49 protein-coding genes and 2 pseudogenes (1 of these 51 only partly in view) are annotated in these 55,983 nt (G+C 70.0%); 15 read left to right on the forward strand and 36 right to left on the reverse strand.

Annotated features, from left to right (window positions below; all coding sequences use genetic code 11):
• The 5 genes and pseudogenes from AC6LJ5_RS01695 to AC6LJ5_RS01715 all read left to right on the forward strand — a co-directional run.
• A pseudogene (locus AC6LJ5_RS01695) lies at nt 1–384 on the forward strand (CheR family methyltransferase); the annotation flags it as partial.
• A complete protein-coding gene (locus tag AC6LJ5_RS01700) occupies nt 377–1,060 on the forward strand; it encodes a chemotaxis protein CheW (protein ID WP_233772463.1) in 684 nt (227 codons plus the stop codon). The pseudogene AC6LJ5_RS01695 and the gene AC6LJ5_RS01700, both read left to right, overlap by 8 nt.
• Nucleotides 1,057–3,330 carry a hybrid sensor histidine kinase/response regulator gene (locus AC6LJ5_RS01705; protein ID WP_498139669.1) on the forward strand — a complete coding sequence of 758 codons (2,274 nt, stop codon included), beginning with the start codon at nt 1,057–1,059 and terminating at the stop codon, nt 3,328–3,330. Before AC6LJ5_RS01700 ends, AC6LJ5_RS01705 begins: the two co-directional genes overlap by 4 nt.
• A pseudogene (locus tag AC6LJ5_RS01710) lies at nt 3,327–4,336 on the forward strand (chemotaxis response regulator protein-glutamate methylesterase). Before AC6LJ5_RS01705 ends, AC6LJ5_RS01710 begins: the two are co-directional and overlap by 4 nt.
• A gap of 44 nt (nt 4,337–4,380) precedes the next feature.
• Nucleotides 4,381–5,394: a diguanylate cyclase gene (locus tag AC6LJ5_RS01715; RefSeq protein ID WP_498139670.1), complete on the forward strand. Its 1,014-nt coding sequence runs from the start codon at nt 4,381–4,383 to the stop codon at nt 5,392–5,394.
• Nucleotides 5,395–5,429: 35 nt separating this feature from the next.
• Here the strand turns inward: AC6LJ5_RS01715 and AC6LJ5_RS01720 are convergent, their stop codons facing one another.
• The 5 genes from AC6LJ5_RS01720 to AC6LJ5_RS01740 form a co-directional block, all read right to left on the reverse strand.
• Nucleotides 5,430–7,085 (reverse strand): ABC transporter permease, encoded by a 1,656-nt coding sequence (locus tag AC6LJ5_RS01720; protein WP_498139671.1) that lies wholly within the window; start codon nt 7,083–7,085, stop codon nt 5,430–5,432.
• A gap of 167 nt (nt 7,086–7,252) precedes the next feature.
• Entirely contained in the window at nt 7,253–8,185 is a 933-nt protein-coding gene (locus AC6LJ5_RS01725; protein ID WP_498139672.1) for an ABC transporter substrate-binding protein, read from the reverse strand.
• 92 nt (nt 8,186–8,277) lie between these two features.
• On the reverse strand, nt 8,278–9,042 hold the full coding sequence (locus AC6LJ5_RS01730) for an ABC transporter ATP-binding protein (protein ID WP_498139673.1): 765 nt from the start codon (nt 9,040–9,042) through the stop codon (nt 8,278–8,280).
• Nucleotides 9,039–10,154, reverse strand: coding sequence for a porin (locus AC6LJ5_RS01735; RefSeq protein ID WP_103274768.1), 1,116 nt, complete (start codon nt 10,152–10,154; stop codon nt 9,039–9,041). The genes AC6LJ5_RS01730 and AC6LJ5_RS01735 overlap by 4 nt, the downstream gene beginning before the upstream one ends.
• Before the next feature lie 76 nt (nt 10,155–10,230).
• Nucleotides 10,231–10,710, reverse strand: a complete 480-nt coding sequence (locus tag AC6LJ5_RS01740) for an Lrp/AsnC family transcriptional regulator (RefSeq protein ID WP_498139674.1) — start codon at nt 10,708–10,710, stop codon at nt 10,231–10,233.
• 179 nt (nt 10,711–10,889) lie between these two features.
• On the opposite strand from AC6LJ5_RS01740, the gene AC6LJ5_RS01745 reads away from it, so the two are divergent.
• The 4 genes from AC6LJ5_RS01745 to AC6LJ5_RS01760 all read left to right on the forward strand — a co-directional run bounded on the left by AC6LJ5_RS01745 (nt 10,890) and on the right by AC6LJ5_RS01760 (nt 15,728).
• Complete coding sequence (locus AC6LJ5_RS01745; protein ID WP_498139675.1) at nt 10,890–12,176, forward strand: cystathionine gamma-synthase family protein; 1,287 nt, start codon at nt 10,890–10,892, stop codon at nt 12,174–12,176.
• Between the two features lie 123 nt (nt 12,177–12,299).
• Nucleotides 12,300–13,193, forward strand: a complete 894-nt coding sequence (locus AC6LJ5_RS01750) for a MurR/RpiR family transcriptional regulator (protein ID WP_103274765.1) — start codon at nt 12,300–12,302, stop codon at nt 13,191–13,193.
• Nucleotides 13,194–13,257: 64 nt separating this feature from the next.
• Nucleotides 13,258–14,277: a Bug family tripartite tricarboxylate transporter substrate binding protein gene (locus AC6LJ5_RS01755; RefSeq protein WP_498139676.1), complete on the forward strand. Its 1,020-nt coding sequence runs from the start codon at nt 13,258–13,260 to the stop codon at nt 14,275–14,277.
• A 2-nt stretch (nt 14,278–14,279) separates the two neighbouring features.
• Nucleotides 14,280–15,728 (forward strand): M81 family metallopeptidase, encoded by a 1,449-nt coding sequence (locus tag AC6LJ5_RS01760; protein ID WP_498139677.1) that lies wholly within the window; start codon nt 14,280–14,282, stop codon nt 15,726–15,728.
• Nucleotides 15,729–15,778: 50 nt separating this feature from the next.
• On the opposite strand, the gene AC6LJ5_RS01765 is transcribed toward AC6LJ5_RS01760, so the two are convergent.
• Nucleotides 15,779–16,225, reverse strand: coding sequence for a DUF6196 family protein (locus tag AC6LJ5_RS01765; RefSeq protein ID WP_498139678.1), 447 nt, complete (start codon nt 16,223–16,225; stop codon nt 15,779–15,781).
• A gap of 127 nt (nt 16,226–16,352) precedes the next feature.
• Nucleotides 16,353–17,858, reverse strand: a complete 1,506-nt coding sequence (locus AC6LJ5_RS01770; protein WP_498139679.1) for an MFS transporter — start codon at nt 17,856–17,858, stop codon at nt 16,353–16,355.
• Between the two features lie 159 nt (nt 17,859–18,017).
• On the opposite strand from AC6LJ5_RS01770, the gene AC6LJ5_RS01775 reads away from it, so the two are divergent.
• From AC6LJ5_RS01775 to AC6LJ5_RS01785, 3 genes are all read left to right on the forward strand, one after another.
• Nucleotides 18,018–18,944 carry a LysR family transcriptional regulator gene (locus tag AC6LJ5_RS01775; protein WP_498139680.1) on the forward strand — a complete coding sequence of 309 codons (927 nt, stop codon included), beginning with the start codon at nt 18,018–18,020 and terminating at the stop codon, nt 18,942–18,944.
• Nucleotides 18,945–19,039: 95 nt separating this feature from the next.
• Complete coding sequence (locus tag AC6LJ5_RS01780; protein ID WP_392413122.1) at nt 19,040–20,203, forward strand: cystathionine beta-lyase; 1,164 nt, start codon at nt 19,040–19,042, stop codon at nt 20,201–20,203.
• Nucleotides 20,204–22,099 carry an MOSC domain-containing protein gene (locus AC6LJ5_RS01785; protein WP_498139681.1) on the forward strand — a complete coding sequence of 632 codons (1,896 nt, stop codon included), beginning with the start codon at nt 20,204–20,206 and terminating at the stop codon, nt 22,097–22,099. It begins immediately after the preceding gene.
• On the opposite strand, the gene AC6LJ5_RS01790 is transcribed toward AC6LJ5_RS01785, so the two are convergent.
• The 10 genes from AC6LJ5_RS01790 to AC6LJ5_RS01835 form a co-directional block, all read right to left on the reverse strand.
• Nucleotides 22,096–22,542: a universal stress protein gene (locus AC6LJ5_RS01790; RefSeq protein ID WP_103274758.1), complete on the reverse strand. Its 447-nt coding sequence runs from the start codon at nt 22,540–22,542 to the stop codon at nt 22,096–22,098. The two genes, AC6LJ5_RS01785 and AC6LJ5_RS01790, sit on opposite strands and share 4 nt — an antisense overlap.
• Before the next feature lie 163 nt (nt 22,543–22,705).
• Complete coding sequence (locus AC6LJ5_RS01795) at nt 22,706–23,392, reverse strand: GntR family transcriptional regulator (protein ID WP_103274757.1); 687 nt, start codon at nt 23,390–23,392, stop codon at nt 22,706–22,708.
• Nucleotides 23,393–23,497: 105 nt separating this feature from the next.
• On the reverse strand, nt 23,498–24,865 hold the full coding sequence (locus tag AC6LJ5_RS01800) for an LLM class flavin-dependent oxidoreductase (RefSeq protein WP_103274756.1): 1,368 nt from the start codon (nt 24,863–24,865) through the stop codon (nt 23,498–23,500).
• A gap of 3 nt (nt 24,866–24,868) precedes the next feature.
• A complete protein-coding gene (locus AC6LJ5_RS01805; protein ID WP_498139682.1) occupies nt 24,869–25,678 on the reverse strand; it encodes a MetQ/NlpA family ABC transporter substrate-binding protein in 810 nt (269 codons plus the stop codon).
• A 166-nt stretch (nt 25,679–25,844) separates the two neighbouring features.
• Nucleotides 25,845–26,822, reverse strand: coding sequence for a tripartite tricarboxylate transporter substrate binding protein (locus tag AC6LJ5_RS01810; RefSeq protein ID WP_498139683.1), 978 nt, complete (start codon nt 26,820–26,822; stop codon nt 25,845–25,847).
• Between the two features lie 92 nt (nt 26,823–26,914).
• Nucleotides 26,915–28,867, reverse strand: coding sequence for an acyl-CoA synthetase (locus AC6LJ5_RS01815; RefSeq protein ID WP_498139684.1), 1,953 nt, complete (start codon nt 28,865–28,867; stop codon nt 26,915–26,917).
• Nucleotides 28,864–30,015 carry an acyl-CoA dehydrogenase family protein gene (locus tag AC6LJ5_RS01820; protein ID WP_498139685.1) on the reverse strand — a complete coding sequence of 384 codons (1,152 nt, stop codon included), beginning with the start codon at nt 30,013–30,015 and terminating at the stop codon, nt 28,864–28,866. Before AC6LJ5_RS01820 ends, AC6LJ5_RS01815 begins: the two co-directional genes overlap by 4 nt.
• A 9-nt stretch (nt 30,016–30,024) precedes the next feature.
• Entirely contained in the window at nt 30,025–31,215 is a 1,191-nt protein-coding gene (locus tag AC6LJ5_RS01825; RefSeq protein ID WP_498139686.1) for an acyl-CoA dehydrogenase family protein, read from the reverse strand.
• Between the two features lie 194 nt (nt 31,216–31,409).
• Nucleotides 31,410–32,588: an acetyl-CoA C-acyltransferase gene (locus AC6LJ5_RS01830; RefSeq protein ID WP_392413135.1), complete on the reverse strand. Its 1,179-nt coding sequence runs from the start codon at nt 32,586–32,588 to the stop codon at nt 31,410–31,412.
• Nucleotides 32,589–32,631: 43 nt separating this feature from the next.
• The gene (locus tag AC6LJ5_RS01835; protein ID WP_498139687.1) at nt 32,632–34,170 is read right to left on the reverse strand and encodes a 3-hydroxyacyl-CoA dehydrogenase; all 1,539 of its coding nucleotides are present in this window, start codon (nt 34,168–34,170) and stop codon (nt 32,632–32,634) included.
• 138 nt (nt 34,171–34,308) lie between these two features.
• Here AC6LJ5_RS01835 and AC6LJ5_RS01840 point away from each other — a divergent pair, with 138 nt between their 5' ends.
• The gene (locus AC6LJ5_RS01840) at nt 34,309–35,238 is read left to right on the forward strand and encodes a LysR family transcriptional regulator (protein WP_103274749.1); all 930 of its coding nucleotides are present in this window, start codon (nt 34,309–34,311) and stop codon (nt 35,236–35,238) included.
• A gap of 95 nt (nt 35,239–35,333) precedes the next feature.
• On the forward strand, nt 35,334–36,125 hold the full coding sequence (locus AC6LJ5_RS01845; protein WP_498139688.1) for a hypothetical protein: 792 nt from the start codon (nt 35,334–35,336) through the stop codon (nt 36,123–36,125).
• Nucleotides 36,126–36,339: 214 nt separating this feature from the next.
• Here the strand turns inward: AC6LJ5_RS01845 and AC6LJ5_RS01850 are convergent, their stop codons facing one another.
• The 9 genes from AC6LJ5_RS01850 to AC6LJ5_RS01890 all read right to left on the reverse strand — a co-directional run bounded on the left by AC6LJ5_RS01850 (nt 36,340) and on the right by AC6LJ5_RS01890 (nt 43,417).
• Nucleotides 36,340–36,813 carry a DUF2000 family protein gene (locus AC6LJ5_RS01850; protein ID WP_498139689.1) on the reverse strand — a complete coding sequence of 158 codons (474 nt, stop codon included), beginning with the start codon at nt 36,811–36,813 and terminating at the stop codon, nt 36,340–36,342.
• A 77-nt stretch (nt 36,814–36,890) separates the two neighbouring features.
• Nucleotides 36,891–37,268 carry a VOC family protein gene (locus AC6LJ5_RS01855; protein WP_498139690.1) on the reverse strand — a complete coding sequence of 126 codons (378 nt, stop codon included), beginning with the start codon at nt 37,266–37,268 and terminating at the stop codon, nt 36,891–36,893.
• A 198-nt stretch (nt 37,269–37,466) separates the two neighbouring features.
• A complete protein-coding gene (locus tag AC6LJ5_RS01860; protein ID WP_103274745.1) occupies nt 37,467–38,735 on the reverse strand; it encodes an FKBP-type peptidyl-prolyl cis-trans isomerase N-terminal domain-containing protein in 1,269 nt (422 codons plus the stop codon).
• Complete coding sequence (locus tag AC6LJ5_RS01865) at nt 38,732–39,256, reverse strand: YuaE family lipoprotein (protein ID WP_158658436.1); 525 nt, start codon at nt 39,254–39,256, stop codon at nt 38,732–38,734. The genes AC6LJ5_RS01860 and AC6LJ5_RS01865 overlap by 4 nt, the downstream gene beginning before the upstream one ends.
• 267 nt (nt 39,257–39,523) lie before the next feature.
• Nucleotides 39,524–40,327, reverse strand: a complete 804-nt coding sequence (locus AC6LJ5_RS01870; RefSeq protein WP_498139691.1) for an IclR family transcriptional regulator — start codon at nt 40,325–40,327, stop codon at nt 39,524–39,526.
• Nucleotides 40,328–40,414: 87 nt separating this feature from the next.
• On the reverse strand, nt 40,415–41,185 hold the full coding sequence (locus tag AC6LJ5_RS01875; RefSeq protein WP_498139692.1) for an amino acid ABC transporter ATP-binding protein: 771 nt from the start codon (nt 41,183–41,185) through the stop codon (nt 40,415–40,417).
• A 13-nt stretch (nt 41,186–41,198) separates the two neighbouring features.
• On the reverse strand, nt 41,199–41,858 hold the full coding sequence (locus AC6LJ5_RS01880) for an amino acid ABC transporter permease (protein ID WP_103276514.1): 660 nt from the start codon (nt 41,856–41,858) through the stop codon (nt 41,199–41,201).
• 5 nt (nt 41,859–41,863) lie between these two features.
• Complete coding sequence (locus tag AC6LJ5_RS01885; protein ID WP_498139693.1) at nt 41,864–42,526, reverse strand: amino acid ABC transporter permease; 663 nt, start codon at nt 42,524–42,526, stop codon at nt 41,864–41,866.
• A 54-nt stretch (nt 42,527–42,580) separates the two neighbouring features.
• Nucleotides 42,581–43,417 (reverse strand): transporter substrate-binding protein, encoded by an 837-nt coding sequence (locus AC6LJ5_RS01890; protein ID WP_103274741.1) that lies wholly within the window; start codon nt 43,415–43,417, stop codon nt 42,581–42,583.
• 240 nt (nt 43,418–43,657) lie between these two features.
• Here AC6LJ5_RS01890 and AC6LJ5_RS01895 point away from each other — a divergent pair, with 240 nt between their 5' ends.
• The gene (locus tag AC6LJ5_RS01895; RefSeq protein ID WP_392410745.1) at nt 43,658–44,986 is read left to right on the forward strand and encodes a DUF445 domain-containing protein; all 1,329 of its coding nucleotides are present in this window, start codon (nt 43,658–43,660) and stop codon (nt 44,984–44,986) included.
• Nucleotides 44,987–45,023: 37 nt separating this feature from the next.
• Here AC6LJ5_RS01895 and AC6LJ5_RS01900 read toward each other — a convergent pair whose 3' ends face one another.
• The 10 genes from AC6LJ5_RS01900 to AC6LJ5_RS01945 form a co-directional block, all read right to left on the reverse strand.
• Nucleotides 45,024–45,647 (reverse strand): glutathione S-transferase family protein, encoded by a 624-nt coding sequence (locus tag AC6LJ5_RS01900; protein ID WP_498139694.1) that lies wholly within the window; start codon nt 45,645–45,647, stop codon nt 45,024–45,026.
• Nucleotides 45,648–45,818: 171 nt separating this feature from the next.
• Entirely contained in the window at nt 45,819–47,042 is a 1,224-nt protein-coding gene (locus tag AC6LJ5_RS01905) for an MFS transporter (protein ID WP_498139695.1), read from the reverse strand.
• Between the two features lie 134 nt (nt 47,043–47,176).
• Nucleotides 47,177–47,968, reverse strand: a complete 792-nt coding sequence (gene map, locus AC6LJ5_RS01910; RefSeq protein ID WP_498139696.1) for a type I methionyl aminopeptidase — start codon at nt 47,966–47,968, stop codon at nt 47,177–47,179.
• Nucleotides 47,968–48,213, reverse strand: a complete 246-nt coding sequence (locus AC6LJ5_RS01915; RefSeq protein ID WP_103274736.1) for a ParD-like family protein — start codon at nt 48,211–48,213, stop codon at nt 47,968–47,970. The genes map and AC6LJ5_RS01915 overlap by 1 nt, the downstream gene beginning before the upstream one ends.
• A 78-nt stretch (nt 48,214–48,291) precedes the next feature.
• The gene (locus AC6LJ5_RS01920; protein ID WP_498139697.1) at nt 48,292–49,143 is read right to left on the reverse strand and encodes a DUF2894 domain-containing protein; all 852 of its coding nucleotides are present in this window, start codon (nt 49,141–49,143) and stop codon (nt 48,292–48,294) included.
• Complete coding sequence (locus tag AC6LJ5_RS01925) at nt 49,136–49,786, reverse strand: OmpA family protein (RefSeq protein WP_392410749.1); 651 nt, start codon at nt 49,784–49,786, stop codon at nt 49,136–49,138. The genes AC6LJ5_RS01920 and AC6LJ5_RS01925 overlap by 8 nt, the downstream gene beginning before the upstream one ends.
• On the reverse strand, nt 49,783–53,184 hold the full coding sequence (locus AC6LJ5_RS01930) for a DUF802 domain-containing protein (protein ID WP_498139698.1): 3,402 nt from the start codon (nt 53,182–53,184) through the stop codon (nt 49,783–49,785). Before AC6LJ5_RS01930 ends, AC6LJ5_RS01925 begins: the two co-directional genes overlap by 4 nt.
• A 10-nt stretch (nt 53,185–53,194) precedes the next feature.
• Nucleotides 53,195–53,944 (reverse strand): DUF3348 domain-containing protein, encoded by a 750-nt coding sequence (locus AC6LJ5_RS01935; RefSeq protein ID WP_103274732.1) that lies wholly within the window; start codon nt 53,942–53,944, stop codon nt 53,195–53,197.
• 200 nt (nt 53,945–54,144) lie between these two features.
• Nucleotides 54,145–54,789, reverse strand: a complete 645-nt coding sequence (locus AC6LJ5_RS01940) for a Vgb family protein (RefSeq protein ID WP_103274731.1) — start codon at nt 54,787–54,789, stop codon at nt 54,145–54,147.
• Between the two features lie 33 nt (nt 54,790–54,822).
• A protein-coding gene (locus tag AC6LJ5_RS01945) for a helix-turn-helix domain-containing protein (protein WP_498139699.1) crosses the window boundary here: on the reverse strand, nt 54,823–55,983 show its 3' portion. The gene runs 60 nt beyond the window's last position; 1,161 of the gene's 1,221 nt are visible here — the last part of the coding sequence; the start codon falls outside the window, past its right edge; it ends in the stop codon at nt 54,823–54,825.

Raw genomic sequence — 55,983 nt, forward strand, 5'->3', positions numbered from 1 at the left:
CCCCAGCCGGCCCGCCCTGCGGCGCCGCCGGCCGCGCCGGTCGTAGCCGTCGCGGCCAAATCGGAATCCGAGGCCGAAATCTCGCTGCGCCAGATCGAGGCGCTGGCGGACCAGGGGCGCGTGAAGGACGCGATCGCGCGCTGCGGCGCGCACCTGGAACGCTATGGCGCGAGCGCCGACGGCTTCTATCTGCAAGGCCTGCTGCAGGATGCGGCGGGCGATGCCCGCCAGGCGCAGGCCGCTTACCGCAAGGTCCTGTACCTGCAGCCCAATCATCGCGAAGCCCTGCTGCATCTGGCCGCGCTGGTCGCCTCGGAAGGCGACCACGAGAGCGCGCGCAGGCTGCAGGCGCGCGCGGCGCGCCAGGAGGCCCGACGTGACTGAACTGCATGCCGCGCTGGCGGACGTGGACGACTGCTGGAACCGCATCGGCATCCGCGGCGACCAAAGCTGTCCAAAACTGCCCGAGTACGTGCACTGCCGCAATTGCCCGGTGTACGCCAGCGCCGCCAGGCGCATCCTCGACCGCCTGCCGCCGCAGGTCGAGCTGGAGGGCGCCGATGCCGCCGGCGACGCCGCCGCGACGGCGGGCGAACCCGCGTTGCGGCGCGCCTCGTTGCTGGTATTCCGTCTGCACCGCGAATGGCTGGGCTTGCCGACCCGGGCGCTGGACGAGGTGGCCGCCGCGCGTCCCGTCCTGCCGCTGCCGCACCGGCGCGACCCGGCGGTGCTGGGCGTGACCAATGTGCGCGGCACGCTGACAGTCTGCCTGTCGCTGGCGCGGCTGCTCGGGTTGGAGGCGGCGGGTCCCGAACCGCGCGAGCGCGCCGGCGCCGCGCGCATGCTGATCTTCGGCGGCGCGGGCCGCGCCGTGGTGCTGCCGGTGGACGAGGTCGAGGGCATTCATTCCGTCGATCTGGAGCGGCTGGAACCCTTGCCAGCCACGGTGGCGGGCGCCAGCCTGAAATACTCGCGCGGGGTGGCGCGCTGCGGCGGCCACAGCGTGGGCGTCCTGGATGAAACCCTGCTGATGCAGGCTTTGGAACGGAGTCTGGCGTGAACCCGGACCAGATGCGAGACGCGTCCCTGCTGGAACTGTTCCAGCTGGAAACCCGCACCCAGGTGCAGGTGCTGAACAACGGCCTGCTGGCGCTGGAGCACGACCCGACCTCGGCCGCGCAGCTGGAAGCCTGCATGCGCGCGGCGCATTCGCTCAAGGGGGCGGCGCGCATCGTCGACCTGCATCCGGCGGTGCGCATCGCGCACGCGATGGAAGACTGCCTGGTGGCGGCGCAGGAAGGCCGGCTGCGCCTGCAGGCCAGCGATATCGACGCGCTGCTGCTGGGCACGGATCTGCTGCAGCGCGTGGCCACGCCCGGCGTCGAGCTGGGCGCGGAGATCGACCAGCTGGTCGAGCGCCTGAGCAACGCGCCCAACCTGCCGCCCGATGCATCGCCTGCGCCGCCGCGCGAGCCCCGGCCGTCAGACTTCCTGCCGCCGCTGCAGCGGCCGGGCGATCCACCGCCAGCGCCGCCCGAGCCGGCGCCGCTGCGGCGGTCGAGCGACCAGGCGCTGGCCGAAGGCGAGCGCGTGCTGCGCGTCACGGCCGATACCTTGAACAAGCTGCTGGGACTGTCCAGCGAGACGCTGGTCGAATCGCACTGGATCGCGCCGTTCAGCGCGTCCATGCTGCGGCTGCGGCGCATGCAGGCGGGCGCCGGGCAGGCGCTGGACGGCGTGCGCGCGGCGCTGGCCGGCCAGACGGTCGACGCGCGGGTGCAGGCGGCGCTGGACGACGCCCAGCGCATCGTCGAGCAGTCCGAGCGCGAGCTGGCCGAACGCACGGCCGAGGTCGACGAGTTCGGCTGGCGCATGGGGCATCTGGCGCAGCGCTTGTACGACACGGCGCTGGCCTGCCGCATGCGGCCCTTCGGCGATGGCCTGGGCGGCATGGCGCGCATGGTGCGCGACCTGGGACGCTCGCTGGGCAAGCAGGTGCGACTGGAGGTCGAGGGCGAATCCACCCAGGTCGACCGCGACATCCTGGACAAGCTGGACGCGCCGTTGATGCACCTGCTGCGCAATGCGGTGGACCATGGCATCGAGATGCCGATGGACCGCATCGAGGCCGGCAAGCCGCCGGAAGGCCTGATCCGCCTGTCCGCGCGGCATGCCGCCGGCATGTTGTTGATCGAGCTGTCGGATGACGGCGGCGGCATCTCGCTGGACCGGCTGCGGGTCGAGGTGGTGCAGCGCAAGCTGACCAACGCCGAGACGGCCGCGCGCCTGAGCGAGGCCGAACTGCTGGAGTTCTTGTTCCTGTCCGGCTTCAGCACGCGCGGCGAAGTCACCGAGATTTCCGGACGCGGCGTGGGGCTGGACGTAGTCCAGAACATGGTGCGGCAGCTGCGTGGCGCGGTTCGGGTGCACCAACACACCGGGCAGGGCACGCGTTTCGTGCTGGAGATGCCGCTGTCGCTGTCGGTCGTGCGCAGCCTGCTGGTCGAGGTGCAGAACGAGATCTACGCGTTCCCGCTGGCTTACGTCAGCCACGCGCTGCAGGTGTCGGCGGCCGATATCGAGCAGCTCGAGGGGCACCAGCATTTCCGCTTCATGGACCGGCAGGTCGGGCTGGTTTCGGCGCGCCAGATATTGCGCTCTGGCGAGCCCGCGCCGGCCGCCGAATCGGTCTGCGTGGTGCTGGTGGGCGACCACGAACGGCTGTACGGCATCGCCGTGGACAGCTACGTGGGCGAGCGCACCGTGGTCGTGCAGCCGCTGGATCCGCGCCTGGGCAAGGTGCAGGATGTGATGGCCGGGGCGCTGATGGACGACGGCCGGCCGCTCTTGATCCTGGATGTCGAGGACATGCTGCTGTCGGTGCAGAAGCTCATCGAGGGCGGCCGGCTGACCCGGGTGGACGGCGGCGGCCAGGTGGCCCAGGCGCGCAAGCGCAAGCGCGTGCTGGTGGTCGACGATTCGCTGACCGTGCGCGAGCTGGAGCGCAAGCTGCTGGTCAACCGGGGCTATGAGGTGGCGGTGGCGGTGGACGGCATGGATGGCTGGAACATGCTGCGCTCCGATGCCTTCGACCTGGTGGTCACGGACGTGGACATGCCGCGCATGGACGGCATCGAACTGGTTTCCCGTATCAAGGCTGACCCGCGTTTGCAAAGCCTGCCGGTAATGGTAGTGTCCTACAAGGACCGCGAAGAGGATCGCAGGCGGGGGCTGGACGCGGGCGCGGATTATTACCTGGCCAAGGGCAGTTTCCACGACGACGCGCTGCTGGATGCCGTCGAGGACCTCATCGGAAGGGCGCAGACGTGAGAATCGGGATCGTCAACGATTTGCAGATCGCGGTCGAAACCCTGCGCCGGGCGATCGCGCTGGAGCCTGGCCTGGAAGTGGCCTGGGTGGCGTCCAACGGCCAGGAAGCCGTCGAGCAATGCGCCCGCGACCGTCCCGACGTCGTGCTGATGGACCTGATCATGCCGGTCATGGATGGCGTCGAGGCCACCCGCCGCATCATGGCCGAGACGCCCTGCGCCATCGTGGTGGTCACGGTCGACGTGGCGCGCCACACGGCGCGGGTGTTCGACGCCATGGGCTACGGCGCGCTGGACGCGGCCGACACGCCGGTGGTCGGCAGCGCCGACCTGCGCGGCGCGGCGGCGCCGCTGCTGCGCAAGATCCGCAATATCGGCTGGCTGATCGGCCGCTACGGGAGCCGGCCGACGCTGACGCCGGTGGCCCGGCCCAGCGAACAGCCGGATTCCCGGCGCCTGCTGGTGATCGGCGCCTCGGCGGGCGGGCCCGCCACCCTGGCACAGTTGTTACGCGATATTCCGTTGGATTTTCCGGCTGGCATCGTGCTGGTCCAGCATGTGGATGCCTCGTTTGCCGCCGGCATGGCGGATTGGCTCAACGATCAGGTGCCGCTGCCCGTCAGGCTGGTGCGCGAGGGCGAAAAACCGGCCGCCGGACAGGTGTTGCTGGCCGGCACCGACGACCATCTGCATATGCTGGCCGATGGTACCCTGCGTTACACCGAGAAGCCCAAGGAAAGCTTGTACCGGCCATCCATTGATGTATTTTTCCATAGCGTGGCGGAGCCTGGCGCGGTATGGCGGTGGGGGTGTTGTTGACGGGCATGGGGCAAGACGGGGCCCGGGGGCTGAAGGCGTTGCGCGAGCGCGGCTGCCTGACCATCGCCCAGGACCAGGCCACCAGCGCCGTCTATGGCATGCCGAAGGCGGCCGCGGCCATGCAGGCCGCCGTGGAGATCCGGCCGTTGGACCAAATCGCGCCGCGCCTGATCAAGGTTTTTGCCTGAGCGGCATGCAAGCCAGACAAAGTACGTAATTCAAGGAAAGCACCATGCACCCTCCCATAGACAGCCCGATCACGGCCGACCTGAATTCGCATGCCGCCATGGTCCTGCTGGTGGACGACCAGGTCATGGTCGCCGAAGCCATCAGGCGGGCCTTGTCCACGGAAGGCAACATCGACTTCCACTATTGCTCGGACCCCTACAAGGCGCTGACCGTGGCCATCCAGACCCGGCCCACGGTGATCCTGCAGGATCTGGTGCTGCCGGGCGTGGACGGGCTGAGCCTGGTCAAGGAATATCGCAACCATCCTGTGACGCGCGACATTCCCATCATCGTGCTTTCCACCAAGGAAGATCCGGCCATCAAGAGCGCGGCCTTCTCCTCCGGCGCCAATGACTACCTGGTCAAGCTGCCCGATTCCATCGAGCTGGTGGCGCGCATCCGCTACCACTCGCGCTCCTACCTGGCGCTGGTGCAGCGCGACGAGGCCTACCAGGCGCTGCGCCAGAGCCAGCAGCAGCTGCTGGAAAGCAATATGGAACTGCGCCGCCTGACCAATTCCGACGGCCTGACCGGGCTGGGCAACCGCCGCTATTTCGACGAATACCTGAACGCCGAATGGCAGCGGGCGCGCCGCGACGGCCGCGAGATCAGCATGTTGATGATCGACGTGGACCACTTCAAGTCCTACAACGACACCTATGGCCACATCGCCGGCGACGAAGCGCTCAAGCGTGTGGCCAACACCATCTTCGCCAGCTGCGACCGCTCGACCGACCTGGCGGCGCGCTTCGGCGGCGAGGAATTCGCCCTGGTGCTGCCCGGCACGCCGGCCGGCAGCGCGCGGCTGGTGGCCGAGAAGCTGCGCCGCGCGGTGGAAGCCATGCAGATCCCGCAGAAGGACTCGGGCGGCGGCCCCTGGCTCACGATCAGCGTGGGCACGGCCACCGCGCTGCCCGGCGAAGACCAGCCTTGCACCGACCTGATCCAGGTGGCCGACCGCGGCCTCTATCAGGCCAAGCGCCAGGGCCGCAACCGCGTGGTGCAGGGCGCGCTGTAGCCGGTCTCCAGGCATGGGTCGGCGGCGCGCGCAGCCTAATCCTCGCCGCGCCGCCTGATGGCGCTGGCGCCCAGCATCAGCGTCAGGCTGGCCGCCACGGCCACCGTCGCCATGGCCATGCCTTCGCCCACCGAACCCTGTTCGAACTGGCGCCACACATAGATCGACACCGTCTGCACGCCGGCCGGCGCCAGCAGCAGCGACGTGACCAGCTCGCGCGAGGCCACCGCGAACACCATCAGCATGGACGCCGCCAGCGCCGGCAGCACCAGCGGCAGCACGATGCGCCGCAAGGCGCGCGCGGCGCTGGCGCCGTGCACGCGCGCCGCCGCTTCCAGGTTGGGGCCGATCTGCGCCAGCGCCGCGCCGACGTAGCGCACGGGATAGGGCAGCAGCAGGCAGGTATAGGACAGCAGCAGGATGCCCCAGGTGCCGTAGGGCGTGGCCGGCCAGAAGGGCTGGTTCCAGGCCAGGATCAGGCCCACTCCCACCACCACGCCGGGCAGCGCCGCCGGCAGCAGCGCCAGTCCGTCAATGGCGGGGGCGCCGGGCACGTGGCGGCCGGCCACGCACCAGGCCGCCAGCAGGCCGACCGCGCCGGCCAGCAGCGCGGCGCCGGCCGCCAGCGACAGGCTGGTGGACAGCGCGTCCCAGGCCTCGCCGCGCGCCTGGAACAGCGCGCCGAAATTGGCCAGCGTCAGGTTGGCGAGCGACAGTCCGCCGGACAGGTTGCGCGTCAGCGCCGCCGCCAGCATGGACGCCAGCGGCGCGGCCACCGCCGCCAGCGCGACCAGCGCGAACAGCAGCAGCGCGGGCAGGCGCCAGGGGCCCAGCTCGGCCTGCGCCAGCGGCGCCGGCTTGCCGGTGGTGGTCTCGAAACCGCGCCCGGCAAGCAGCGCGCGCTGCACCGCGAAAGCGGTCAGCGCCAAGGCCACCAGCACCAGCGACAGCAGCGCCGCGCCGGGCAGGTCGATGGGCCAGTCGGCCAGACGGCGCTCGATGGCGGTGGTCAGCACGCTGACGCCGGACTGCGCGCCCAGCGCCGCCGGCACGCCGTATTCCTCGATGGCCAGCGTGAAGGCCAGCAGCACGCTGGCGCCGATGGCCGGCAGCGACAGCGGCAGCGTGACGCGGAAGAAGGCGCGCCACGGCCCCGCGCCAAACACGCGCGCCGCCTCGGCCAGCCGGGAGCCCGAGGCCGCCATGCTGCGCGACACGGCGAAGTACACCACGGGAAAGATCGCCAGCCCCATCACCAGCGCCACGCCGGCGGGCGAGAAGAGCAGCGGACCCAGGTGCCAGCCCGCCAGCTGTTGCAGGAAACCGCGCGGTTGCAGCGCCATGGTCCAGGACAGCGCCGCGATATACGGCGGCAGCAGGAAGGGGATGAGGAACAGCAGGTCCCACAGCCGCGCCAGCGGCAGGCGGAACAGGCCGCGCAGCGCGCCCAGCGGGATGCCGATGGCGGCGCTGACCGCCGCCACGGACAGGCCCAGCTTGAGCGTGCCGCCGACCAGCGCCAGCGTGCCCGGCTGCGACAGCACCGCGCCCCACGCGCCGAAGGGATCGCCCAGCGAGCCTTCGGCCAGTCGCGGAAACACGGCCTGCAGGACCACGAAGGCCACGGGCAGCGCGACGAGCACGCCCAGGGCGGCCACGGTGGCGGCCGCCAGGATGAATACGCTCTTCATGATTGCTCGGTTGTTATTGCACGGGTACCCCACCCGCATAGCATGCAAGGGAGTACAGAATTACGACATCCGACGATGCCCCCTCAAGCGGGGCGGCGCGGAGCCGGCTTTGCCGGGCCGCAGCCGCGCCCTTGGGGGAAGCGCGGAGCGCTTCGGGGGGGCAATCCCTATTGGCTAAAGATGCGGGCGAAGCGCGCGAGGACCTCGGCGCGCGACGCGCTGGACGCGCCCTGGGCCTCGGGCAGCAGCGCCAGGTCCTTGAACAGCGGGCGCTTGGCCGCCACGTCCTGGCGCGCCGGCATCAGCCAGGCGTCCGCCACGGCGCGCTGGCCTTCCTCGGACAAGACGTAGTCGACGAACTTGCGCGCCTCGTCGGGCTGGCGCGCGGTCTTGAGGATCATCATGGGGCGCGGCGCGATGGCGGTGCCGCCGGCCGGGAAGATCACCTTCACCGACTCGCCCTTTTCGACGCTGGCGTAGGACACATAGTCCACCGCGCCGAACACGGCGGCCTTGGCGCCCTGCAGCACCGGCGTCAGCGCCTGCGCATTGGGGCCGGAAATGGTCATGCCGTTGTCGCGCAGCGTCTCGAACAGCTTCCACGCCGCCTCGCCCTGGGCGTTCTGCAGGCCCAGCAGCAGGTCCAGCGAGGCGCCGGACAGCGCCGGGTCGGGCATGGTCACCGCCTGCTTGAAGCCGGGGCCGGTCAGGTCGGCCCAGTCGCGCGGCTCGGGCGTGCCGCTCTTGGTGTTCCAGACAATGCCCAGCGCCGAGATGCCCTGGGCCACATAGGACGGCGCCTTGAAGCGCGCCGGCACCTGGGTCGCGTTGGGGCTTTCGTAGGGCAGCAGCCAGCCGCGCTGGTCCAGGTCCTGGGCGGTGTCCCACGAGGCCGAGATCAGTACGTCGGCGCGGGGGTTGGCGGCCTCGGCTTCGAGTCGCGCCATGACCTTGCCGGTGGTGGCCTGGAACACGTCGACCTTGATGCCGGTCTTTTCCTGGAAGCCGGCGGCCAGCTGCTTGATCAGGCCGCCGGGGCCGGCGGTGTATACGGTGAGCGCCTTGGCCGGTCCTGCGGCCAATCCGAGCGTGAAGGTCATGAAGAGCGATGCGAGAAGTTTGGGGGAATTCAAGAGATTCATTCTAATCGTCCGTAGTAGTGGGGCGCGATTGGCAGCGCTTGCAACGGGCGCTACGCTGCGGGGCCACGCGGATCCGGCTCCGCCGGTCCGCAGTGGCGCCCCCTGGAGGGGGAAGCGCGCAGCGCTTCGGGGGTAGGCACTATTTGGCCGTGCTGCATGCATGCGATCACGTGCGCCAGCGCATGGGCTTCCTGGTGGTCGTGGGTCACATAGACGGCGGTGGCGCCCAGGCGGCGCAGCAGCGCGCCGATCTCGGCGCAGAGCGTCTCGCGCAGGTCGCGGTCCAGGTTGGACAGCGGCTCATCGAACAGCAGCAGGCGCGGGCGGGCGACGATGGCGCGGGCCAGCGCGACGCGCTGTTGCTGGCCGCCGGACAGCTCGGACGGGCGGCGCCCGGCCAGCGCTTCCAGCCCGACCAGCGCCAGCGCCTCGGCCACCCGCCCGGGCCGCTCGCGCCGTGGCACGCCGCGCATTTCCAGCGGAAAGCCGACGTTCTGCGCCACGCTCATGTGCGGCCATAGTGCGTAGTCCTGGAACACCATGCCCAGGCCGCGCGCTTCGGGTGGATCGTGGCGGCGGCCGTCGAACGCGGTCTGGCCGCCGATGCGGATGCTGCCGGACTGCGGGCGCAGCAGCCCGGCCAGGGCCTTGAGCAGCGTGCTCTTGCCGCAGCCCGACGGGCCCAGCAGGGCCAGCACCGTGCCGGCCGGCACGTCCAGGTCCACGCCGTCGAGCACGGTGTGGCCGTTATAGGCGTGGCGCAGGCCGCGCACGGCGATGGCCGCGCCGCCCGATTCAGGGGCGGGCGCGTTCAAAACCGGTGCCGCAGGCCGAGGTTCAGGCCGAACTGGTTCTTGCCTGGTTCGACGTTGGCGCCGTACTTGCCGCCCAGCAGGCTGAGGGCGGCCTTGTCGTCGTTGATCACGTAGGCGGCCACCGCGTACAGCGTGGTGCGCTTGGACAGGTCATGCTCGCTGCCCAGCACGAACATGGTGGACTTCTGGCCGGAGCCGGCCGCCTGCGCGGCCGGGCAGACGGCGTTGTTCATGTCGTCGCAGGCCGCGTCATCCAGGTGATAGGCGGCGAACGACAGGCGAGTATCCTGGCGCGGCAGGTAGGTCGCGCCCAGCCAGGTCATGTTGTTCTTGTAGTCGCGCCGCGCCAGCTTCTGTTCGAGCCAGCGATAGCCGGCGTAGAGCTGCAGGCCGTCGAAGTCATAGGACAGCGCGGCGATCACGCGGTCTTCGCGGTTGCCGCTGTCGGCGCCGGTCTTGGGCTTGTCGGCGTTCTTGCCGTGGTACAGCAGCCCGGCGTCCAGGCCGCCCGATTTGTAGCGCAGGCCGCCGCCGACCATGCGGCCCAGGCTGCGGTCGCTGAAGGACTGGTCGTTGTTCCAGCCGAAGCTGTAGTACGCGCCCACCGAGACCGGGCCGAACTTGCCCACGTACATCGCGGTGTTGTCGCTGCGGTCGGAGAAGGCGGGGTCGGGGCGCTTGATCGAGAAGTTGGCGTTGTCGAATGGGTTGTACTTGCTCATCCATTCGATCATCAGCGTGTTGTGGCGGCCCAGCGTGAAGCGGCCCCAGTCCTTGCTGGACAGGCCCACATAGGCCTGGCGACCGAACAGGCGGTCGCCCTGCATGGTCTGGCCGTTGCTGGAGTCGAAGCCGTTTTCCAGCGTGAAGATGGCGGACAGGCCGCCGCCCAGGTCCTCGGAGCCGCGCAGGCCCCAGCGCGAACCGCTCAGGTTGCCCGTGCTGATGCCCGTCTTGCTGTGGCCGCCCGGGCCGTTGCTGACGTATTGCAGGCCGGTGTCGATCAGGCCATACAGGGTGACGGTGGGGGAGGCTGCCCGGACGGGCGTGGCGGCGAGCGCCAGAGCGGACAGGCAGGCGCCAGCCGCCGCGATGCGGAGAGTCGATTTCATGAAAGGAGTCCTCTTTGGGATTCAATCGGAACCGACACTCTAGGCGGCGCTGGCTACATCCAGATGACATTGCCCCTCAGAGATGCAGTCGGGTCGAGGACTTGACCTCGTGCATGGACAGCGTGCTCAGCAGTTCTTTCACGCCCGGCAGCGTGCGCAGCCGGTTGCGCACGAATTCCGAATAGGAGTCGAAGTCGCGCGCCATGATGTGCAGCAGGTAGTCATGCTGGCCCGTGGTGTTGTGGCAGGCCATGACCTCGGGCATGGCGAGGACGCTGGCCTCGAAGGCCTGGCAGGTTTTCTCGGTGTGGTTTTCCAGCGAGATGCTGACGAAGGCCACCACGCCCATGCCCAGCGCGCGTCGGTCCAGCACGGCCTGGTAGCCGCGGATCACGCCGGACGACTCCAGGCGTTTTAGCCGCTTCCAGCAGGGCGAGGCCGACAGCGACACGCGCTCGGCCAGTTCGGCGTTGGACAGGCGCCCATCTTCTTGAAGGATTTTCATGATTTTCCAATCGATCGCGTCAAGTTGATGTAACAAGGCAGTGTCTTTCATTGAAATCGCCGTAAAGGAAAGAGTCTTTCTCATTATCCATTCATGGCAATTCAAATGGAAAGAATATTACGGGCGCGCGCGCCCATACTTCTGTGCACCCCGAGCCCGCCGGCGCTATCGTTTTCCGAGCAATACGCGCCCGCCCGGCAGGCCGGTCCCATCCGATACTGAGGCACAGCATGAGCTATTCGAACTACCACAAGAAAGACATCTTCGGCCGTCCCCTGCACGCGGAGACGCAGATGATGTCCTACGGTTTCGACCCCTTCCTGTCCGAAGGCGCGGTCAAGCCGCCGGTGTTCCTGACGTCCACCTTCGCGTTCCGCTCGGCCGAGGACGGCGCCGAGTTCTTTGATCTGGTGTCGGGCCGCAAGCCCCTGCCGCAAGGCGAGTCGGCCGGCCTGGTGTACAGCCGCTTCAACCATCCCAACCTGGAAATCGTCGAGGACCGCCTGTCGCTGCTGGACGGCTCCGAGGCGGCCGCCGTGACCTCCAGCGGCATGTCGGCGATCAGCGCCGTGTTCCTGGCCTTCCTGCGGCCCGGCGACCAGATGGTGCAGTCGGTGCCGCTGTATGGCGGCACCGAGACGCTGATTTCCAAGATCTTCCCCGAGTGGGGCATCGCCTCGCATCCGGTGCGCGACTGCCTGTCGGCGGCCAGCATGCGCGAGGCGCTGGAAGCGGCCGCGGCCCAGGGGCCGGTGAAGCTGTTCTTCGTCGAGACGCCGGCCAATCCCACCAATTCGCTGGTCGACTTCGCCGCCATGAAGGCCGAGCTGGACGCCTTCGAATCGCGCCACGGTTATCGCCCGATCTCGGTGTGCGACAACACGCTGCTCGGTCCCATCTTCCAGAAGCCGGCCGAGCACGGCGTGGACCTGTGCGTGTATTCGCTGACCAAGTACGTCGGCGGCCACAGCGACCTGGTGGCCGGCGGCGTCACCGGCGGCAAGGAGCTGATCAAGAAGGTGCGCGCGATCCGCAGCGCGTTCGGCTCGCAGCTGGATCCGCATTCCTGCTGGATGATCACGCGCTCGATGGAAACGGTGGTGCTGCGCATGAAACAGGCCGCGCGCACCGCCGGCAAGGTGGCGCAGTGGCTGGCCGGCAATCCGCACGAGCCGGTCCGCATCTACCACCCGGAACTGATCGCCGACGCCGCCTACCAGGATGTGTACAGGCGCCAGTGCAGCGGCGCGGGCTCGACCTTCGCCTTCGTGCTGGACGGCGGCCGCGCCAAGGCCTTCCGCTTCATCAACGCGCTGCGCCTGTTCAAGTCGGCGGTGAGCCTGGGCGGCACCGAATCGCTGGTCTGCCATCCGGCCTCGACCACGCACTCGGGCGTGCCGGCGGCCGAGCGCGACGCCGCCGGCGTGTCCGAAGGGCTGATCCGCGTCTCCATCGGCCTGGAGCATGAGGAAGACCTGATCGCCGACATGGACCAGGCGTTCCGCAGCCTGGCCTGAGGCGGCGGGCGAGGGCGCGGCGCGCGGGGGCGCGCGCCGCGCCCTAGGCGTTTTCCCCAGCGCCGCTAGGCCGCGCACGCTGGTACATTTGTACCGTTAAGGTACAAATGTGTAGAAATAAGGATGCAGATCCAGGAACTGATGGCCTTGATCGAGGCCCACGTCCCCGCGCTGGGCGCCGAGTTGCAGCGCGCCGCCGCCTGGGTAGCGCGCAATCCGCGCGACGCGGGCCTGCTGTCGATGCGCCAGCAGGCCGCGCAGGCGGGCGTGTCGCCCAACAGCATGGCGCGCCTGGCGCAGGCGCTGGGCTATGAAGGCTACGGTCCGTTCCGGCAGGTGTTCCAGGACGCGCTGGGCCATGGCGCGCCAGCCTACAAGGAACGCGTGCGCCGCCTGCAAGGCGAAGCCGCCAGCCAGTTCGATGACGCGCTGCTGCGCACGCACCTGGACAATGCGCGCTCGCCCACGGTGGCCAATGCGCCCAAGGACATTGCGCGGGCCGTGCAGCGCATGCGCGCGGCGCGGCGCCTCTATTTCCTGGGCACGCGGTCCTGCTTCGCCATCAGCTATCACTTCGCCTACGCGTACAGCATGATCGCCGGCAATGGCGTGCTGGTGCATGGACTGGGCGGCACCTATCCCGACCAGCTCGACGCCGCCGGGCCGGAGGACCTGCTGGTCTGCGTCACCCAGAATCCCTACGGACGCCAGACGCTGGAAGCGGCGCGGGATTGCCGCCAGGCCGGCGTGCCGGTGCTGGCGCTGACCGACAGCCCGCTGGCGCCGATCCAGGCCCACGCCACGCAGGCGCTGCTGTTCGATGCCGGCACGCCGTCCTATTTCCATTCGATGGTGGGATCGCTGGCGCTGGTCGAGCGGCTGCTGGCCAAGCTGGCCGCCGCCGGCGGCGAGGCCGCGCAACAGCGCATCGACGCCTTCGAGCGGCGGCTGGACGCGTCCAGCGCCTATTTCGGCGGCCCGTCGCCGGGCCCGCGCCGGGGCGCCAGGAAAACATGACCGGATTCCGCGCCGCCGGCCGCGCCTGAGGCCGGCGCATCCTCACCACGTTCCGAGGCTTATCGTGTCCCGACAGCAGATTCCCACCCTGGCGCCCGCGCCGTCGCTTTCCCGTCGCCGCTTCAGTCTTTGCATGGCGCTGGCGGCCGCCGGCCTGGCCGGACCCGCCGCGTCGCGGGCGCAGGACGCGGCCAAGCGGCCGCCGATCCGTCTGGTCGTTCCCTTCGCGGCGGGGGGCACGACCGATGTGCTGGCCCGCCTGCTGGCCGAGGAACTGCGCGCGGTCCTGGGCCAGCCCGTGCTGGTCGAGAACAAGGGCGGGGCGGGCGGCAACATCGGCGCCGCCGAAGTGGCGCGCGCGGCCGGCGACGGCGCGACGCTCATGATGGCCACGCCCGGTCCGCTGGCGGTGAACCAGTATCTCTATCCCAAGCCGGGCTACAACGCCGAAAAGGATTTCTCCGCGATCAACAACGTGGCCTTCGTGGCCAACGTGCTGATGGCCAGCGCCCAGAGCGGCATCCGCGCCTTGCGTGAACTGATAGACCGCGCCCGGGCCGAGCCGGGCCGCATCACCTACGGCAGCGCGGGCGTGGGCAGCACCAGCCATCTGGCGGGCGAACTGCTCAAGGCCGCCGCCGGCATCGACCTGACCCATGTGCCGTACAAGGGCGTGGCTCCCGCCATGAACGACCTGCTGGGCGGGCAGATCGACCTGATGTTCGACAACCTGCCGACCGCGCTGGCGCATATCCAGTCCGGCAAGGTGACGGCGCTGGGCGTCAGTTCGCCGACGCCAGCCACGGCGCTGCCGGACGTGCCGGCCATCGCCTCGCGGCTGCCGGGCTATGAGATCGAATCCTGGTTCGGCATCGTCGGCCCGGCGTCCCTGCCGCCGAAGGAGGTCGCGCGATTGGAAGGCGCCATCGGCCAGGCCTTGCAACGCCCGGCGCTGCGCCAGCGCATCGAGGCGCTGGGGGCGCGCGTGGACGGCGCGGGCAGCCAGGCCTATGCGGCCTTCATCGCGGCCGAGCAGCGCAAGTTCAAGCAGCTCATCGCCAGCGCCAACATCCGGATGGAGTGAACATGACGCAACGCAAGCGGCTGGCGGTGGCGCGGTTCTGGTACGAAGGCAACGCCTTTTGCCTGCAGCCGGCCGGCCGCGAGGATTTCGAGCGCCGCGAATGGCTGCGCGGCCAGGCGGGCCTGGACGCCGCGCGCGGCAAGGCCACCGAGCTGGCGGCTGTCGCGGATTTCCAGGACAGCCGCTCGGACTGGGAGGTCCGCGCTTCGCGTTGCGCCTCGGCCCAGCCGGCCGGCCCCGTGCCGCAGCCGTTTTTCCAGGCATACGTGGACGAGGTGCTGGACGATTTACGCGGCCAGCATTGGGACGCCATCTACCTGAGCCTGCATGGCGCCTGCATCACCGACGCGGACGACAGTCCGGAATTGAGCTTGCTGCGCGCCATACGCGCCGAGCATCCGCGCGTTCCGATCGGCGCCAGCTTCGACCTGCACGCCAATATCCCGCCGGCCTTGCCGCCGCTGCTGTCGTGCAGCGCCAGCTACCGGACCTATCCCCACATCGACATGCGCGAGACGGCCGCGCGCTGCCTGGAGCAGCTGATCGCCATCGCCGAGGGCGGGATCCGTCCCGTCGCCGCGTTCCGCAATGGCGGCGCGTGGCTGCAAAGCGCCAACATGCGCACCGACGCCGGGCCCATGGCGGATCTGCAGGCGCTGGCGCGCGCCCGCACGGTCGGCCCGCTGCGTGACATCGCGCTGCATGGCGGCTTTCCCTATGCCAATTCAGCGCACAGCGGCGCGTCGGTATGGGTCTGGGCGGACACCGGCGAGGCGGCGGCGCGGGCGCTGGATGAGATCTACGCGGCCTATGAGGCGCGCTTCGCCGACTTCGAGCCCGAGCTCATCGCGCCGGCCGACGGCATCCGCCAGGCCCTGCGGACACCGGGCTTGGTGGCGGTGACGGACCCGGCGGACAACCCGCTGTCCGGCGGCATTGGCGACACGCCCGCGCTGCTGGCGGCCTTGCTGGCCGCCGGCCTGGAGGAACCCAGCGTCTATGCCAGTCTGGCCGATCCCGGTGTGGTCGAATGCGCCCGCGCGGCGGGCGAGGGCGCCATGCTGGACCTGCGCCTGGGCGGGCGGCGCACGCCGCTGTATGGCGAGCCGGTGGCGCTGCGCGCGCGCGTGCTGCGCTACACCGACGGCGTCTTCGTCAACAGCGGCCCGATGGAAACGGGGCTGGCCGTGCATTGCGGGCCGACCGTGGTGCTGGCCGTGGGCGCGGCGCAGCTCATCGTCACCACGCACGTCGCGCCGTGCAACGACCCGGCCTTTTTCGATCTGCATGGCATCGACCTGGCGCGCACCCGCCTGCTGTGCGTGAAGGCCAAGAACCATTTCCGCGCCGCGTTCGCCGGCCGCTGCCGGCGCATCGTGGATATCGATGCGCCGGGGCCGGCGATGCTGGATTTGCGGGCGTTGAGGCAAATGACGGCAATGGCACGCTAGCGACTGTTCATTTTGGGCAAGGCAGCGGCGGTCCCCGCGCGCGGCGACTCCTAATGCTCCGCGCCCAAGCCTTGGACCAGTTGCCTCAGCTCCGCGAACACCGGCTCCGCCAGCGTTTCGGGTACGCCCCAATAATCGAAGATGCCGCCATTCGCTTGATTCTGTCCGCACGTGACAAAGACGCCCGTGCCGAAGCGACGCTTGAGGTGCGAAGCCAGCCAGCCCACAAAGCCGCTGTTGTCCGCGCCGGCGGAGAAGTGGAACCGGAAGAGCCCGAATCGTTCCTGCCGTGGGTCCGTACTGGGGACAAGCTGGCTCCAGACTTCATCGTCTCGCACCAAGGCAAGCGCATCGGGGCGCAGCGCCGCGGGAAACTGATCCAGCGGAAACTCCGCGAAGGCATAGGCGTCGGGGTAAATGCGCAGTTGCGCCTCCCTGATCACGCGTCGCAGGCGTCGTTCAGTCTGTTCAACGGTTTCATGTGAAATGTCTACCATGGCTGTTCCAGGTGTGGGGGCGAATGGCATGGATTATCAGTCAAGATGATGATGGGCGCGAGCCTGGAAATTCCTGAGCGCCAGGCGCGAACCCGGCTGTCCGGAGTTCATCGGGTGGCTGGCTCTTTCAGGCCGCCTCGCGCCGGCGGTTCAGCAGCACGACGACCGCCGCGCCCAGCAGCATCGCCGTGCAGCTGGCCAGCACGGCGGCATAGCCCGCGTCGAACGCGGTGCGCGCCAGCTGCGCCAGGGCGCCGCCCAGTTCGGCTGACAGCTGATCGGCCACGATCAGCGCTTCGTCCAGGCTGTCGCGCGCCGGCGAGGCGGCGACGCCGACCGGCACGTCCAGCGACTGCGCGTACACGCCGGACAGGATGGAACCCATCAGCGTCACGCCCAGCGCGCCGCCCAGCTCGTACGACACCTCATCGACCGAGGCGGCCATGCCGGCGCGCTCCACGGGCGCGCTCTGCATGATGGTGCCGGACGCGGCGGTCATGGCGGCGCCGATGCCGGCGCCGAGCACGCACAGGCTGGCTATCTGCGGGATCAGCGCGGCGTCGTAGCTGAGCAGGTAGCCGCCCATGCCGGCGCCCGAGACCAGCAGCGACGAAATCAGCATCCGCCGGCTGCCCACGCGCGGCAGCATCCAGCCGGCCAGCGGGCCGGCCACGAAGGCGGCCAGCGACAGCGGCAGGATGTACAGCGCGGCCTGCATCGGCGACATGCCCTGCACCAGCTGCAGGCGCTGGCTGAAGACCAGTTCCATGCCCAGCAGCGCGGCGGCGGCGAACAGCGCCGTGGCCACGGCCGAGCTGAAGACGGGGTTGCGGAACAGCGTGAAGTCGATCAACGGATAGGGCCGCGCGCGCTGGCGCCGCGCGAACACCACCAGCATCGCCACGCCCGCCGCGCAGGCCAGGCCGGCATGCAGCCAGGACGGCGCGGCCATGCCCAGCTGCTTGAGGGCGTAGGCGCACAGGATCAGGCCGGCCATGATCTGCAACGATCCCACCAGGTCCCAGGGCCGGCTGCGGTCGGGCCGGCTGGCCGGCACCAGCCGCCAGGCCAGCGGCAGCGCCAGCAGCACGATGGGCAGGTTGATGAGGAACACCGAGCCCCACCAGAAATGCTCCAGCAGCACGCCGCCCAGGACGGGGCCGAACGCCGCGCCGCCGGACGCCACCGAGGCCCAGACGCCGATGGCGATGGCGCGCTCGCGCTCGTCGGTGAAGGTGAGTCGCAGGATGGACAGCGTGGCGGGCATCATCATCGCCGCGCCCACCGCCAACAGCGTGCGCGCCGCGATCAGCCAGCCGGCGGAGGGCGAGTAGGCGGCGGCCAGCGAGGCCAGGCCGAAGACCGCCAGGCCGGCCATGAACAGGCGCTTGTGGCCGAGCCGGTCGCCCAGCGTGCCCATGCCCGGCAACAGGCCGGACACGACCAGGGCATAGATGTTGACGATCCACAGCTTGGCCGAGGCCGACACGCCCAGGTCGTGAGTGAGCCGCGGCAATGCCGTGTACAGCACCGTCATGTCGATCACGATCAGCAGCAATGCGCTGGAGACGATGGCCAGCACCAGCCAGCGGCCGGGTGCGGCCACGGCGGCGTTGGTCGGGGTGCGCTGCATGGTCCTGCTCCTTGTATCTACCTGATGGAACCTGGGATCGCCAGCGGCGGACGCCGCCGGGCAGGCCGCGAGGGCCGGGTTCCGGGCTCGGATTATCGATCTTCCATTTGATTGAAAAAAGTTAGAATCCATCTACTTAATGGATGGATAGGGCGAATCATGAACTGGACGTTGGAACAGCTCAGGCATTTCGCCGCCGCGGCCGCCCAAGGTTCGTTCTCGGCGGCCGCGCGCCAGCTGGGCAAGGCGCAATCCGCCGTCAGCACGGCGGTGGGCCTGCTGGAGGCCGACCTGGGCGTGGAACTGTTCGATCGTTCGCGCCGCAATGCCACGCTGACGCCGGCCGGCGAAGTGCTGCTGCAGGAAGCGCTGGAACTGTTGCGGCAGGCCGATGGTTTGCAGCAACGTGCGCTGTCCTTCGCCTCGGGCCAGGAGGCGCGCCTGTCGGTGGCGCTGGACGAGGCGCTGCCTTCGCTGGTGCTGGCCGATCTGGCCAAGGAAATCGCCGAACGCTTTCCGGCGCTGGAACTGACCCAGCTCAACGGCACGGCGACCGAGGTCGCCGACTACGTGGCGGCCGGCCGCGCCAGCCTGGGCTGCCATCTCGACCGGGGCGATCCGGGTCCCGCTTTCGCCGAGCGGTATCTGGGCCGCGTGGCCCAGGGCGTGTTCGTGTCGCGCTCGCATCCGCTGGCCGCCGGCCTGGCGCGAGCCACGCGCGCCGACCTGGCCCGGCATCGGCAGCTGGTGATGAAGATGGAGGGCGTGGACGAGCGGGTGCTGAGCCCGATGGTCTGGCGCGCCGACAGCTTCTACAGCATCGCGAGCATGGCCGTGGATGGCCTGGGCTGGGCCATCCTGCCGCTGAACATCGCCGAATACGAGGTCTACCGCGACCAGCTCGCGAGCGTGCCCTGCGCGGGCCTTGCCTTGCCGCCGCTGTCGGTGCGGGCGCTATGGCTGCAGGGCGCCGAGCCCGGCGCCGCCGCCAGCTGGATCCTGGGGCGCATGGAACAGCTGCTGCACGCGGGCGACCCTGGCGTGGCGCGGCGTCGCGCCGATTCAGCGCAATCCCTGGAGGATTGACGGAATCCATCGCTTGGAGGGTGAATTTAGAGGGAAATCGTCGGGCCGCGCGAATTAAATTATCACGCTCCGAACTCTACGCTGCGAGACTTCCCATGCATTGGCGCACCCGGCTCGTCCAACCCCAGACCCTGGCCCGTGGCGGTTTCGCCTCGCTGGCCGTGCCCACCCATCGCGGTTCCACCGTGCTGTTCGAGCGGCAGGCCGACGTGGCCGACGATTGGCGCCATCGCGACAAGGGCTACACCTATGGCCTGTACGGCACGCCCACCGCGCTGGAGCTGGGGGCGCGCGTGGGCCAGCTGGAAGGCGCGCTGCACACCTTCGTGGTGCCCGGCGGGCAGGCCGCCATCGCGCTGGTCTACCTGGCCTTGTGCGGCGCGGGCTCGCACGCGCTGGTGCCGCACAGCGCCTACGGCCCCAACAAGGAAATGGCCGCCGGCATGCTCAAGCGCCTGGGCATCGAGGTCGAGGCCTACGATCCGCTCATCGGCGCCGGCATCGCCGCGCTCATTCGTCCGAACACCGCGCTGGTCTGGACCGAAAGCCCCGGCTCGGTGACGATGGAAGTGCAGGACGTGCCGGCCATCTGCGAGGCGGCGCACGCTCGCGGCGTACCGGTGGCGCTGGACAACACCTATGCCGCCGGCGTGCTGTTCGACGCCTTCGCGCATGGCGTGGACATCAGCATCCAGGCCCTGACCAAGTACGTGGGCGGCCATAGCGACCTGCTGCTGGGCTCGGTGTCGGTGCGCGATGCGGCGTACAAGGATCGCGTCGGCGACACCTTCAAGCAACTGGGGCTGGCGGTCTCGCCGGACGATTGCAGCCTGGCGTTGCGCGGCCTGCAGACGCTGGGCCTGAGGCTGGAGCGGCTGGAGGCCTCGGCGCTGGAGATCGCCCGCTGGCTCGCCGGCCAGCCCGGCATCGCCACGGTGCTGCATCCGGCGCTGCCTTCCTGCCCCGGGCACGAGACCTGGAAGCGCGATTTCAGCGGCTCGGCCAGCGTGTTCTCGGTGCTGTTCGACGATCGCCACAGCGCGCGCCAGATCGAGGCCTTCGTGGACGCGCTGCGGCTGTTCAAGATCGGCATGAGCTGGGGCGGGGTGACCAGCCTGGCGTTGGTCTATCCCGCGCTGGAACGGCCCGGTCGCGACTACGCGGGCCGGCTGGTGCGCCTGAACGTGGGATTGGAAGAGTGCGCGGACCTGAAGGCCGATCTGGCACAGGCGCTGACGGCGATGGAGCAGGCGCGCTGAATGATGAGCCATGATCCGATGGACGGCGGCCCGTTGCCGCCACAAGCTGCCGCGCCCGTGCTGGCCGCGCTGTACCGCTATCCGGTCAAGGGTTTCAGCGGGCAGTCGCTGGCCGAGGCGGCCTTGCAGCCCGGCCGGGGCATCGCGCTGGATCGTTGCCTGGGCATCGCCAACGGCCATGCCGTGATCCCGGGCGAGGGCTGGGCGCCATGCCAGGGCTTCGTGCGCATGACCCGCAACGAAGGATTGCCGGCCTATCGCCTGAGCCTGGAAGAGCAGGGCGACGGCGCGCGCCTGACGTTGGCGTCGCCGGGAGGCGAGCACGCTGTCATCGACGTGGCCGCGCCCGCGACCTGGGACGCCGCCAACCGGACCATCGCCTCCTGGTTCCCGCGCGGCGCGCTCGACGTCCCGCGCTTCGCGCGTCGCCAGGGCGGCCTGGGCTGGTGGGACTTCGACGACGCGCCGCTGTCACTCATCAACCAGGAGACCGTGCGCGCGCTGTCGCGCAAGGCCGGCATGGAACTGGACCCGCTGCGCTTTCGCGGCAACCTGTACCTGGACGGCCTGCCGGCCTGGCGCGAATTCGCCTGGGTCGGACGGCGCGTGCGCATCGGCGCCGAGGTCGAGCTTGAGATCCTGCGGCCCATCGAGCGCTGCAAGGCGACCTCGATCGATCCGGCCACCGCGCGCGCCGACCTGAACCTGCCCGCGCTGCTGGCGGGCGGCGAGGGCCATATCTATTGCGGCGTCTATGCGCGCGTATTGCGCGCGGGCCGGGTGCATGCCGGCGACGCCATCACGCTGGCGGAGGCGGCCGGCCCGGCGCTGGCCGCGCCGCCGCCCGATGCCGCGCATCCGCTGGCGCCGCCGCCGGCGCAGTGGCCGCGCTATGCGCAGGTGGTCGGGCGCGTGCGCGAAAGCGCCGAGGTGGACAGCTTCTGGCTGCGCGACCCGCTGGCGCGCCTGCGCCCGGAGCCCTTGCCGGGCCAGCATCTGCGCGTCGGCCTGCCGGCGCCGGACGCGCGGCCGTACTGGCGTTCCTACACCATCTCGGCGGTCGAGGACGGGCTGCTGCGCCTGAGCATCAAGAACGAGAGCGAGCGCGACGCCGTGTCGCGCCAGCTCCATGCCGGACTGCGGGAAGGCGCGGACCTGCTGATTTCCGGACCCCACGGCGGCTTCCATCTGGGACCGCCCGACATGCGTCCGTTGGTGCTGGCGACCGCCGGCATCGGCATCACGCCGGCCGTGGCCATGCTGCGGGCGCTGGCGGCGAGGGAGGATCGGGGCCGGCCGGTGCGGGTCCTGCACGTGGCGCGCGACGCGCAATCGCTGGCGCTGTGGAACGAGGTTCGAGAGCTGGTCGACGCGCTGCCCGACGCGCGCGCGAGACTGTTTCTGAGTCGTGGGGATGGCGCTCGGCCCGCGCTGCGGGCCGAGGCAGGCAGGCCGGGCGCCGACGCATTCGCGGGCCTGTCCGCCGATGCGCAGGTCTATGTCTGCGGGCCGATCGGCTTCATGGCCGATGTGCGCCGCTGGGCGCTGGACGCGGGCGTATCGCCGGACGCCGTCCATGGCGAGGTGTTCGCCTCGCCTTCGGCGACGCAGCAGGCGCGCCGGCCCGCGCCGGTGGAAGGCCCCTTGTCGGTCTGTTTCGACGGCATGGACGTGCGGGCCACGTGGCGCAGGCAGGATGGCACGTTGCTGGAGCTGGCCGAGGCGCAGGGCCTGAACCCGTCGGCGAACTGCCGCGCCGGCGTGTGCGGCGCCTGCCGCCAGACCCTGCGCGCCGGGCAGGTGGCCCATCTGCTGGACCCGCCGTTTCCGCTGGGCCCGCGCGAGGTGCTGACCTGTTGCGCGGTGCCGGTCTCGGATGTGGCGATCGGCCCCTAGGACGGCTTGCGATACACCAGCACCGGCGTGGTCGAGTGCGTCAGCACCTTCTGGGTCTGGCTGCCCAGTACCACGGCGGCCATGCCACGGCGGCCGTGCGAGGCCATGGCGATCAGGTCGCAGCCGCGCTTGGCGGCGGCGTCGATGATGGCCTGATACGGGTCTTCGTGCGAAACCCGCAAGGTCTCGCAGGACAGGCCCAGCTCGCGCGCCTGGGCGGCGGCATCGTTCAGCAGCCGTTCGGCCTGGGCGCGGATCTGGTCCTGGTAGTCGTTCAGGCTGGCGGCCAGCTGGGCCGAGCCCATCGAGAACACATGGAACGGTTCTTCCACCGTCAGGATCGTGACGGCGGCGCCGAAGGTCTTGGCCAGTTGCAGGCTGCGGACCAGCGCCTCATTGGACAGGGCGGACCCGTCGGTGGGGATCAGGATGTGTTTGTACATATGGCGTCTCCCGGCATGCGTGTGGTTGTTGCGGGCGCGCGGCGCTGGCCGCCCGCGCGGGGCGCCTGACGCGGCATCCGGCGGACGCCGGCTGCATGTAACACTGTATCGGCTTGCCGGCGCCGCGCCTTGCGCTGGATCAAGCGGACGAGGGGACGGCGCGTCAGCGCAACAGCGCGGTGACCAGGTCGGCGTCGCCTTGCGCGCCGGCCTGGAAATCCAGGGCGTCCAGCACATGGCGCAGGTGTTCGTCCATCAGGGCGCTGGCGGCGTCGGCGTCGCCCTTGCGCGCGGCCTGGATGAAGGCACGGTGCTCGCGCGAGGAACAGCCGGCGTCGTGCGTGCTCTGGTACAGCGCGGTGATGACGGCGCTGCGCGCCAGCAGCTCGCGCAGCATGTCGGTGAGCACCTGGTTGCCGACGATCTCGGCGAGCAGCAGGTGGAAGTCGCCCAGCAGGCGGTTGCGCGCCTGCGCGTCGCCACTCTCCAGCGCCTGGCGTTCCCGGGCCAGGTGGGCCTCGATGCGGCGGAAGTCGGCCGGGCGGGCGCGGGCCGTGAACTCGCGCGCCAGCGCGGTTTCCAGGATGCGGCGCACGGCATAGACCTCGCGCGCCTCGTCGGCGCTGGGCTTGCTGACGAAGGCGCCCTTGTCCGGCACGATATTGATCAGCTTGTCCTTGGACAGCATCAGCAGCGCGGCGCGGATCTTGGTGCGGCTGACCTGGTAGGCCCGGCCCAGCGCCTCCTCGCGCAGGCGGGTGCCTGGCGGCAGACGGTGCGCGACGATGGCGGCCGCGACATCCTTGGCGATGTCGTCGGCGCTGGGGTCTGGGGTGGCGTGCTGGGTCATGGGCGGCGGCCTGCGGGCCGGCGGGTGCGGGCGTGGGGCCGCCAGTCTATCAAACTCCGTTTTTCGGCTCTCATGTCCGCGTCCGCGCGACCGGCGCGCCCGGCTTCAACCGGCGCGACCGGGCCGGTGGCTGGCGGCCGGATGCGAGGCCGGCAGCCGCGCGGCGCCCGCGCTGAACAGCTTTTCGCGCAGCGTGCCGGGCGCGTAGTCTTCCTTGTAGATGCCGCGCGATTGCAGCTCGGGCACCACCAGGTCAACGAAGTCGCGCAGGCTTTCATGCGCGACCAGGCGGGTGAGGTTGAAGCCGTCGATGTCGGTCTCGCGCATCCAGCCCGCCAGCGCGTCGGCCACGGTCTGCGGGCTGCCTACGATGGGCGGCAGCCGGTAGCCGTTCTGCATCTGCGCCAGCAGCTTGCGCACGGTCCAGGTCTGCGCGCTGCGCGTGGTGATCGAGTCCAGCAGGGTCTGGATGCCCTGCGTGGCCTGTGCCTGGATCGGCTCGTCCAGGCCGTAGCGCGAGAAATCGATGTGGACCTGGCTGCCGTAATGCGCCAGCGCCGCCATGGGATTGGCGTAGCGCGCGTATTCGGCGTGCTTTTCCCAGGCCTGGGCGTCGGTTTCGCCGACGATGACGGTGGCCATGGCGTAGACCTGGATGTCCTCGCGCCGGCGGCCGGCGTCCTGGACCTGTTTGCGCAGCGCGGCGACGATGTCACGCACCGCCGGCTGCGCGCCGGTCAGGAACACGCATTCGGCGTGCGCGGCGGCGAAGCGCTGGCCCCGGCTGGAGGCTCCGGCCTGATACAGCACCGGCGTGCGCTGCGGCGAGGGTTCGGACAGGTGCGCGCCCTCATAGCGGTAGTACGGCCCCGCGTGCCGCTGCACGCGGATCCCGGCGGGGTCGGCGAAGATGCGCCGCTCACGGTCCACGCGCACCGCATCGTCGTCCCAGCTGCCTTCCCACAGCTTGTAGACGGCTTCCATGAAATCGTCGGCGATGGCGTAGCGGTCGTCGTGCGCGGCCAGCTCCTGGCCCAGGGCGCGCGCGGCGCTGGCCTGGTGGCCGGTGACGATGTTCCAGCCGATGCGTCCGCGCGTCAGGTGGTCCAGCGTGGACATGCTGCGCGCGAATACATAAGGATAGGCGTGGCTGAGATTGGCGGTGACGCCGAAGCCCAGGTGGCGCGTGGCGTGGGCCATCGCCGACACCAGCAGCAGCGGATCGTTCATCGGCGCCTGCACCGCCTCGCGCAGCGTGATGCCGGGATCGCTTTCCAGCCCGTCCACCATGCCCAGCGTGTCGGCCAGGAACAGGCCGTCGAACTTGCCGCGCTCCAGGATGCCGGCCAGCTCGACCCAGTAGTCCAGGTCGCGGTAGTTGCGCGACTGGTCGCGCGGATGCGCCCAGTAGCCGTGGGCGATGTGCCCGACGGTGTTCATGTCGAAGGCATTGAGCCGGATCTGCTTGCCCATGTCTCAGCCCGCCTGTTCCAGCCAGGGGAAGGCGATCAGGTCGTGGTACAGGCGGCGCAGCGTGGCGCGCACTTCCTCCGAGCCCTGATAGATGGCGATGAACTTCAGCAGGCGCGGGTCCTGGGCGTTTTCCGGCCGCGTGACCCAGCGGATGGCATAGCGCGAGCTGTCCTTCTCGGCGTAGAGCGCCGATTCCGGCTTGACGCCGGCCACCGCGACGAAGCCCGGATAGATGACGGCCGCGTCCACGTCGTCCAGCGCGCGCGCCACGATGCTGCCTTCCAGCTCGCGAAAGCGCAGCTTGCGCGGATTGGCCGTGACGTCGCGCAGCGTGGCCTTGGTGCCCACGTCCGGCTTGAGCGTGATGAGGCCGGCTTCCTGCAGGATCAGCAGGGCGTGGCCGGTGTTGACCGGATCATTGGGGTAGGCGATGGCGGCGCCGTCGGGCAGCTCGGCCAGCGCGCGGTGCTTCTTGGAATAGATCGCCATCCGCGACGTGTAGCCCAGCGCCACCGGCACCAGCTTGTAGCCCTTGGCGGCGATCATGCTTTCCAGATAGGGCAGGTGCTGGTAGTAGTTCGCGTCCAGCGAGCCGTCGTTCACGCCCTCGTTCTGGCTGATGTAGTCGGAAAACTCCACCAGCTTGACGTCCAGCCCCTGGGCCCGCGCCTCGCGCACCGCGATTTCCATCGCCACATTGCCCAGGCCCACCGACACGCCCAGCGTCAGCGGTTTGTCGGCGCGCGCCGCGCCGCCGCCCAACAGGGCGACGGCGGCCAATGCCGCCATGCCCGCCCGGATGATTCCTTTCATGCCTGCCACGTTGCTGCTCCATCACTGCGGTTGCCGCGCCGCGCCAGGCGGCGCGGCGGCGGAAAAGGCGTGCATTGTGGTACGGCGCGGACAGGCCGAACAAACAAGGAATTCTCATTTGCTTAAGCCGGGAATCCGGAACCAATCAGGGCAGGGCGAGGGCGCGTCAGTCCTTGGCCATCAGGCCCAGCGCCTCGATCAGGCCTTTCTCCCTGGCGTAGGTCGCGCGCGCCCATTCGCGGTAGTCCTGGCTGTCGCGATAGGCGGGCTGTTGGTTCAACTGCTGCATCACCTCCAGGCTGGCCGGGTCGTACAGCGCGCGCTTGAAAGCGTCGTGCAGGGTCTGCACCACGGCCGGGTCCATGCCCTTGGGGCCGGCAAGGCCGTAGGGCGAGGTCGACACGACCTTGTAGCCCAGCTCCTGGGCCGTGGGCACGTCGGGCCAGCGCGTGGTGCGCTGCTCGCCGAAAGTGACCAGGAGGCGCATCTTGCCGGCGTCGACGAACTGGTCCCAGCCGGTGGCGTCGCTTTGCGCCATCACGTGTCCGCCCAACAGCGCCTGCTGCATGTCGGCATTGCCCTTGAACGGCACGTGGTTCAGCTGGACGCCGGCGTTGCGCGCCACTTCCTCCATCAGCAGGTGCGGCGACGAGCCCGCGCCGGTCGAGCCGTAGTCGATGCTGCCGGGGGCCTTGCGCGCGGCCTCGATGTAGTCGTTGAAGGTTCTGTACGGAGAATCGGCGCGCACGGTGAAGCCGAAGGTATAGCCCGACAGGCCGATGATGAAGGTGAAATCGTTGATCGGGTCCCAGTTGGTCTTGTGCATGTAGGGCATGCGCAGCATGGCCAGGGTGTACAGCGAAATGGTGTAGCCGTCCGGCTTGGCGGTCTTGGCCATGTTGGCCGGCCCCAGCGTGCCGCCGGCGCCCGGCCGGTTTTCCACGATGACGGGCTGGCCCAGGTACTTGGATGCGTCCTGCGCCACGATGCGCAGGTGGCGGTCGGTGGAGCCGCCGGCAGGAAAGGGCACGATCAGCGTGACCGGCTTGGCGGGAAAGGCGCTTTGCGCGGCGGCCGGCAGGGCGGTGGCGAGCGCGTACAGGGCGGCGCCGAGCAGGGCGCGGCGCAGGGGCTGCATGGACATGGCGGGAGTCTCCTTGGGGGATGCGCGGGCGCGGCCCCCGGGGCCGCGTCCTGGCGGGTTGCGCGTCTGTGCGTGCTCGTCTTTTTCCGTGTTCATTCAAGCAGCGGCACGGACACGGGCAGCCGCGCCAGCGTCTCGCGCAGCCGTGCCCGCAGGGCCGCGGGCGCGTCCGGCAGGGCCTGCACCGCGACCTGCGGCTGCGCGTCGGTCAGCACGCGCAGGCAGGGGCTGTCCTCGGGCAGGCCGCTTTCGCGCAGCGACTGCGCCACCAGCGCCTGGACCGATACGGCGACGGCCAGGCGGCGCAGGTCGGGTTTGTAGATCTTGCCCACATTGGTCATGGGCATCTGTTCCAGCACGATGACGCGGCGCGGCCGCGCCGGGCCTTCGTCGACCGTGGCGGCGGCATGGGCCAGCAGTTCGGCCTCGGTGATCCGGGCCTCCTCGGCCAGCGTGACGAAGGCGACCGGCAGCTCGCCGGCATAGGCGTCCGGCGCACCGACGGCAGCGCACAGGCGCACGGCCGGATGCGAGGCCAGCGCGTCCTCGATGGTCTTGGGATCGATGTTGTGGCCACCCCGGATGATCAGGTCCTTGGCCCGGCCTTGCAGATGCAACCGGCCTTGTTCGTCCAGCCGGCCGATGTCGCCGCTGATGAGCCAGCCATCCTCGGTGAAGGCTTGTGCGGTGTCCGCCGGATCGACGAAGCCGGGGATCACGTTGGGCGCCTTGAACAGCACCATGCCGGCCTCGCCGGGCGGCAGGTCGCGCGCCGGCCTGCCGGGGGCGGCGTCCAGCGTGGCGATGCGCACCTGTACATAGGGCAGCGGAAAGCCCACGCAGTTGACCGGAAAAGCCGAGCCAGGCGGGCTGATGGACGAGATGCCGGCCATTTCGGTCATGCCCAGGCTTTCGTTGACGTGCAGGCCGAATTGCCGCTCGAAGCGCGCGGCCAGTTCGGCCGGCAGCGGCGCGGCGCCGGTGCGGCAGTAGCGCAGCGAGGAAATGTCCGCGCCGTCCAGCGGCACCTCGGCCAGCGCCGCCAGGATGGTCGGCACGCCCTGCAGCGAGGTGGCGCGATGGCGCTCGACCAGGCACCAGTAATTGCGCAGCACCTCGCGGTTGCGCAGCAGCTGCGTCGTGGGGATGATGGTGGCGACGCCGGCCGACAGCGCGGCCAGCGAGGCGGGCAGGGCGCCGGCCACGTGGAACAGCGGATAGCCGTTGATGACCACATCGCCGGGGCCGGCGTTCTGCAGCTGCACCGCGGCCCAGGCGGTGAAGACCTGGTTGGCGTGCGTGTGGATGGCCAGCTTGGGCGCGCCGGTGGTGCCGCCCGTATGGAAATAGGCGGCCACGTCGCTGCCCTGGATACGGCGGCCACTCGCCAGACGATCGGCGGACAGGGCGGCGCGCGCGGCGTTGAAGTCCAGCGCGCCTTCCGGCAGCGCCGGCCGCGCCGACGCGGGCTCGTCCATAGGCGCGACGCGCAGCAGGCTGCGCAGGCTGGGCACGCGCTCGCGCAGGCGCAGCGCCTTGGTCCAGGATTCGCAGTCGGCCTCGGCGCCGTAGGCGATCAGCGCGCGCGCGCCGGTGGCGTTCAGCAGCGCCGCCAGCTTGTCCTCGGATAGCAGCGGATTCAGCGGCTGCACCGCGCAGGCCGCCTCGCCGCCCCATAGCGCCAGGTGGTATTCCAGGCAGCCGGGCAGCAGGATGCCGACGGCGTCGCGCGGGCCCAGCCCCAGGCTGTGCAGCAGGTTGGCCGTCTGGTGGATGCCGGCCAGCAGTTCGCGATAGCTCCAGCTCACCGTATCGCCGTCCGGGTCGGCGGTCTTCAGGAAGGTCAGGGCCGTCCGGTCGCCAAAGGCGGAGGCCGAGTTGCGGAAGATCTCGTAGGTGCTTTGCACCGTCAGCGTCTCGGCCAGGGGCCGGGCCGCCAGCCGTCGCACGTCGTCGATGCCGCGCACCGGGAAGGGCGCGGCGAAGGGCGGCGCCAGCGGCGGCTCCTGCGTTTGCGTGACGGGCGGGGCGGTGCCGGCGGTCATGATGCGCTCCGGTCGCGTTGGCGGCCCAGCGCGATGTAGCGCCGCAGATGGTGGTCCTCGTCGCCCAGCTGGTGGTCGATCATGACCAGCCGCTTGGCGTAGTGGGCCAGCGGCAGTTCCCAGGTCATGCCGATGCCGCCGTGCAGCTGGATGCTTTCCTCGGCCACCAGCGTGCCGATCCGGCCGATGGTGTACTTGGCCGCCGACAGCGCCTGTTCGCGCGCCAGCCGGTCGGGCAGGTCGAGCGCGGCGGCGGCGTTGATCACCGCCGAACGCGCCTGCTCGATCTCCAGCAACAGATCGGCCATGCGGTGCTGCAGCGCCTGGAAGCTGCCGATGGGCGCGCCGAACTGGCGGCGCGTGCGCAGATATTCCAGCGTGGCGTCGCGGGCGCAGTCCATCGCGCCCAGGGCCTCGGCGCACAGCGCCAGCAGGCCGCGTCCGGTGGCGTGTTCCAGCAGCGCGTGGCCGGCGCCGGCCTGGCCCAGCAGCGCCGCTTGCGGCACGCGCACCTGGTCCAGCGTCAGCTCGGCCGCGCGGCCGCCGTCGACCAGCGCGTAGCCACGGGCGCTCAGGCCCGGCGCGCTGGCCTCGACCAGGAACAGGCTGATGCCGTCTTCCTCGTCTCCGGCGCCGGACGTGCGCGCCGACACCAGGTACAGGTCGGCGTGCCCGCCGGCGTTGACCACGGCCTTGGTCCCGCGCAGCCGCCAGCCCGCGCCGTCGCGCTCGGCGTGGGTCGAGACGCGCGACAGTTCGTAGCCGGCATCCGGCTCGGCGCAGGCCAGCGCCGCGACCTGCTCGCCGGCGATCAGGCCGTCCAGCGATTCGCGCTGCGCCGGCGTGCCGGCCTGGGCGATGGCGCTGCCCACCATGAGCGCGTCCAGGAAGGGCTCGACCACCAGGCCGCGCCCCAGCGCCTCGAACACCACGGCGATGTCGAAACCGGCGCCGCCCAAGCCGCCGTCGCGCTCGGCGAACAGCGCGCCGATGGCGCCCAGCTCGGCATAGCGGCGCCAGAATTCCGGGCTATGGCCGCGCTCGGCGCCGGCGTTGCGGTGGCGCGTGGCGATGTCGTACTGCTCGGCGACAAAGCGCCGCAGCATGTCGGACAGCATGCGGCGGTCTTCGGTGTGCTCAAAATTCATGGCCGGCCCTCACAGTCCCAGGATCATCTTGGCGATGATGTTTTTCTGGATTTCATTGGAGCCGCCGAAGATCGACAGCTTGCGGTTGTTGAAGTATTGCGCCGAGGAGGTGTCGGCGCCGTCCGGCCCGATGGGCGTGTCGGCGCCATGCAGCGTCCCGCCGTCGCCGACCCGGGCATAAGGACCCATGGCGCGGCGGTTCAGCGCGGTGATTTCCTGGCGGATCTGGGTGCCGCGTATCTTCAGCATCGAGCTTTCCGCGCCCGGCGCGCCGCCGCCTGCGACGGCGGCCACCACGCGCAGGTTGGTGGTGCGCATGTTGGCCAGTTCGATCTCCACCCGCGCCAGGCGCGCGGCGAAGTCGGGGTCATCGGCCAGCGGGCGGCCGTTGCGGCGCTGGCGCGCGGCCACGGCCTTCAAGCGGGCCAGCGCCGCGGTCGACTGCCCGACGCCGGCGATGTTGGTGCGTTCATAGGTCAGCAGGTACTTGGCGCAGGTCCAGCCCCGGTTTTCCTCGCCCACCAGGTTCGCGGCCGGCACCCGCACGTCCGAGAAGAACACCTCGTTGACCTCGTGCTCGCTGTCCAGCGTGATGATGGGGCGTACTTCCACGCCCGGGCTGCGCATGTCGATCAGCAGGAAGCTGATGCCTTCCTGGCGCCGGCCCTCGTGCGAGGTGCGCACCAGGCAGAAGATCATGTTGGCGTAGTGGCCCAGCGTGGTCCAGGTCTTCTGGCCGTTGACGATGTAATCGTCGCCGTCGCGCACGGCGGTGGTCTGGACGGCGGCCAGGTCGGACCCCGCGCCCGGCTCGGAATAGCCCTGGCACCACCAGTCCGTGCCGTCCAGGATGCGCGGCAGCCAATGGCGCTTCTGCGCCTCGCTGCCGTACTTGATCAGCACCGGCCCCAGCATGCTCAGGCCAAAGGGCACGATGCGCGGCGCGCCGGCCAGCGCGCACTCGTTATCGAAGATGAACTTCTGCGTGCTGCTCCAGCCCGTGCCGCCGTACTCCGCCGGCCAATGGCTGGCCAGCCAGCCGCGCCGGTTCAGCACGGCGTGCCAGCCAGCCATGTCCTCGCGCGTCAGCGGCCTGCCGCGCAACACCTTGTCGGACAGCGCGGCCGGCAGTTGCGCGGCCAGGAAGGCCCGCACCTCGTCGCGGAACGCGGTTTCTTCGGCAGTGAATTCCAGATCCATATCAGTCATCCGTGGCGCTGTGCGCCAATATCGTCGCAAGAAAATCGGTGCCCTCGACCGGGGCCGCACGGAGCCGGCTTTGCCGGTCCGTAGCGGCGCCCCTTGAGGGGGAGCGCGAAGCGCTCGGGGTGGGTCTCTCCTTCCGGTCCGTAGCGGCGCCCCTTGAGGGGAGCGCGTAGCGCTCGGGGTGGGCTCTACATTTCGAACAATCCGGCGGCGCCCATGCCGCCGCCCACGCACATCGTGACCACCGCGTACCGCGCGCCCCGGCGGCGACCTTCCAGCAGCACATGGCCGGCCAGCCGCGCGCCGGTGACGCCGAAGGGATGTCCCAGCGCGATGGCGCCGCCGTTCACGTTCAGTCGTTCCATTGGAATGCCCAGGCGCTGCTGGCAGTACAGCACTTGCGAGGCGAAGGCTTCGTTCAGCTCCCACAGGTCGATGTCGTCCACCTTCAAGCCATGCCGCGCCAGCAGTTTTGGCACGGCATGGACGGGGCCGATGCCCATCTCGTCGGGCTCGCAGCCGGCGATGGCCAGGCCCCGGAAGACGCCCAGCGGCGCGATGCCGGAGCGGCGGGCCTCGGCCGCTTCCATCAGCACGCAGGCGGCCGCGCCGTCGGACAGCTGCGAGGCATTGCCGGCGGTGACGAACTGGCCGTCCCCGCGAACCGGCTTGAGCGCGGCTAGCGCCTCGTAGGTCGTGCCGGGGCGGTTGCAGGTGTCGCGGTCCACGGTGACTTCGCGCTCGCTGACGGCGCCGGTGGCGCGGTCGGTCACGGCCATGACCGTGGTGACCGGAATGATCTCTTCCCGATAGCGGCCGGCGGCCTGGGCCGCCTCGGTGCGCTGCTGGCTTTGCGCCGCGTAGCGGTCCTGCGCCTCGCGGCTGATGCCGTAGCGGGCGGCGACGATGTCGGCGGTCTCGATCATGGGCAGGTACAGCTCGGGCTTGTGCGCCAGCAGCCACGGATCCAGACCGCTGACGCCGTCGTCGCGGGTGCGGATCTGCGAAACGCATTCGACGCCGCCGGCGATCATGGCCGGCGCGCCGTCCATCACGATGCGCGCGGCCGCCGAAGCGATGGCCTGCAGGCCCGAGGCGCAGTAGCGGTTGATGGTGGCGCCGCCCACGGACACGGGCAGCCCGGCGCGGATCACGGCCTGGCGGCCGATGTTGCGGCCGGTGGCGCCCTCGGGATAGCCGCAGCCGATCAGCGCGTCCTCGATCAGGGCCGGGTCCAGGCCGGCGCGTTCCACCGCGGCGCGCACGGCGTGCGCCGCCAGGGTGGGACCGGCGATCAGGTTGAATTCGCCGCGCTGCGCCTTGGTGATGGGCGTGCGTGCGGTGGAGACGATGACGGCTTCTCTCATGTCGCGTACTCGCAGGAAGGGGAAGGGGCGGGCGGCGCCGCGTTCAACGGTTCAGGCTGGCGAAACCGCGCCCGGATGCCGCCAGCTCGGCCAGCAGCGGCGAGGGCTTCCAGAACGCCGGATCCTCTGCCGCATAGGCGCGCACATCGGCCAGCACGCGCTCCAGGCCCACGCTGTCGGCGTAGTGCATGGGGCCGCCGCGCAGCCGGGGAAAGCCGTAGCCGTACAGGAACACCACGTCGATATCCGAGGGGCGCAGCGCGATGCCCTCGCGCAGCACGTTGGCGGCCTCGTTGATCATGGCGGCCAGGTAGCGACGCTGAATCTCGTCCTGGCTGAATGCACGGGGCGAGCCGCCGGCGCGGCGGCGTTCCTCGTCGATCAGGGCCAGCACTTCGGGATCGGGCTCGCCCTGGCGCGCGCCGTCCGGATACAGGTAGAAGCCGCGCCCGGTCTTCTGGCCGAACCAGTCGCGCTCGCACAGCAGGTCGGGAATGCGCACGTAGCGCAGCGCCGGGTCGCGCGTGGCGGCGCGGCGCTTGCGGGTGGCCCAACCGATGTCGCCGCCGGCCAGGTCGGCCATCTGGTACGGACCCATGGGATAGCCGAAGGCGCGCACGGCCGCGTCGATCTCGTAGGGCGAGGCGCCGTCCTGCATCATCAGGTCGGCCGCCTGCCGGTGCACGGCCAGGATGCGGTTGCCGATGAAACCGTCGCAGACGCCGGCCCGCACGGGCGTCTTGCCCAGCCGCCGCGCCAGTTCGAATCCGGTCGCCACGGTGTCGGGCGCGGTCGACTGGCCCGCCACCACCTCCAGCAGCTTCATGATGTTGGCCGGCGAGAAGAAATGCAGGCCCAGCACGTCGGCCGGCCCGCGCGTGGCGCGCGCGATGCGGTTGATGTCCAGATAGGACGTATTGGTCGCCAGCACCGCGCCCGGCCGCGCCACGCGGTCCAGCTCGGCGAACACCGCCAGCTTGACGTCCATGTCCTCGAACACGGCCTCGATGATCAGGTCCGCCTCGCCCAGCGCGTCATACGTGGTGGCGCCTTGCCAGCGGTTCATGCGGGCCGCGCGTTCGTCCTCGCTCATGCGGCCCTTGCCCACGAGTCGCGCGTAGACCTGATCGACCCGCGCGCGGCCGCGCGCCAGCGCCGCCTCGTCCTGTTCCACCATCACCACCGGCAGCCCCGCGTCGAGCAGCGCCACGGCGATGCCCGCGCCCATGGTGCCGCCGCCCACCACGCCGACGCGCTCCAGCCGGCGCGGCCTGGCCTGCTCCAGCTCGGGAATGCGCCAGGTCCGCCGTTCGGCGTGGAAGGCGTGCTCGATGGCGGCGCGCGTCACCGGATCCGGGCCGGCCTCGCGCAGCGCCGCGTCCAGCGCGGCGTTGGCCTGGGCGTCCAGGGATGTTGATTGGGGATCCCCGGCGGCGGGGCCGTCCGCGTGGCGCGTGCCGGCGCTGGCTTGGGCTGTCATGGCTTGCGTCTCCTTGGCCATCTCCGTGGCCGGTTTCTTCATCGCCGGGCCGCCATCGCAGGCGACAGACCCCTGGGGGCGCGGCGTAAGGGCTGGGTTCATGGACCGTTTGAAACGGTCCACGCCCTGCGCCTAATTCTTGATCAGCAAAGAAGTCTTGACAATGCCATCAATAATTGACACCGCGATCAATAAAATTTGACAATGCAGCGGAACGCAATCGAACGACGATAGGCCGACATGGACACCAAATCCCTGACCCTGCTGGTGGAGATCCTGGACGCGGGCAATCTGAGCGAGGCCGCGCGCCGGCTCAAGATGACCCGCGCCAATGTCAGCTACCACCTGAGCCAGCTGGAGCGGTCGGTCGGCATGCAGCTGGTGCGGCGCAGCACGCGCCGCGTGGAAGCCACCGAGATCGGGCTGAAGCTCTACCAGCACGGCCGCAGCATCCAGGACGAGCTGGTCGCCGCGCGCGAGTCGGTGCAGAGCCTGGGCAAGACGCCGCAGGGCAAGGTCCGGCTCAGCGTGCCCAGCGGCTACGGCCAGTTCGTCATGACGCCCTGGCTGCTGGAGTTCAAGCGCGACTATCCCGACATCGTGCTGGACGTGCTGTTCGAGAACAGCGTGGACGATCTGCTGCGCGACGAGGTCGACATCGCGGTGCGCATCATGTCGGAACCGCCGCAGAACCTGGTGGCGCGTGAACTGGGACAGGTCCGCTACGTGGCCTGCGCCTCGCGCGCCTATGCGGAGGCCAAGGGGCTGCCCGCGATGCCCGAGGACCTGGCGCGCCGCCCCGTCATCAGCGCCGCCGTCATCGGCCGGCCGCTGCGGCTGTCGGCCTATTACGGCGGCCAGCCACGGCAGCATGTGGTGCTGGAGCCCACCGTGCTCTCGCGCAATTACGCCTTCCTGCGCGACGCCATGCGCGCCGGTCTGGGCGTGGGCATCGTGCCCGACTACGTGGTGCACGAGGACGTGGCGCGTGGCGAGCTGCTGCAGGCGCTGCCGGACTGGCGGCTGAGCATCTTCGGTCGCGCCATGTATATGCTGTACATGCCTAACCGCCACCATCCGCGCGCCATCGCGATGATGATCGAGTACATCCTGCGGCGCGCCCAGGCCGCGCATGAGGGGCAACCCGGCCTGCTGGGCGTTGCGGGCTGAACCGAGAATTCGTTGCCATTTAAACAATTGGTGACGCCCCACTGGAAAAACTGCGCCACAATGCGCCACCGTATTCCCGCCCGCCAGGTACCACGATGAAGAAGACCCTTGCGCTGCTGATGTGCGCCGCCTTGCCCGCCCTTGCCGCCGCGGCCCAGCCCGATGTCGAAGCGTTGAAGCTGAACCCGCAGAACAAGCTGTACTGCAATGATCAGGCCGATTGGTGCGTCGGGATCAAGCTGGACGGCGGATTCGAGGACAACGGTCCCTTTGCGTCCAGCCGTAGCCTGCGCGCCGATTACCGCATCTGGGACTTGCCGGATATTCCGAACTTTTCCAACTTCACCGTCTGGCCGCACCTGATACGCCTGAGCGAGGAGCGCGCCCTGGTTGGCGTGATCGGCCCCGCCGCGCCGGACTACAAGCAGGAAATCCAGTTTTCGGGCGGCAGTTTCTCGCGCAAGGACCTGTACCTGTTCATGGTCGATCTGGACCAGAAGGTCTCGGGCCTGGTGCACGTGATGCCCCTTAGCGCCAAGGCGTCGATACGATCCTGCTTCAACGAATCGGATCAGCAGCGACGCGAGGCTAATTGCATGGATCAGTATCGCTACGACGCCGTGCTCAAGGCGGTGGCGGGCGGGCAGTCGTATCCGGACCTGCAGGTCACCACTCAGGCCACGCGTGCACCGGCGGGGGCCAGCCGCTATGCGGATTCGAGCAAGCTGCCGGCGCCGACGGCGGCGCAGTCGCGGCCGCAGGCCGACAATCAGTGCAGCTACACCGTCACCTACAAATGGAAAGAGGACGGTTCGGTGTATCGGCCCGCCACGCCCGTGCCGGATTGCGCCGAATTCCTGGAAGCCCAGCCGCCGAAGAAGGGCTAGGACGTTCCGACGTTCTTGACGGCCCGGCGCGGGCGCGTGGCATCGTGCCGGCCCAGTGTGCTGTCCCGCAGATACGCCCGCACGAAATCCACCCCTAGCCGCCATGGCGTCGTTGCAAATCCTCGTGATACCTACGGGTATCACTGCGGTTTGCGCCTGGCCCTGACGTCTATGGATGAATTTCGTCATGCGGACGTACCTACGGGACAGCACACTACCGCAGCATCGGCAGGCTGCCCGTCAGTCCATTGATCCAGCGCCGCGCGCCGGCCAGTCCGATGCCCAGCATGGGCAGGCGGCGATGCGCGGATTCCCGGTGGCGCTCCCAATAGGCGTGGCAGTCGTGGATGCCTTGCGCATAGGCGGGAAACAGCGCTAGCCCGCCGCCGACGGGCGGCTCCATGGGCAGGCGGTCGCACAGCGCGGCCATCTGCGCGTCATTGGCGCTGAGGATGATGATGGGCAGGTGCGAGATAGCGAATGATTGCAGTCCGTCCACATCCCGCAGCGGCCGAGCGGCCCAGCCGGGCAGGCCCGCGCCCAGGCCGGCGGCGATGCAGGCGGCGGCGTTGGCCGCCTGGCCCAGGGCCAGGCCGGCCGACACCACGATGACGACTTTTTCCGGCGGGACGGGCGCGGACGTGGCGGGCGATTCGATGGGGCCGCCGGCGGCGGTCGGGTCGTGCATGGCGCGGTTCCTGGCAAAGCCGCCATGCTCGCGCGGGCGTCGCGCCGGGTCTTGAACGGGCGTGACTGCCCTGGCGGTCAGCGCGGGCAGACGCGGATGCGGTGGCCGTCGGGATCCAGGGCGACGAAGGTCAGCCCGAAGACTTCGGCGACGGGCGACTGCTCGATGGGCACGCCCAGCGTCAGCCAGTGCGCGTGGAGGCTGCGCACGGCTTCGTCGTCGTCGACCGTGAACGCGATTTCGCTGCGGTGGCCCGAAACGGGCGGCGACGGGCTGACCCGGTGCGAGGCCCACAGGCCCAGCACGTAGCCGCCGTCCAGGGCAAAGGCGGCATAGCTTGGAAAGGCATCCAGCGGGTCGCGGTCGAGCAGGCGCTGGTAGAAGGCCACGCTGGCCAGCGGGTCGGCGACGTACAGCAGGAACAGGTTGAGGCGGGCGGGGATGGGAGAGGGCAAGATGGGCTCCGTATTGTGTGAATGAGCCCTCATGCTAGGCGGTGCAACTGCCAAATTATGGCAGTAGTCGATCTTGCCCTCGGCGCCTTGGAGGCGCCCCGGCCCGGGAGAGCGGACCGCCCAGGAATGGCCTTCCGCATGTGGGCGGCATCACGCAGAAGGCGCGTGACGCGCCGCCGGGCGGGATGGTTACGGGCCTTACTTGATGCCAGCCAGCTTGATCGTGATGATCGAAACGGTGCCCGGCGGGATGCCCGATGCGGCATGGGCCTGGGTCACGGGGGTGAGGATCTTTGCCGAGCCGCCAAGCCCCAGCTGCTTGACGATGCTCTGGAACAGCGGCGGCAGGTCCTTGACGTGGCTGCTGCGAGTTTCCCGGACCAGTTCTTCGCCCGTGGAGAGCTGTTCTTCGATGTCGAACAGGATTTCGTTCTTGTCCGACACGCTCGGCGACTTGCCTTTGTCGAGAATCCTGTAGATCACGCCGTCCGGCATCTTGACCGCGCCTTTTTCCTTCGCGGCCGCCGCCAGCAGGACCTTGCTCTCTTTTTCATTCTTGGACAGCATGGCGGTTTCCAGCTGCTGTTGCGCGCCGTCGAGTTCGGCCGAGAGTTTGGCCTGGGGCAGCTGCAGGCGATTGTTGATCTTGTCGGTGAAGCCCTGCGAGAACGCCTGCAGGTCCAGCTTCTTGCCGATGGACGCGAACTTCTGGGTTTCCTGCGGCGCGCTTTCCGCGTACCAGGCGCCGACGGCATAGCTGACGCGCACGTCCTTGGGCGCCGCGTCGTTGATGACGACGCGCCCGGCGCCGCCTGTCTTGTCCGCCTTGGCCTGTTGCGCGGATTGCGCGGCCTGCTGGTCCCTCAGTTGCTGATCCCTGAGCTGCTGGTTGGCGGCCTGCAGGTCCGCCGTCTGTTGTTTCAGGCTGGCGATCTCGGTTCGCGCCGTGCCCAGGGCGGCGCTGAGCGCGCTGTCTTGGGAGGCGTTGCCTGCCGTTGCCGTCCTGGCGCTGGCGAGTTCGGCCGCGAGGGCGTCTCTTTGCGCTTGCGCGTCTTCAAGCCGCTGGCCCAGTTCGCGGATGCGGGCCTGATTCTGTTCCTGCTCGGCGGCCAGGGCGCTGGATTCCGGCGAGCGGCTCCCTTGGGCCTGCCGCTGCGCCAGTTGCTCGGTGAGCAGCGCGTTGCCCTGTTCCGTCGCGGCCAGCTTCTGTTCCAGTTCCTGGAGCTGTTCGTTCGCCTGTCGCAATTGGCCGACGAGTTCCGCGTTGGCGCTGGGCGCCTGGGCCGGGCTGGCTGCGCGCGGCGCGCCGGGCTGTGAGGGAACGGGATAGGCCTGGGGGCGGGCCTGTCCGTCGCCGATGATGCGCTCCTGGGCCAGCCGGTCCAGCAGGCTGGTTTCGATGGCAAACGCCGCCTTGCCGGAGAACAGCAGCGTGCCGCAAAGCGTCGCGTAGGCGTACTTTCTCATAGCTTGTTCAGGCTTTGGGCGCGGGTCCTCATATTGGAATAGACCGCGCTGTTGATTCGAACGCAAACCAGGGAGAGCATTTTCTTCACTTCCGTCAGCATGATTTCGGAGGCGTTTTCGTCGATGAGCGTTTCGTTGGATTTGTAGATCCGGAAGTTCTCGTCGATGGCATTCATCTGCTCACGGTATTTTTCGTAGGTCGCCGGATCCAGGTTCTTCAGCGCGGAAAACTCTTGATAGCATTTTTCTTCCTGGTTGCGTGCCTCGGGTTCCTCTGAGACGCGCGCGGGGCTGATGGTGTTGCAGCCCGTCAGGATGAACGCCGCGAGCAGGGCGGCTGCGCCGGATAGGTGGAATCTCATTAAACGTCCTCGGGAATTTCTGATTGCTTTGCTGAGTTTCTGCGGGGAGGCGAGCAGCGGATCTTGGTCTTGGGTCTGGCCACGAGCAGGGTTGATGCATGGGGTCGAAAAACAGGCGCGTGAAAATAAACGACCTCCCGGAGGGAGGCGTGCGCGCATTGCTTTTTCTGCCACGGAATTAGACTATGGCCATCGGAATGGCGGCATAAGACAAATCTGAATTTGAAACTGGTACCCGGCGACTGCCCCGCATTTACAAGGGGAAACCCGGGTCGCGAGCAATCGATGCATTGCATCGTTTCAAAGTGCCAGCCGCGAGCGCTGCCGCACCGCGCCAGCAATGCGCCATGCGCGACGAGTGGCGAGTGGCGAGTGGCGAGCGATGCGGGCGCGGAAGCGATTGCGGCGGCCAGTGGCCGCCGAGGTTCAGGCGCGCGAGCCGCGCGCCGGCGAGGGATTGAAGCCCAGTTTCTCGGAGATCTCGCGGGCGGCCCGCAGCAGGCTGTCGAGATAGGCGTCGCGGTTGTTCAGGCCGTCCTCGCGCGGCGTCACCAGGCAGAGCGTGGCGATGCAGGCGCCGTCGGCCTGGCGGACGGGCGCGGCGAAGCAGTGGGTGAAGTTTTCGACCACGCTGTTGAAGGCGAAGTAGCCGTCGCTGGCGGCGCGCCGGACCTCGGCGATGAAATCGGCGGCCGCGAGCCGGCCGCCATCGGGCATGACGAAGTCCTCAGGCGGGATCAGCGCGCTGATCTGCGGGTCCGACAGGTGCCCCAGCAGCAGCCGGCCCGACGCGGTCCAGGGGATGGGAACCAGCTCGCCCACGCTGGACGAGATGCGGAACGGCCGCAGGCCCTCGCGCATCATGGCGACCGTGTACTTGTTGCCTTCGAGCAGGCACATTTGCGCGGTTTCGCGGGTTTCCTCGGCCAGCCGGACCAGCATGCGGTCGCATTCGCGCATGAGGTCGAACTGTTCGGCGTAGGCCGTGCCCAGGAAATACAGGCGGCGGCCCAGGAAGACGCGCCCGTCGCCGCCCTGGTATTCGAGCATGCCGTGCTCGAGCAGCAGGTTGACCAGCTCATAGACGGACGAACGCGGCGCGCCAATGGCCGCGGCGATCTCGTTGGGGCGCAGGGGCTGGCGCCGCACGCGCAGGAATTCCAGGATCTCGAACGCGCGGTCCAGCCCCCGGGTGCGTTTCGCCACGGTGTCGCCGGGGGCGTCGGCCATGTTCATCTCCAGTACCTCGTTCCGGTGGGATCCGCCGGTGGCGGATCCGTCCGCAAGTCGCGGACGGCCATCATAGGCGATCGGGCCCTAGCTGAAGCTCGACGACTTGAGGAACTCCGCCAGCCGCTCGGTCCGGGGGCGCGCGAACATCTCCCTGGGGTCGCCTTCTTCGCAGATGACGCCCTGGTTCATGAAGATGACGCGGGACGATACTTCGTAGGCGAAGCGCATTTCGTGCGTGACCAGCAGCATGGTCATGCCGTCGGCCGCCAGCGCCTTGATGACCTGCAGCACCTCGCCCACCAGTTCGGGGTCCAGCGCCGAGGTCACTTCGTCGAACAGCATCAGCCTGGGCGCCATGGCGATGGCGCGGGCGATGGCCACGCGCTGCTGCTGGCCGCCTGATAGCTGGCCGGGGTAGTGGTTGGCGCGCGCCGCCAGGCCCACGCGTTCCAGCCATTGTTCGGCGATGGCGCGGGCCTGGGCCTTGTCCAGCTTCTTGACCTTGATGAGGCCCAGCATGACGTTCTCGGCCGCGCTCATGTGGGGGAACAGATTGAACTGCTGGAAGGCCATGCCGGTCAGCGCGCGCTGGCGGGCGATGTCCTTCTCGCTCTTGCGCCGGCGCTGGCCGCCTTCGACGTGGTAGCCGATTTCCTCGCCGTCCAGCCGGATGGTGCCGCCCTCGAATTCCTCCAGCATGTTGATGCAGCGGAGCAGGGTCGTCTTGCCCGAGCCGGACGAGCCGATGATGGAGATGACTTCGCCTTCGCGCACGGCGCAGTCCACGCCCTTGAGCACTTCGTTCTGGCCGTAGGCCTTGCGCAGGCCCGCGATGTCCAGGATGGTGTTGGCCATGGTGGTGATCTCCTCAGGACGGCAGCGCGGTCTTGCGCTCGACGTATTTGCCCAGGCGCTCGATGCCGAAGTTCACGATGAAGTACAGGCCTCCGGCCAGGAAATAGAACTGGAGGCTCATGAAGTTGCGCGAGATGATTTCCTGCGTGCGCAGCAGCAGCTCGGCCACGCCGATGACGGACAGCAAGGTGGACGCCTTGACCATCTCGGCCGCCGTGTTGACCCAGGCCGGCAGGCATTGGCGCAGCGCCTGCGGCCACAGCACCGACGAGAAGGTCTGGGCGAAGCTCAGGCCGATGGCCTTGGCGGCTTCGGTCTGACCCCGGGGAATGGCCTGCAGCGCGCCGCGCACGATCTCGCCGACGTGCGACGAGCAGAACACCGCCAGCGCCAGCACGCCGGCCGCGAAGGGCCCCAGGTCCAGGCCGATGGCCGCCGACACGTAGTAGCTGGCCAGCACCAGGACCAGCACCGGCGTGCCGCGCACGATGTCGATATAGGTCCGCAGCGCCAGGCGCGCGGCCCGGCCGCCATAGGTCAGCGCCAGGCCGGCCAGCACGCCCAGGACGGAGCCCGCGGCGATGGCCAGCAGCGAGATCGACACCGAGACCGCCAGGCCGTTCAGGATGACCTGGCGGGCGGCCCACAGTTGTTCAAGAAAGGTCTGCGACATGGGATTCACCTGGGCAGCGCCAGGCGGCGCTCGATCAGGCGCAGCGCGGCGGCGATGAGGAAGCAGCAGGCGACATAGAGCGCGGACGTGACGATCCAGGTCTCGATGACGCGGAAGCTCTCGACGTTGATCTTGCGCGCGGCGAAGGTCAGTTCGGGCACGGCGATGACGGCCGCCAGCGAGGTGTCCTTGAACAGCGAGATGATCGTGGACGACAGCGAGGGCAGCACGTTGCGCAGCATCAGTGGCGTGATGATGGTCGCGCGGATCTGCGTGGGCGTCAGGCCGATCGCCAGTCCTGCCTCGGTCAGGCCGCGCGGGATCGACAGCAGCCCGGCGCGGAACACCTCGGCCAGGTAGGCGCCGGAATAGAGCGACAGCACCAGCATGAAGCTCTTGATCTTGTCGATCCGGACCCCCAGCTGGGGCAGCGCGAAATAGGCGAACAGCACCAGCACCAGGATGGGCAGGTTGCGCAGCAGCGTGACGTACAGCCGCGCCGGCGCGGACAGCGCCAGGCGCCTGGACGTCAGCGCGAAGGCCAGGGCCAGGCCGATCGCCGCGCCGATCAGGATGGAAACCGCGGCCAGGCCCAGGCTCAGCGCCAGGCCGCTCATCAGGTACTCGAAGTTGCGCCAGACGGCGCCGAAATTCAGCGTGTAGTCCATGCGTCGTTCCCGCAAGCTGGGTGGCGGCGGGGACGGCCCCGCCGCGGGCGAGGATCAGCGGTATTCGACCGGGAAGCCGATCTGCGGCGGCGGCAGGTCCTTGCCGAACCAGGTCTTGAACGACTTGGCGTAGGCGTCGAATTCGACGCCGGTCATGGCTTCGTGCAGGGCCGTGTTGACGAAGTTGAGCCAGTCCTGATCGCCGCGCTTGACGGCGCAGGCGTAGGTCTGCGGGTTCCAGCCGTAGCCGGCGTCCTTGAAGCGGCCGGGATTCTGCGTCATGTACCAGGCCAGCGAGGACTGGTCGGTGGCCACCGCGTCGGCGCGGCCCGAGGCCAGCGCCTGATAGATCAGGTCCACGGACTCGTACTGGTCGACATTGGCCTTGGGCAGCGCGGCGCGCACCATCGGTTCGGCGTAGACGTTCTGCAGCACCGAGACCGTCACGGACGAGCCGGCTTCCTTCAGCGCGGCGTAGTCGGCGTACTTGCCGTCGGCCTTGAGCATCAGGCCCACGCCTTCGCGGTAGTAGGGGATGGTGAAGGCGACCTGCTGGGCGCGTTCGCCCGTCACGGTCATGAACTGGCAGGTGATGTCGACCTTGTTGGTGGTGATGTTGGGAATGCGGGCGTCGGATGATTGGTTGACGTAGGTGATCTTGTCGGGATTGCCGAACAGCGCCTTGGCGATGATGCGGCCCATGTCCACGTCGAAGCCCTGCAGCTTGTCGTCGGCGCTCTTGAAATGCCAGGGCGCGTTGGTGCTGCCGGTGCCCAGGACGAGATGGCCGCGGGCCAGCACGTCTTCGAGCTTGCCGGCCTGGGCGGGCGCGGCGGACAGGAGGGCGGCGGCGGCCAGCGACAGCAGGCCTGCGCGTACGGAAGTGGTCATGGCATTCCCCTTCAGATGGAAGCGTTGTTGGCGATTGTTATGTCCGATATATTGGACATATGTCTTTTTTATTGGATTGATTGATTAGGCGTCACGGGTCATGCCTTGTCAATCAAGGGTTTCCACGGCCTGGCGCCAGCGCGCAAGGCAGGTTTGCGAGGCGGGAACGACAGGCGGTCGGCGGTCGGCGCGCGCTTGGTATGCTGCAAAGCTGATTCGTCCCTCGAGCGCCACGACCGCATGACCGACACGCCTCGCCACGACACGCCCGCCGTTCCTCATTCCTCCCTGGCCTCGGACGCGCGGCGCGCGCAGCTGCGGCGCATGAAGATCGCCGCGCTGCTCCTGCTGGCCGCCATGTTGGGCGGTTTCGTGGCCAGCCATGCGATGGGCGGGCAGGGCGTCTGGGCCTGGGTGCGCGCGTTCTGCGAGGCGGCCACGGTGGGCGCGCTGGCGGACTGGTTCGCGGTGGTGGCGCTGTTCCGCCGGCCGCTGGGGCTGCCGATTCCGCACACGGCCATCATCCCCAGCAACAAGGACCGCATCGGCGACAACCTGGCCGTGTTCGTGCGCGACCATTTCCTGGACCCGGACACGCTGCTGGAAAAACTGCGCGTGTTTGATCCGGCCGCGCGTTTGGCCCGCTGGCTGGAGCGGCCACGGCAGGCGCGCGTCCTGAGCGAGGGCGCGCGCCGCGTGGCCCTGCAGACGCTGGATCTGCTGGACGACCGCGCGGTGCGCGGCGTGATCCAGGAGTTCGTGGTGTCCAACCTGCGGCGCTGGGACGCGTCCGCCACGGCCGGCGAGGTGTTGGGCCTGCTGACCCGCGACGGACGCCATCAGGAGCTGCTGGACGCCGCGCTGGAGCGGCTGGGCGGCTACCTGGGCACGGAAGAGGTGCGCGAGCGCGCCTCGAATCTGCTGGTGAAGTTCGCGCGCAAGGAATGGCCGCGCATCATCGCGGCCGTGGACGTGATCGCCTCGGTGGACGGCATCGCCGACAACCTGGCCGACCGGCTGGCTCGCGCGCTGGTGCAGGAGCTGCGCGAAGTGCTGTCGCAGCCGGATCATCCGGTGCGCCAGGACTACGAGGGCTGGCTGCAGGACTATATCGGACGGCTGCGCAGCGATCCGGCGCTGGCGGCGCAGGCCGAGGCGCTCAAGCAGCGCGCCATCGATCACCCGAAGGTGCAGGAGTACGTGCGCGGACTATGGGACGACATCCACGCGGCGCTGAGGCGCGACCTGTCCACGCCGGACTCGGCGCTGGCCGCGCATCTGGAAAGCGCCTTGCTGGCGATGGGCCGCAAGCTCGCGGAGGATGCGGCGCTGCGCGAGGCGCTGAATCGCCATGTGCTGGGCGCGGCGCGCCGGCTCACCGGCAGGCTGCGCGCCGGCGTCACCGGGCATATCGCGCGCACCGTCAAAAACTGGGACGAGCGCCATCTGGTCGACGAGCTGGAGCTGAGCGTGGGCCGCGACCTGCAGTACATCCGCTTCAACGGCACGCTGGTGGGCGGGCTGATCGGGGTGGGCCTGCACGCGCTGGTGCTGCTGGCGGGCGGCTGAGCGCTGGCCGCGTTGCCGCCAGGCGGGCATGCCGGTCCTAGGCCAAGCCATTGCGGCCATGCCGCCGGTAGCCCTCGCGCAATGCCAGCCGGTCGTAGTAGGCCGCCACCGCCGGCAGCGCCGGCTTTGCGAAAGGCGTCTCGAACCACCGGTTGACCGACAGGCCGACGGGAATGTCCGCCAGCGAGTAGCGGGCGCCCGCCACATGGCCGCCGGTGGCTTGCAGGCGCTGTTCCAGGATGCCCATGAACTGCGTCCACGCCTGTTGCGAGGCCTGGATCGCGGCCGGATCCTGATGGGCGGGCGACTGGCGCGCCAGGGCCATGAAGGCGTAGCTCCATGAGCGGTTCAGGTCCGTGGCCTGCCAGTCCATCCATTGATCCACCCGGGCGCGCAGGCGCGCCTCGGTCGGGTAGAGCGCGCCGTCGCCGTACTGGTTGGCCAGGTAGCGGATGATGCTGTTCGATTCCCACAGCGTGAAGTCGCCGTCCTGGATGACGGGCACCATGGCGTTCGGGTTGAGCGCCAGGAAGGCCGGCGCGTCGGTGGGCTGGAAGCCCGAGCCCCAGTCTTCGCGCTCGAAGGGCAGGTCGAGTTCGACGCAGGTCCACAGGACCTTGCGCACGTTGATGGATGAGGCTTTTCCCAGGATCTTCAGCATGAGGCGGACGGGGGGATGGACGAGCGACCGGGCCAGTCTATGGCATGGCCCGTCCAGGCGGCAGATACAGTTTGCGTTTTCCCGGGCCGCAACAGTGCCGGCGCCGCCGGCCAACCGCCGCCGGCGAGGCCCGCTGGGCTAGGCGTGGCCAGCCCGCGCCCGCGCTCCGGATCAGCCGGCCACGGCTTCGGGCTGGCTGCGCAGCCTGGGCACCGGCGAGGCGCAGATCACGGCGAATTGCAGCGCGAAGCCCAGCGCAGAGACCCACAGGCAGGCGGCGATGTCGACCTGCTCGGCCAGGGCCGCGCCGATCAGCGCACCGACGGGCCGGGCGCCGAAGGTGGCGGTCAGGATCACGGCCGATACGCGGCCCAGCATGGCGTTGGGCGTGACCGCCTGGCGCAGCGTGGTGGTGGCGATGGTCCAGAGGATGGGGCCGGCGCCGAACAGGAAGAAGGCGAGCGCCGCCAGCGCGGGCGAGGGGCGCGCTAGGGTCAGCAGCATCAGGCCGCTGGCCAGCAGCGCGCACAGCGGGCCGGCGGCGATCAGCGCGCCAAAGCTCAGCCGGCGCGCCAGGCGCGGCGCCAGCAGCGCGCCGGCCAGCATGCCCAGGCCATAGATGCCCAGCGTCAGGCCCACGCCGGCGGCGTCCAGCCCCAGGTCGCGGATGGCATAGACCACGTACACGGCCTGTAGCACGAACCAGGCCACATTGAAGAACACGGCGGTGACCAGCACGGGCCGCAGCAGCGGATGGCGCAGCACGAAGGCGGCGCCGTCGGACAGTTCGCGTCCGATGTGGCGGCGCGTCGCCGTCGCGGCGGGCGCGTCGGCCGGCAGTCCCGCCAGCAGCAGGGCGGCCAGCAGCGACAGCGCGGTCGCCAGCGCGTAGGCGGCGGACGCGCCCAGCGCGCTGACCAGCGCGCCGCCGGCGGCCGGCCCGGCCGAGAAGGCGGCGCTGCGCGCCAGCTCCAGCCAGCGGTTGGCGCCGGCCAGCTCGGCCGACGCCACCAGCCGGGGCACCAGCGCGGGGGCGGCCACGTTGTAGGCGACGGTGCCGACGGCGCCCAGGAAACCCAGCGCGGCCAGCAGCGGCAGGGTCAACTGGCCGGACCAGAGCAGCGCCAGCAGGCACAGCAGGCTCACGGCGCGCGCGCACTCGGCGGCGCTCATCAGCAGCCGGCGCTGCATGCGGTCGGCCAGCACGCCGGCGGGCAGCGACAGCAGCAGGAAGGGCAGGGTCTGGGCGGTCTGCAGATAGCCGGTCTGGGCGGCGTCGGCGCCCAGCGCCAGCACGGCGGCCAGCGGCGCGGCGGCCAGGGCGATCTGTTCGGAGAATTGGGCGGCCAGGTTGGACGAGGCCAGTCGGCGGAACGCCGGAGACAGGGAGGGCATGGAGGCGATGGCAGCCGGTGCGTTGGACGGGAACCGTCCTGGCGTGGCAGCGTGCGGCCAGGACGGCGGAGACGCCATCATGGCCGCCGCCGTCCGCCACGGCACTCCGCTACTTGCGCTGCCCGGCAGCTGCCTCAGGGGATGGGCGGATAGTCGCCGAAGCCGTCGGGCCAGGGCGTCAGCACTTCATAGCTGGTGTCGGTCACCACCACCATGTGCTCCCACTGCGCGGACAGCGAACGGTCCTTGGTGACTACGGTCCAGCCGTCGGGCATCTGGCGCGTGGCCGGCTTGCCGGCGTTGATCATGGGCTCGATGGTGAACATCATGCCGGGTTGCAGCACCAGGCCCTCGCCGGGACGGCCGTAGTGCAGCACCTGCGGCTCGTCGTGATAGATCTGGCCGATGCCGTGGCCGCAGTACTCGCGCACGATGCTGAAGTGCTCGCGGTGCGCCACCGTCTGGATGGCGTGACCGATATCGCCCAGCGTGGCGCCTGGCTTGACGGCCATGATGCCGGCGCGCATGGCTTCGTAGGTGGTGCGGACCAGCCTGCGGGCCAGCGGGCTGGGCTCGCCGACGTAGTACATGCGGCTGGTGTCGCCGTACCAGCCGTCCTTGATGACGGCCACGTCGATGTTCAGGATGTCGCCGTTCTTGAGCACCTTGGACGACGGGATGCCGTGGCAGATGACGTGGTTGGGCGAGGCGCAGATGGTCTTGGGAAAGCCGTGGTAGCCGATGTTGGCGGGGATGGCCTGCTGTACCTTGACGATGTGGTCGTGGCAGATGCGGTCCAGCTCGTCGGTGGTGACGCCGGGCCGCACGTGCTCGGCCACCACCTGCAGCACCTCGGCCGCCAGCGCGCCGGCCTTGCGGGCCATTTCGATGTCGGCGGCGGATTTGATCGAGACCTTCCTGGCCATCACGCGGCCTCCCGATGGGCGTCTTGCGGCTGGCCCTGGGACAGGGCGGCGATGGAGAAGCCCTCGGCCTGCTCGATGCGGATCAGCAGCTGGCAGATGTCCGCGTGGCGCAGCTGGGGATACAGCTCGGACAGCATGCCGATGCGCATCCAGTGCTCGGCCTGGGAATTGATGGAGCGGCTGAGCGCGGCGCTGGCCACGCGCAGGTTCTCATGCATCTGCTCGGAGATCTTGACGATGCCCATGTAAGTGATCCGTATATGGTTTGTATATGGATCGTATCTTACTGCGGGCACCGGGCCCGGCGCAAATCGGACGGGGCGTCAGGCCGTCTTGGCCCGGCTGCGCTTGGCGGCGGCGGGCTTAGCCGCCTTGCCCGCACCCTTGGCGCCAGCCTTGGCCGAACCGCGCGCGGCTTCCTTGGCAGCGGCCACCGCGCCATCGAACTGCTCCATCCAGGCCAGCGCGTCCAGGTAGGACAGGAACTGGTGCAGATAGCCGGGCGAGAGCTGGCGCATCAGCGCCAGCGAGCGGTGGACCAGGTTGTTGGAATTGAGCGGGCCGGCATTGTCGGGCACCTGCTGTTCCGATTGGCGCAGCTGGCGGTTGGCGCTGACCTTGGCCCAGATATCGCGGTACACGTCCAGCAGCGGCAGCTCCGGGTAGGCGCCCCGCCAGGGCACGGCGTGGCCGGTGTCGAGCGCGCGGGCCAGGCTGGCCAGGGTGTCGGCGGGCAGGGGACCGTCGATGGGCGTATCGGCGGCGGCGCAATCCTGCGCCTCGCGGCCAGGCGCTTGCGACGGCTCGGGCGCGGGGCTGCCGGGCGCGGCCTCGTCCCGCTCCAGGTCCGCCGCGTAGGCGTCGAGCAGGGCGGCCAGGCGCTGGTCCAGCAGCGCGCGGGCGGCGCCGGCATGCGGAGCGGCGCGTCGCTCCAGCGCTTCCATGAAACGGAAGCGCACGGGATCCATGCGGTCGGCGCCGCGCTCGCGCCAGGCGTCCAGGCGCAGGCCGGCGGCGCTGCGGGGCAGGGCGGTGGCGCCGGTGGGCGGGTCCGCGTGGGCGCTGGCGGACTCGTCCATGGGGGCGCTCAAGGCTTGGCGGTCCTGATCGCTTTCCCGGGCGGTCGGGATCGGATCCCGTTCGCGCCCGGCGTCGGCCTGCGTGTGGTCACTCATTCGGTTTCTTGGCCGGGTCGCCGGCCAGGCGCGGCACCGGCGCGATTTCCACGCGGCGGTTCTTGGCCTGGCCCTCGGCGTCGGCGTTCGAGGCCACCGGCTGCTCCGAGCCGAAGGCCGCGGCGAACAGGGACGAGGACGGCACGCCGGCGTCGATCAGGGTGCGGGTGACGGTCAGCGCGCGCTGGGCCGAGAGATCCCAGTTGTCCGCGAAGCGGCGGTTGCCCTCGCGCACCTGCTGGTCGTCGGTGAAGCCGCTGACCATCAGGATTTCCTGGCGCGTGCCCAGGTAGGCGGTGAGCGGTTCGGCCAGGCTCCTGAGCAGCTCGCGGCCCTCGGGCTGGAGCTGGTCGGAGTTCAGAGCGAACAGCACGCTGCCGCTGATGCCGATGCGGCCGTTGACCAGCGTGACGCGGCCGGCGGCCAGCGGGCCGGCCAGCACCTGTTCCAGGCTTTCGCGGCGATGGGTTTCCTCCTGGCGCTGCTTGACCTCGTCTTCCAGCTGGGTCGACAGTTCGAGCTGCATGCCGATCACGCTGACCAGGATCAGCACGAACGAGCCCAGCAGCACCGACATCAGGTCGCCGAAGACCGCCCAGGTGGGCGCGGTGCTGTCCACGCCGGCGTCGAAGTCCTCGCTCATGCGGCCTCGGTTCCCGCGTCGGCGCGCTGGCTGGCCAGGTGCTGCAGGTCTTCAATGATCTGCTTCTGCGACATCAGGCTCAGGTCCACCACTTCGCGCGCCTGCGACACGTAGTAGGAGAGCTGTTCGTCGCCCCGGGCGATGGACTTGTCCAGCGCCGCCTCGATGCGTTCGAGCTGCGTGGCCAGCTTGTCGTTGGACGCGCTGAACAGCTGCACCGCGGCGCCGAAGGCCTCGCCCAGGCTGGCCACTTCGACGGCGCTGCCGGTGACCTGGGCCGAGATCTCGGCCAGCTTGCCGGTTTCGGATTCGACGCGTTCCGAGAACTGCGCGCCCACCCGGTCCATCAGTTCCGAGGTGGTGCCGACCAGCGCGTCCACGGCGGCGCGTTGCTCGGTGGATGCGAGGTTGACGGCGTCCAGCAGGGTCGCGAGCGTGTCGAGCAGGCGGCCGCGCTCTTCCAGCATGGCGTTGTCGTGGGCCAGGCTGTCGGACAGCTTCTGACGCAGTTCGCCGATGACCTCGGCGGCGGCGCGCGGCGCTTCGGACGCGGCCTGTGCCAGACGCTCGATCTCGGCGATGGTGGCGCTGGCGTGGGTGTGGGTGTGCTCGGAGATGTCGCGCGCGGCCTGGGCCAGCGCGTCGCAGATTTCCTGCTGGCGGCTGGCGGTGGCGGCGCCGGTCTGCTGCCATTCCTCGCGCAGCGCGGCGGCCATGTCGGCCAGCGATCCGGTCCAGGCATCCAGGCGGGCCTCGTCGCGGGCCACCAGGTCGCTTTGCAGGGCGACGGCGGCCTTGGGCGCCTCGGCGGCGGCATCGACCAGGCGGTTGATCTCGGCCAGCGTGTCGCTGGCGTGGGCGCGCGATTGATCCGAGATCTGGCGGGCGGTGTCGGCCAGCGCCTCGCAGATCTGCTGCTGGCGGCTGGCGGCATCGGCGCCGGCCTGCTGCCATTCCTGGCGCAGCGTGGCGGCCATCTCGGCCAGCGTGCCGGTCCAGGCGTCCAGGCGGGCCTGGTCGCGGGCCACCAGCTCGGCCTGCAGGGCGACGGCTGCCTTGGGCGCCTCGGCGGCGGCATCGACCAGGCGGTTGATTTCCGCCAGCGTGCCGCTGGCCTGGGCGCGGCCTTGCTCGGAGATGTCCTGCGCGGCCAGCAGCAAGGCATCGCAGATTTCGCGCTGGCGGCTGGCGGCGTCGGCGCCGGCCTGCTGCCATTCCTGGCGCAGCGCGGCGGCCATCTCGGCCAGCGAGCCGCTCCAGGCGTCCAGGCGCTCGCGGTCGCGCGCGGCCAGCTCGCCCTGCAGGGCGAGGGCGGCCTTGGGCGCGTCGGCGGCGGCGTCGACCAGGCGGTTGATTTCCGCCAGCGTGCCGCTGGCCTGGGCCTGCGTCTGTTCGGAGATGCGCTGCGCGGCCAGGGCCAGCGCGTCGCAGATTTCGCGCTGGCGGTTGGCGGCGTCGGCGCCAGCCTGCTGCCATTCCTGGCGCAGCGCGGCGGTCATCTCGGCCAGCGAGCCGCTCCAGGCGTCCAGGCGCTCGCGGTCGCGCGCGGCCAGTTCGTCCTGCAACGCGAGGGCGGCCTTGGGCGCGTCGGCGGCGGCGTCGACCAGCCGGTTGATCTCGGCCAGCGTGCCGCTGGCCTGGGTGCGCGCCTGCTCGGAGATGTTCTGCGCGGCGAGCGACAGCGCGTCGCAGATCTCGCGCTGGCGGCTGGCCGCCTCGGCGCCGGCCTGCTGCCATTCCTGGCGCAGCGCGGCGGTCATGTTCTCCAGCGAGGCCGTCCAGGCCTGCAGGCGATCCTGGTCGCGCGCGGCCAGCTCGGCCTGCAGCGCGGCGGCGGCCTTGGGCGCGTCGGCCGCGGCCTGCACCAGTCGGCTGATCTCGGCGATGGTCTCGCCGGCCTGCAGCTGGGTGTGGTCGGAGATGCGCTGGGCGGTCAGCGCCAGCGCGTCGCAGATCTCCTGCTGGCGGCCGGCGGTCTGCGCCGCCGCCTGTTCCCATTCCTGGCGCAGCGAGGCCGAGACCGAACCCAGCGATGCGTTCCAGGCGGCCAGGCGCTGCTCGTCGCGCGCCATCAGCGCGGCTTGCAGGTCGGCGTGGGACTGGCTCACGGCCTGCACCAGCGCGGCCGATTGGCGCTCCAGCGCGGCGGCGGCGGCGGCCAGGGCCTGCTGGTTGTCGCCAGCCAGCTTCTCGCCGGCACGTTCCTGGCGCGACAGCGCGCCGTCCCAGACGTCGGACAGCTTGCCGGCCGAGGCCTCCATGCGCGTGGACATGCCGTCCATCAGCGCGGCGGAACGCTGCTCGAAGGTGGAGGCGAACTGATCCAGCGAGACGCGCAGGTCGTTCGCCAGCGTTTCGTTGGCGCGCTGCTGACCGTCCAGCGCGCGCGCCCAGATGCCGGCCACGTCGGCGGTGGATGCGCGGAATCCGGCGGACAGGCCGTCGAGCTGGCGCTGCACCGCGTCGGACACGGTGTCGCGCAGCGCGGCGGTCTCGCGCGCCAGGCCGGTCATGGTGGCTTCCACCACGGGCTGCAGCGCCGCGCCGGCGGCGCGGGCGCTGTCGGCCACGCTGGCCTTGAGCGTCTGTTCGACCGAGGCGGCCAGGCGGCTGTAGGCGGCCTCGGCCTTGCCCTGGAAGGCGTCCTGGCTGGCGAGCTGGCGGTCATTCATGGCCTGGCCCTGGCGCTCGACGGCGTCGATCATGGCCTGCAGACGCTCGGCCAGGGCCGGCATGGCGTCGGCCTGGCGTTGCAGCAGCTTGAGCGTTTCCTCGCGCTGATAGCTTTGCGAATAGGGGCGCAGCGTGGTGGCGACGCGGGCGTCGAACTGCTGCGAGGCCAGGATGCGGTCGCGCCGGCAGAGCGCGGACAGCAGGCCCAGCATGGCCGAGGTGGCGACGCCGGCGATCGAGGTGCCGAAGGCGAAGCCCAGGCCCTTGACCGGCGCGGCCAGCGAGGCGCGGATGGCGTGCAGGTCGGTGGCGCTTTCCAGCGCCAGGCCGGTGCCGCGCAGCGTGACCACCATGCCCAGGAAGGTGCCGAGCATGCCCAGCAAGACCAGCAGGCCGACCAGGTAGGGCGTGAGCGAGGGGCCGGGCAGGGCGGCGCGCTCGCCTTCGATGCGCAGCCGGGCGGCGTGGCGCAGGCTGGGCGGCAGGGAGTCGAGCCAGCCGGCCAGCGAGGCGGGCGGGGCGTCCAGCCCGGCCACCGCCTGGCGCAGCCCGCTGGTGGCGCGGCCGTAGCGGTACAGCTCGAAGGCGCCCGCCATGTAGAACAGGGCGATCAGCAGCGTGACGCCGAGCGCCAATGGGTTCGAGCCGACATAGCCCGCGCCGATCCAGCCTGCCGCGGCCAGGCCCACAAGAAAAACGACCAGATTGATGAAGTATCGGGACATAGTGTCCTAATTAGCGGGTGCGAAGCGCCGCGAGCAGCCCTTCCACCGGTTGAAAACGAATATCCAGTTCGGCCAGCAACACGCTGCGCATGTCCTTGCGAAACGTGTCCAGCCAGGCGCCGGGCTTGGCCGGCGGCGGCATTTCCGCCGCCTCGGCTTCTTCCTGCGCCGATTGCTCGGCCTTGCGCAGCCGCTCGAAATGCGCGCCGAGCAGCGTCGGAATAGTCGTCATGAGGGCGCGTTCGCGCACGCTGAGCGATCTTTCCATGATGGCGTCCACCATCGCCAGCCGGGTCATTTCCGGATTGCGTCCGGCCAGCATGCCGCGCAGGCGGCTGCGCAGGCCCCCGATGCCGTTCTCCATCGTGTGCTGCAGCGACAGGTAGCGCTGGCGGAAGCTGGAGTAGTCGGCGTCGGTCGGCGCCTTGGGCACGGCCTGCGTCCGCGAGGGCGGCTGCCGGCCGCGGGGCCGGGCGGCGGTGAACTCGGTGTCGCTGGCGATGGCATCGGCCAGCGTGGTCCGCAGCTTCAGGCTTTCCCGGTCCTGCTCGCTGTCGAACGTCGGGCCGCCCGGCGCCATGGCTGGTGGCTTGCCATCCAGCACGGCGGCGAGCGCGATGGCGTCCGTCCAGCCCAGCCAGAGGCTGAGCCGGTCGGAAAGGGATTGTCCGGATTCGGGAACGTCGACGTCCGTCAGGCGAGCAAGCAAGCGAACGAGCGTCGGGCCGCTGAAACCTGTGCGCCGAGGGGCTTGCACCATACCACCAGAGCCAAAAAGGGGGGAGTTTACACGCTGGCGCGGCGGAAAGCGGACCCCAGGGCGGCGGCGGGCGGATGGAGCGGGGAAGACGCTTGGATTCCCCTGGGGGACGGAGCGCCGGCCGGGGCCGGCTCCACGAGGCGGACGGCCGTGGCGCCAACCGGGAAGCGCCGCCGCCGGATTCGGGCGGCGGCGTCCGTTCAGCGGCTTTCGGACGCGGGCTCGGGCTGGCGCACGGCGCGGATCCTGCCGCTGGTGCTGCCGCCGCAATAGAACACGCCGTCGCCCGCTTCCAGCCCGGAGACGTAGACGCCCGGCGGCATGAGCAGGCTCTCCTGCACTTCTCCGGTCTCGGGCGAGACGCGGCGCAACTCGCTTTCGTCGTTTTCCCAGGTGCCGTGCCACAGGCCGCCGTTGGTCCACGTGACGCCGGTCACGTAGCGGTCCGAGGCGATGGTGCGCAGGATCTTGCCCGTGGCCGGGTCGATCTTGTGGATCTTGCGCTCGCGGTAATGCGCCACCCACAGCGCGCCCTCGGCCCAGGCCATGCCCGAGCAGCCCTCGGCGGGCGCTGGCAGCGTGGCCAGGATCTCGCCGCTGCGCGGGTCGACCTTCTGGATGCTCGGACCGGCGAGCTGGTACAGGTGCCGGCCGTCATAGGCGGTGCCGGCGCGCGCCGTCATCTTGATGATGCTGACGATCTTGCCGCTGGCCGGATCCATCGATTGCAGCGAATCGCCGGTGGCGAACCAGACCCGGCGGCCGTCGTGGCTGACGCCGTGGACATCGGTGACGCCGGGGAAGGGGCCGTATTCACGGACGATCTGGGCGGGAGCAGATTTCATGGCGGGGAGTCTCCGGATGGGAATGGAGCCATGCTAGTCCGCCGGCGATAGCGGCGGGAGTAACAAAACCGTCGCACATCCGGGCGGCGGCGGCGCGGCCCAGCGGCGCGCGCGCCCCTGTCCCAGCGGCTGGGCCTGGCCGGCGGCGGCCAGGGTTTCCAAGGCGCGCTGCACCGAACGTTGGCTGGCGCCCAGCGCCAGGGCCAGCGCGGCGCTGGACCAGGGCTGGCCGTCCGCCAGCAGGGCTTGCAGTTCCGGGTGGGCGCTTTCGTCGGGCGGGGCCAGCGTCACGGCTTCGCAGCCGGGTGGCAGGGCCAGCGCATAGCCCCGGCGGCTGGCCCGGACCTCGGCCAGGCCCTTGAGCGCGACGCGCAGCCGGCCGGCCTCCACCCGCAGCCGGGCGCGATGGGTCTCGTCGGGCCGCCGCAGGCGGAAGACGGCGGCGATCAGCGCCTCGCGCGGCGCGTCGCCGGGCCAGGCCTCGGCCAGCTGGCGCGCCAGCGCGAACAGCACCGGCCGCCGCGACAGGTCCACCGTGGCCATGGGACTGCGCAGCGCCTGGCGGGCGGTGTCCGCCACCAGCGCGTCCGAGGCCATCAGCGCCTCGACTTCGTCCAGGCGCAGCAGGCGCTGCGCGCCGTGGCGGGTCAGCCTGGCCGCCGGGGCCTCCAGCAGGCGCGACAGCGCATCGGCCTCGGCTTGCAGCGCGCCGATACCGGATTCGCGCGCGGCGGCCCGGGCCTGGGCCAGCGCCAGCCGGGCGGGTTCTGCCTGCAGGCGGCGCAGCGCGATGCCGGCGGCGGCCAAGGCATGCACCGCCCGCGCGGCGGCGGGCAGCGGCGCCTGATCCCAGCCCGCGATGGCGACGGCGGCGTCGTCGGCACGGCCCAGCAGCAGCAGGCGCCGCGCATGCAGCAGCCGGGCATGCGCGGCGTTGGCGAGGTCGCCGTGCCGCAGCAGGGCCTGGCGGGTGGATTCCAGCGTTTCGTCGGGCCAGTCCAGGTCGCGCATCGCCAGCGCCACGTCGGCTTCGGCCAGCTCGCAGCGCGCCCGCGCCAGCTCCTGCTCCGGGCGGAACGCGCGGGCCGCGCGCCGCAGCAGGGCGCGGGCGCGTTCCAGGTCGCCCAGCTGGGCCAGGGCGATGCCACGCAGCGCCAGCGCCGGCGGGTCGCCGCGCAGCGCGACATGGTGCAG

It is taken from the genome of Achromobacter sp. 1011791174 (assembly GCF_059760925.1).

Bases quoted from the DNA above. Each gene is read 5' to 3' on its own strand.
- AC6LJ5_RS01715 (WP_498139670.1), top strand. From the start codon at position 4,381: ATGCACCCTCCCATAGACAGCCCGATCACGGCCGACCTGAATTCGCAT.
- AC6LJ5_RS01720 (WP_498139671.1), bottom strand. From the start codon at position 7,085: ATGAAGAGCGTATTCATCCTGGCGGCCGCCACCGTGGCCGCCCTGGGC.
- AC6LJ5_RS01725 (WP_498139672.1), bottom strand. From the start codon at position 8,185: ATGACCTTCACGCTCGGATTGGCCGCAGGACCGGCCAAGGCGCTCACC.
- AC6LJ5_RS01735 (WP_103274768.1), bottom strand. From the start codon at position 10,154: ATGAAATCGACTCTCCGCATCGCGGCGGCTGGCGCCTGCCTGTCCGCT.
- AC6LJ5_RS01740 (WP_498139674.1), bottom strand. From the start codon at position 10,710: ATGAAAGACACTGCCTTGTTACATCAACTTGACGCGATCGATTGGAAA.
- AC6LJ5_RS01745 (WP_498139675.1), top strand. From the start codon at position 10,890: ATGAGCTATTCGAACTACCACAAGAAAGACATCTTCGGCCGTCCCCTG.
- AC6LJ5_RS01750 (WP_103274765.1), top strand. From the start codon at position 12,300: ATGCAGATCCAGGAACTGATGGCCTTGATCGAGGCCCACGTCCCCGCG.
- AC6LJ5_RS01760 (WP_498139677.1), top strand. From the start codon at position 14,280: ATGACGCAACGCAAGCGGCTGGCGGTGGCGCGGTTCTGGTACGAAGGC.
- AC6LJ5_RS01765 (WP_498139678.1), bottom strand. From the start codon at position 16,225: ATGGTAGACATTTCACATGAAACCGTTGAACAGACTGAACGACGCCTG.
- AC6LJ5_RS01770 (WP_498139679.1), bottom strand. From the start codon at position 17,858: ATGCAGCGCACCCCGACCAACGCCGCCGTGGCCGCACCCGGCCGCTGG.
- AC6LJ5_RS01775 (WP_498139680.1), top strand. From the start codon at position 18,018: ATGAACTGGACGTTGGAACAGCTCAGGCATTTCGCCGCCGCGGCCGCC.
- AC6LJ5_RS01780 (WP_392413122.1), top strand. From the start codon at position 19,040: ATGCATTGGCGCACCCGGCTCGTCCAACCCCAGACCCTGGCCCGTGGC.
- AC6LJ5_RS01785 (WP_498139681.1), top strand. From the start codon at position 20,204: ATGATGAGCCATGATCCGATGGACGGCGGCCCGTTGCCGCCACAAGCT.
- AC6LJ5_RS01790 (WP_103274758.1), bottom strand. From the start codon at position 22,542: ATGTACAAACACATCCTGATCCCCACCGACGGGTCCGCCCTGTCCAAT.
- AC6LJ5_RS01795 (WP_103274757.1), bottom strand. From the start codon at position 23,392: ATGACCCAGCACGCCACCCCAGACCCCAGCGCCGACGACATCGCCAAG.
- AC6LJ5_RS01800 (WP_103274756.1), bottom strand. From the start codon at position 24,865: ATGGGCAAGCAGATCCGGCTCAATGCCTTCGACATGAACACCGTCGGG.
- AC6LJ5_RS01805 (WP_498139682.1), bottom strand. From the start codon at position 25,678: ATGAAAGGAATCATCCGGGCGGGCATGGCGGCATTGGCCGCCGTCGCC.
- AC6LJ5_RS01810 (WP_498139683.1), bottom strand. From the start codon at position 26,822: ATGTCCATGCAGCCCCTGCGCCGCGCCCTGCTCGGCGCCGCCCTGTAC.
- AC6LJ5_RS01815 (WP_498139684.1), bottom strand. From the start codon at position 28,867: ATGACCGCCGGCACCGCCCCGCCCGTCACGCAAACGCAGGAGCCGCCG.
- AC6LJ5_RS01820 (WP_498139685.1), bottom strand. From the start codon at position 30,015: ATGAATTTTGAGCACACCGAAGACCGCCGCATGCTGTCCGACATGCTG.
- AC6LJ5_RS01825 (WP_498139686.1), bottom strand. From the start codon at position 31,215: ATGGATCTGGAATTCACTGCCGAAGAAACCGCGTTCCGCGACGAGGTG.
- AC6LJ5_RS01830 (WP_392413135.1), bottom strand. From the start codon at position 32,588: ATGAGAGAAGCCGTCATCGTCTCCACCGCACGCACGCCCATCACCAAG.
- AC6LJ5_RS01835 (WP_498139687.1), bottom strand. From the start codon at position 34,170: ATGAACCCAGCCCTTACGCCGCGCCCCCAGGGGTCTGTCGCCTGCGAT.
- AC6LJ5_RS01840 (WP_103274749.1), top strand. From the start codon at position 34,309: ATGGACACCAAATCCCTGACCCTGCTGGTGGAGATCCTGGACGCGGGC.
- AC6LJ5_RS01845 (WP_498139688.1), top strand. From the start codon at position 35,334: ATGAAGAAGACCCTTGCGCTGCTGATGTGCGCCGCCTTGCCCGCCCTT.
- AC6LJ5_RS01850 (WP_498139689.1), bottom strand. From the start codon at position 36,813: ATGCACGACCCGACCGCCGCCGGCGGCCCCATCGAATCGCCCGCCACG.
- AC6LJ5_RS01860 (WP_103274745.1), bottom strand. From the start codon at position 38,735: ATGAGAAAGTACGCCTACGCGACGCTTTGCGGCACGCTGCTGTTCTCC.
- AC6LJ5_RS01865 (WP_158658436.1), bottom strand. From the start codon at position 39,256: ATGCGCGCACGCCTCCCTCCGGGAGGTCGTTTATTTTCACGCGCCTGT.
- AC6LJ5_RS01870 (WP_498139691.1), bottom strand. From the start codon at position 40,327: ATGGCCGACGCCCCCGGCGACACCGTGGCGAAACGCACCCGGGGGCTG.
- AC6LJ5_RS01875 (WP_498139692.1), bottom strand. From the start codon at position 41,185: ATGGCCAACACCATCCTGGACATCGCGGGCCTGCGCAAGGCCTACGGC.
- AC6LJ5_RS01880 (WP_103276514.1), bottom strand. From the start codon at position 41,858: ATGTCGCAGACCTTTCTTGAACAACTGTGGGCCGCCCGCCAGGTCATC.
- AC6LJ5_RS01885 (WP_498139693.1), bottom strand. From the start codon at position 42,526: ATGGACTACACGCTGAATTTCGGCGCCGTCTGGCGCAACTTCGAGTAC.
- AC6LJ5_RS01890 (WP_103274741.1), bottom strand. From the start codon at position 43,417: ATGACCACTTCCGTACGCGCAGGCCTGCTGTCGCTGGCCGCCGCCGCC.
- AC6LJ5_RS01895 (WP_392410745.1), top strand. From the start codon at position 43,658: ATGACCGACACGCCTCGCCACGACACGCCCGCCGTTCCTCATTCCTCC.
- AC6LJ5_RS01900 (WP_498139694.1), bottom strand. From the start codon at position 45,647: ATGCTGAAGATCCTGGGAAAAGCCTCATCCATCAACGTGCGCAAGGTC.
- AC6LJ5_RS01905 (WP_498139695.1), bottom strand. From the start codon at position 47,042: ATGCCCTCCCTGTCTCCGGCGTTCCGCCGACTGGCCTCGTCCAACCTG.
- map (WP_498139696.1), bottom strand. From the start codon at position 47,968: ATGGCCAGGAAGGTCTCGATCAAATCCGCCGCCGACATCGAAATGGCC.
- AC6LJ5_RS01915 (WP_103274736.1), bottom strand. From the start codon at position 48,213: ATGGGCATCGTCAAGATCTCCGAGCAGATGCATGAGAACCTGCGCGTG.
- AC6LJ5_RS01920 (WP_498139697.1), bottom strand. From the start codon at position 49,143: ATGAGTGACCACACGCAGGCCGACGCCGGGCGCGAACGGGATCCGATC.
- AC6LJ5_RS01925 (WP_392410749.1), bottom strand. From the start codon at position 49,786: ATGAGCGAGGACTTCGACGCCGGCGTGGACAGCACCGCGCCCACCTGG.
- AC6LJ5_RS01930 (WP_498139698.1), bottom strand. From the start codon at position 53,184: ATGTCCCGATACTTCATCAATCTGGTCGTTTTTCTTGTGGGCCTGGCC.
- AC6LJ5_RS01935 (WP_103274732.1), bottom strand. From the start codon at position 53,944: ATGGTGCAAGCCCCTCGGCGCACAGGTTTCAGCGGCCCGACGCTCGTT.
- AC6LJ5_RS01940 (WP_103274731.1), bottom strand. From the start codon at position 54,789: ATGAAATCTGCTCCCGCCCAGATCGTCCGTGAATACGGCCCCTTCCCC.